General features: G+C 44.1%; 52 protein-coding genes and 1 pseudogene (1 of these 53 running past the window's edge). 27 read left to right on the top strand and 26 right to left on the bottom strand.

The window, feature by feature from the left end; genetic code table 11:
• The 9 genes in view from F0251_RS12480 to F0251_RS12440 are tightly spaced (at most 55 nt apart) and all read left to right on the top strand, a layout consistent with a single transcriptional unit that may run on beyond the window.
• Positions 1–39 carry the final stretch of a hypothetical protein gene (locus F0251_RS12480; RefSeq protein WP_061031080.1) on the top strand. The gene continues 363 nt to the left of window position 1, outside the view, so only the last 39 of its 402 coding nucleotides appear in the window; its start codon lies beyond the left edge, outside the window; its stop codon occupies positions 37–39.
• Between the two features lies 1 nt (position 40).
• Complete coding sequence (gene atpB, locus F0251_RS12475) at positions 41–811, top strand: F0F1 ATP synthase subunit A (protein ID WP_017060838.1); 771 nt, start codon at positions 41–43, stop codon at positions 809–811.
• A gap of 47 nt (positions 812–858) precedes the next feature.
• Positions 859–1,095 (top strand): F0F1 ATP synthase subunit C, encoded by a 237-nt coding sequence (gene atpE, locus F0251_RS12470; protein WP_004730405.1) that lies wholly within the window; start codon positions 859–861, stop codon positions 1,093–1,095.
• 55 nt (positions 1,096–1,150) lie between these two features.
• Complete coding sequence (locus F0251_RS12465; RefSeq protein WP_004741166.1) at positions 1,151–1,621, top strand: F0F1 ATP synthase subunit B; 471 nt, start codon at positions 1,151–1,153, stop codon at positions 1,619–1,621.
• Between the two features lie 11 nt (positions 1,622–1,632).
• Entirely contained in the window at positions 1,633–2,184 is a 552-nt protein-coding gene (locus F0251_RS12460; RefSeq protein WP_004741165.1) for a F0F1 ATP synthase subunit delta, read from the top strand.
• A gap of 8 nt (positions 2,185–2,192) precedes the next feature.
• On the top strand, positions 2,193–3,734 hold the full coding sequence (gene atpA / locus F0251_RS12455) for a F0F1 ATP synthase subunit alpha (RefSeq protein WP_171731080.1): 1,542 nt from the start codon (positions 2,193–2,195) through the stop codon (positions 3,732–3,734).
• Positions 3,735–3,780: 46 nt separating this feature from the next.
• Positions 3,781–4,650, top strand: a complete 870-nt coding sequence (gene atpG / locus F0251_RS12450) for a F0F1 ATP synthase subunit gamma (RefSeq protein ID WP_171731079.1) — start codon at positions 3,781–3,783, stop codon at positions 4,648–4,650.
• 42 nt (positions 4,651–4,692) lie between these two features.
• Positions 4,693–6,078, top strand: coding sequence for a F0F1 ATP synthase subunit beta (atpD, locus tag F0251_RS12445; RefSeq protein WP_171731078.1), 1,386 nt, complete (start codon positions 4,693–4,695; stop codon positions 6,076–6,078).
• Positions 6,079–6,092: 14 nt separating this feature from the next.
• Positions 6,093–6,536 (top strand): F0F1 ATP synthase subunit epsilon, encoded by a 444-nt coding sequence (locus F0251_RS12440; RefSeq protein WP_004741161.1) that lies wholly within the window; start codon positions 6,093–6,095, stop codon positions 6,534–6,536.
• Positions 6,537–6,695: 159 nt separating this feature from the next.
• Here the strand turns inward: F0251_RS12440 and F0251_RS12435 are convergent, their stop codons facing one another.
• A complete protein-coding gene (locus tag F0251_RS12435) occupies positions 6,696–7,658 on the bottom strand; it encodes a nitrilase family protein (protein WP_171731077.1) in 963 nt (320 codons plus the stop codon).
• A gap of 107 nt (positions 7,659–7,765) precedes the next feature.
• Between F0251_RS12435 and F0251_RS12430 the strand changes: the two genes are divergently transcribed.
• Positions 7,766–8,653, top strand: a complete 888-nt coding sequence (locus tag F0251_RS12430; protein WP_171731076.1) for a LysR family transcriptional regulator — start codon at positions 7,766–7,768, stop codon at positions 8,651–8,653.
• A 136-nt stretch (positions 8,654–8,789) separates the two neighbouring features.
• Here F0251_RS12430 and F0251_RS12425 read toward each other — a convergent pair whose 3' ends face one another.
• From F0251_RS12425 to hisD, 4 genes are read right to left on the bottom strand one after another with little or no spacing between them, the layout of a single operon-like run.
• The gene (locus F0251_RS12425) at positions 8,790–9,506 is read right to left on the bottom strand and encodes an alpha/beta fold hydrolase (RefSeq protein ID WP_081090283.1); all 717 of its coding nucleotides are present in this window, start codon (positions 9,504–9,506) and stop codon (positions 8,790–8,792) included.
• 8 nt (positions 9,507–9,514) lie between these two features.
• Positions 9,515–10,510, bottom strand: coding sequence for a cupin domain-containing protein (locus F0251_RS12420; RefSeq protein WP_171731075.1), 996 nt, complete (start codon positions 10,508–10,510; stop codon positions 9,515–9,517).
• Positions 10,511–10,527: 17 nt separating this feature from the next.
• The gene (locus F0251_RS12415; RefSeq protein ID WP_171731074.1) at positions 10,528–11,259 is read right to left on the bottom strand and encodes an SDR family NAD(P)-dependent oxidoreductase; all 732 of its coding nucleotides are present in this window, start codon (positions 11,257–11,259) and stop codon (positions 10,528–10,530) included.
• A gap of 1 nt (position 11,260) precedes the next feature.
• Positions 11,261–12,553, bottom strand: a complete 1,293-nt coding sequence (gene hisD / locus F0251_RS12410) for a histidinol dehydrogenase (protein ID WP_061031088.1) — start codon at positions 12,551–12,553, stop codon at positions 11,261–11,263.
• A gap of 341 nt (positions 12,554–12,894) precedes the next feature.
• Here hisD and F0251_RS12405 point away from each other — a divergent pair, with 341 nt between their 5' ends.
• Together F0251_RS12405 and F0251_RS12400 are read left to right on the top strand one after the other, a co-directional pair.
• Positions 12,895–13,644 (top strand): HpcH/HpaI aldolase/citrate lyase family protein, encoded by a 750-nt coding sequence (locus tag F0251_RS12405; RefSeq protein WP_061031089.1) that lies wholly within the window; start codon positions 12,895–12,897, stop codon positions 13,642–13,644.
• Positions 13,645–13,796: 152 nt separating this feature from the next.
• Positions 13,797–14,762 carry a LacI family DNA-binding transcriptional regulator gene (locus F0251_RS12400; protein ID WP_171731073.1) on the top strand — a complete coding sequence of 322 codons (966 nt, stop codon included), beginning with the start codon at positions 13,797–13,799 and terminating at the stop codon, positions 14,760–14,762.
• 536 nt (positions 14,763–15,298) lie between these two features.
• Here the strand turns inward: F0251_RS12400 and F0251_RS12395 are convergent.
• Positions 15,299–15,745, bottom strand: a complete 447-nt coding sequence (locus tag F0251_RS12395; protein WP_171731072.1) for a hypothetical protein — start codon at positions 15,743–15,745, stop codon at positions 15,299–15,301.
• 214 nt (positions 15,746–15,959) lie between these two features.
• On the opposite strand from F0251_RS12395, the pseudogene F0251_RS12390 reads away from it, so the two are divergent.
• The 4 genes and pseudogenes from F0251_RS12390 to F0251_RS12375 form a co-directional block, all read left to right on the top strand.
• Positions 15,960–16,196: pseudogene (locus tag F0251_RS12390) on the top strand (TRAP transporter large permease subunit); the annotation flags it as partial.
• Between the two features lie 513 nt (positions 16,197–16,709).
• Positions 16,710–17,684 carry an ester cyclase gene (locus tag F0251_RS12385; RefSeq protein WP_061031093.1) on the top strand — a complete coding sequence of 325 codons (975 nt, stop codon included), beginning with the start codon at positions 16,710–16,712 and terminating at the stop codon, positions 17,682–17,684.
• A gap of 17 nt (positions 17,685–17,701) precedes the next feature.
• Complete coding sequence (locus tag F0251_RS12380) at positions 17,702–18,697, top strand: ester cyclase (protein ID WP_171731071.1); 996 nt, start codon at positions 17,702–17,704, stop codon at positions 18,695–18,697.
• A complete protein-coding gene (locus F0251_RS12375) occupies positions 18,690–20,423 on the top strand; it encodes a sodium/solute symporter (protein ID WP_171731070.1) in 1,734 nt (577 codons plus the stop codon). The genes F0251_RS12380 and F0251_RS12375 overlap by 8 nt, the downstream gene beginning before the upstream one ends.
• A gap of 144 nt (positions 20,424–20,567) precedes the next feature.
• Here F0251_RS12375 and F0251_RS12370 read toward each other — a convergent pair whose 3' ends face one another.
• The 6 genes from F0251_RS12370 to bla all read right to left on the bottom strand — a co-directional run bounded on the left by F0251_RS12370 (position 20,568) and on the right by bla (position 28,027).
• On the bottom strand, positions 20,568–21,116 hold the full coding sequence (locus F0251_RS12370; RefSeq protein ID WP_061031096.1) for an RNA-binding S4 domain-containing protein: 549 nt from the start codon (positions 21,114–21,116) through the stop codon (positions 20,568–20,570).
• Between the two features lie 127 nt (positions 21,117–21,243).
• Complete coding sequence (gene yejF / locus F0251_RS12365; protein ID WP_171731069.1) at positions 21,244–22,863, bottom strand: microcin C ABC transporter ATP-binding protein YejF; 1,620 nt, start codon at positions 22,861–22,863, stop codon at positions 21,244–21,246.
• Positions 22,864–22,872: 9 nt separating this feature from the next.
• Entirely contained in the window at positions 22,873–23,895 is a 1,023-nt protein-coding gene (locus F0251_RS12360; RefSeq protein ID WP_171731068.1) for an ABC transporter permease, read from the bottom strand.
• A gap of 31 nt (positions 23,896–23,926) precedes the next feature.
• Positions 23,927–25,015, bottom strand: a complete 1,089-nt coding sequence (locus tag F0251_RS12355; RefSeq protein WP_061031098.1) for a microcin C ABC transporter permease YejB — start codon at positions 25,013–25,015, stop codon at positions 23,927–23,929.
• An 8-nt stretch (positions 25,016–25,023) separates the two neighbouring features.
• Positions 25,024–26,919, bottom strand: coding sequence for an extracellular solute-binding protein (locus tag F0251_RS12350; RefSeq protein ID WP_171731067.1), 1,896 nt, complete (start codon positions 26,917–26,919; stop codon positions 25,024–25,026).
• A 244-nt stretch (positions 26,920–27,163) separates the two neighbouring features.
• Positions 27,164–28,027 (bottom strand): class A beta-lactamase, encoded by an 864-nt coding sequence (gene bla, locus F0251_RS12345; RefSeq protein ID WP_171731066.1) that lies wholly within the window; start codon positions 28,025–28,027, stop codon positions 27,164–27,166.
• 192 nt (positions 28,028–28,219) lie between these two features.
• On the opposite strand from bla, the gene F0251_RS12340 reads away from it, so the two are divergent.
• Positions 28,220–29,263 (top strand): endonuclease/exonuclease/phosphatase family protein, encoded by a 1,044-nt coding sequence (locus tag F0251_RS12340; protein WP_171731065.1) that lies wholly within the window; start codon positions 28,220–28,222, stop codon positions 29,261–29,263.
• A 114-nt stretch (positions 29,264–29,377) separates the two neighbouring features.
• On the opposite strand, the gene F0251_RS12335 is transcribed toward F0251_RS12340, so the two are convergent.
• Positions 29,378–30,043 carry an outer membrane beta-barrel protein gene (locus F0251_RS12335; protein ID WP_128163996.1) on the bottom strand — a complete coding sequence of 222 codons (666 nt, stop codon included), beginning with the start codon at positions 30,041–30,043 and terminating at the stop codon, positions 29,378–29,380.
• A gap of 163 nt (positions 30,044–30,206) precedes the next feature.
• Positions 30,207–30,842, bottom strand: coding sequence for a porin family protein (locus F0251_RS12330; protein WP_171731064.1), 636 nt, complete (start codon positions 30,840–30,842; stop codon positions 30,207–30,209).
• Positions 30,843–31,247: 405 nt separating this feature from the next.
• Between F0251_RS12330 and F0251_RS12325 the strand changes: the two genes are divergently transcribed.
• From F0251_RS12325 to F0251_RS12290, 8 genes are all read left to right on the top strand, one after another.
• On the top strand, positions 31,248–31,571 hold the full coding sequence (locus tag F0251_RS12325; RefSeq protein ID WP_061031102.1) for a winged helix-turn-helix domain-containing protein: 324 nt from the start codon (positions 31,248–31,250) through the stop codon (positions 31,569–31,571).
• A 307-nt stretch (positions 31,572–31,878) separates the two neighbouring features.
• Positions 31,879–32,298 (top strand): D-ribose pyranase, encoded by a 420-nt coding sequence (gene rbsD, locus F0251_RS12320; RefSeq protein WP_105058081.1) that lies wholly within the window; start codon positions 31,879–31,881, stop codon positions 32,296–32,298.
• A gap of 85 nt (positions 32,299–32,383) precedes the next feature.
• Positions 32,384–33,889, top strand: coding sequence for a ribose ABC transporter ATP-binding protein RbsA (rbsA, locus tag F0251_RS12315; RefSeq protein WP_171731063.1), 1,506 nt, complete (start codon positions 32,384–32,386; stop codon positions 33,887–33,889).
• Complete coding sequence (gene rbsC, locus F0251_RS12310; RefSeq protein WP_171731062.1) at positions 33,886–34,878, top strand: ribose ABC transporter permease; 993 nt, start codon at positions 33,886–33,888, stop codon at positions 34,876–34,878. The genes rbsA and rbsC overlap by 4 nt, the downstream gene beginning before the upstream one ends.
• 108 nt (positions 34,879–34,986) lie before the next feature.
• Positions 34,987–35,865: a ribose ABC transporter substrate-binding protein RbsB gene (gene rbsB, locus F0251_RS12305; RefSeq protein WP_004739466.1), complete on the top strand. Its 879-nt coding sequence runs from the start codon at positions 34,987–34,989 to the stop codon at positions 35,863–35,865.
• Between the two features lie 215 nt (positions 35,866–36,080).
• The gene (rbsK, locus tag F0251_RS12300) at positions 36,081–37,007 is read left to right on the top strand and encodes a ribokinase (RefSeq protein WP_171731061.1); all 927 of its coding nucleotides are present in this window, start codon (positions 36,081–36,083) and stop codon (positions 37,005–37,007) included.
• A gap of 107 nt (positions 37,008–37,114) precedes the next feature.
• Positions 37,115–38,116: a substrate-binding domain-containing protein gene (locus F0251_RS12295; RefSeq protein WP_171731060.1), complete on the top strand. Its 1,002-nt coding sequence runs from the start codon at positions 37,115–37,117 to the stop codon at positions 38,114–38,116.
• Between the two features lie 234 nt (positions 38,117–38,350).
• Entirely contained in the window at positions 38,351–40,813 is a 2,463-nt protein-coding gene (locus F0251_RS12290) for a CHASE3 domain-containing protein (protein WP_171731109.1), read from the top strand.
• Positions 40,814–40,887: 74 nt separating this feature from the next.
• Here F0251_RS12290 and F0251_RS12285 read toward each other — a convergent pair whose 3' ends face one another.
• Positions 40,888–41,679 (bottom strand): carbon-nitrogen hydrolase family protein, encoded by a 792-nt coding sequence (locus F0251_RS12285; RefSeq protein WP_128163990.1) that lies wholly within the window; start codon positions 41,677–41,679, stop codon positions 40,888–40,890.
• Between the two features lie 119 nt (positions 41,680–41,798).
• Complete coding sequence (locus F0251_RS12280; protein WP_171731059.1) at positions 41,799–42,221, bottom strand: lysozyme inhibitor LprI family protein; 423 nt, start codon at positions 42,219–42,221, stop codon at positions 41,799–41,801.
• 288 nt (positions 42,222–42,509) lie between these two features.
• Between F0251_RS12280 and F0251_RS12275 the strand changes: the two genes are divergently transcribed.
• Positions 42,510–44,069, top strand: a complete 1,560-nt coding sequence (locus tag F0251_RS12275) for an EAL domain-containing protein (protein WP_061031112.1) — start codon at positions 42,510–42,512, stop codon at positions 44,067–44,069.
• Between the two features lie 250 nt (positions 44,070–44,319).
• Complete coding sequence (locus F0251_RS12270) at positions 44,320–44,718, top strand: hypothetical protein (protein ID WP_171731058.1); 399 nt, start codon at positions 44,320–44,322, stop codon at positions 44,716–44,718.
• Positions 44,719–44,884: 166 nt separating this feature from the next.
• Here F0251_RS12270 and F0251_RS12265 read toward each other — a convergent pair whose 3' ends face one another.
• The 10 genes from F0251_RS12265 to F0251_RS12210 form a co-directional block, all read right to left on the bottom strand.
• Positions 44,885–47,773 (bottom strand): Ig-like domain-containing protein, encoded by a 2,889-nt coding sequence (locus tag F0251_RS12265; RefSeq protein ID WP_171731057.1) that lies wholly within the window; start codon positions 47,771–47,773, stop codon positions 44,885–44,887.
• 938 nt (positions 47,774–48,711) lie between these two features.
• Positions 48,712–49,113, bottom strand: coding sequence for a carboxymuconolactone decarboxylase family protein (locus F0251_RS12260; RefSeq protein WP_102478296.1), 402 nt, complete (start codon positions 49,111–49,113; stop codon positions 48,712–48,714).
• 58 nt (positions 49,114–49,171) lie between these two features.
• Complete coding sequence (locus tag F0251_RS12255) at positions 49,172–49,528, bottom strand: MerR family transcriptional regulator (protein ID WP_171731056.1); 357 nt, start codon at positions 49,526–49,528, stop codon at positions 49,172–49,174.
• A 168-nt stretch (positions 49,529–49,696) separates the two neighbouring features.
• On the bottom strand, positions 49,697–50,017 hold the full coding sequence (locus tag F0251_RS12250) for a hypothetical protein (protein WP_102432414.1): 321 nt from the start codon (positions 50,015–50,017) through the stop codon (positions 49,697–49,699).
• A 281-nt stretch (positions 50,018–50,298) separates the two neighbouring features.
• A complete protein-coding gene (locus F0251_RS12245) occupies positions 50,299–51,255 on the bottom strand; it encodes a hypothetical protein (RefSeq protein WP_105058072.1) in 957 nt (318 codons plus the stop codon).
• A gap of 214 nt (positions 51,256–51,469) precedes the next feature.
• A complete protein-coding gene (locus F0251_RS12240) occupies positions 51,470–52,312 on the bottom strand; it encodes a hypothetical protein (RefSeq protein WP_171731055.1) in 843 nt (280 codons plus the stop codon).
• Between the two features lie 147 nt (positions 52,313–52,459).
• Positions 52,460–53,380, bottom strand: a complete 921-nt coding sequence (locus F0251_RS12230) for a trypsin-like peptidase domain-containing protein (RefSeq protein WP_105058070.1) — start codon at positions 53,378–53,380, stop codon at positions 52,460–52,462.
• 158 nt (positions 53,381–53,538) lie between these two features.
• Complete coding sequence (locus F0251_RS12220) at positions 53,539–54,222, bottom strand: hypothetical protein (RefSeq protein ID WP_105058068.1); 684 nt, start codon at positions 54,220–54,222, stop codon at positions 53,539–53,541.
• Positions 54,223–54,344: 122 nt separating this feature from the next.
• A complete protein-coding gene (locus F0251_RS12215; protein ID WP_146107447.1) occupies positions 54,345–55,610 on the bottom strand; it encodes a hypothetical protein in 1,266 nt (421 codons plus the stop codon).
• 133 nt (positions 55,611–55,743) lie between these two features.
• Entirely contained in the window at positions 55,744–57,480 is a 1,737-nt protein-coding gene (locus F0251_RS12210; RefSeq protein WP_105058066.1) for a DUF6119 family protein, read from the bottom strand.
• Between the last annotated feature and the right edge of the window lie 191 nt (positions 57,481–57,671).

Below are 57,671 nucleotides of genomic sequence, written 5' to 3'. Positions count from 1 at the left end.
CCATTTATTACTGCCTCTACAAGATCGGAGTACGTGTAGTATGGATCAAGTAACTACCGCTCACGAATACATAGAGCATCACTTAACCTTCTTAACTACAGGTGATGGTTTCTGGGCGTTCAACATCGACTCGATGTTGGTATCTTGGATTACGGGTTTACTGTTTATTGGAGCTTTTCGATACGTAGTGACTAAGGGCACCAGCGGTGTTCCAGGTCGATTTCAATGTTTTATCGAACTGATATTTGATTTTGTAAACAACCTAGTAAAAGAGATTTTTCAAGCGGAGGATAAATTAATAGGGCCACTGGCATTAACCACTTTTGTTTGGGTGTTGTTAATGAACGCGGTCGATTTATTACCAATAGATTTCATACCAGCATTAAGTCGTGCAATGGGTCTAGAACACTTTAGAGATCTACCAACGGCGGACGTAAATATTCCAATGTCGATGGCACTCGGTGTATTTATCTTACTGTTGACTTATACATTTAAAAATAAAGGATTGAAAGGCTTTATCAAAGAGCTTACTACGCAGCCATTTGATAACCCTCTTTTATACCCTGTTAACTTAGTTCTTGAATTAATAACATTAATTTCAAAACCTATATCACTAGGCTTACGATTATTTGGAAACATGTATGCAGGTGAGATGATATTTATTCTGATCGCATTAATGCCATGGTGGATGCAATGGGCACTGAGTGTTCCTTGGGCACTATTCCACATATTAATCGTATTCTTGCAAGCATTTATATTTATGGTACTGACCGTTGTTTATTTAGGTATGGCAACAGAAGAACACCACTAATTAATAACTAAAAAATTTAACTAACAAATTATTTATCGGAGATACAAATGGATATCGTAAGCGCAGTTTTATATGTAGCAGGTGCATTACTGATTGGTTTAGGTGCGGCAGGTGCAGCGTCAGGTATTGGTAATTTGGCAGGTAAATACCTTGAAGGTGTTGCTCGTCAACCAGACCTTACCCCAATGCTTCGTACTCAATTCTTCATCATGATGGGTCTTGTGGATGCAGTACCAATGATCGGTGTTGGTATCGGTCTATACATCATCTTCGCCGTGGCTTAATCAAAAAGCTTTGAAAAGATCGATTTGTAATTAATCAAGATTTAGCGAGGAAGGTATGAACTTAAATGCAAGCATGTTCGGGCAAGCAATCTCATTCGTGATTTTTGTTTGGCTATGCATGAAATATGTATGGCCCCCTCTCACCGCAATGTTAGACGAGCGCCAAAAAGAAATTGCTGATGGTTTACGCCATTCAGAGAATGCAGCGAAAGAACTAGAACTAGCAAAATCCAATGGCGCACAACTTGTCGAAGATGCAAAACGCAACGTCACTGAACTGATTGAACAAGGCAAAAAACGCCGCAATGAAATAATCAGCTTAGCGCACGAAGAAGCCGAGCAAGAAAAAGCTCGCATCTTAGAGCAAGGCAGAGCCGAACTAGAAAGTGAGCGTCAAAAGTTACGTCGTGAACTTCAGGCAGACATGGCAGACGCTGTTATTCAAAGTGCACAGAAACTGATCAACAAAAACCTAGATTCAGAAACGAACCGAGCGTTAGTTGACCAACTCATTAGCGAACTGTAAGCGGAGGCAGTATGTCAGATTACACCAATATTGCTCATCCCTACGCCAAAGCCTCATTCGACTTTGCTTTGGGTGAAAACAAGTTACAAGAGTGGCACTCGATGCTTTCAATTCTTGTGGCAGTAACGGAAGAAGAAGCGATTGCTGATCAGATTATCTCAGCAGAAGGGGCAAGCGCCCAACAAACTGAACAGCTCGCCAATCTCATCATTCACGTTTGCCAAGGGTTGGTTGATGAACACGTTATCAACCTAATTCGAGTGTTGGCTGAGAATGGTCGCCTTTCCGTCGTAAAAGACTTGTTTAGCTTGTTCAGCGAGCTGAAGGACGAACATGAACGTGTAATTCCTGTCACTGTCACCAGCTCAGAATGCCTTACATCAGGTCAAGTTACCTCATTAACGGCTGCACTTGAGAAGAAATTAGAGCGTCAGGTTGAATTAGAACAGGTGATTGACGACTCACTGGTCGGTGGGATTGTCATCAAGGCGGGTGAAACCGTTATCGATGGTTCGTTGAACACATCAATAAGCCGCTTAGCTAATCAACTTCACGCGAGATAGGTAATAAAATGCAATTAAATTCAAATGAAATTAGTGATCTAATTAGAGAACGAATCTCGCAATTTAACGTGAGAACTGAAGCTCGCAACGAAGGCACTATCGTATCGGTTCGTGATGGCATCATCACCATCAATGGCCTTGCAGATGTGATGCAAGGCGAGATGATTGAACTACCTGGTGGCAAATACGCACTTGCACTTAACCTAGACACCCACTCTGTTGGTGCGGTGGTAATGGGTCCTTACATTGACCTTTCTGAAGGCATGAAAGTAAAAGGCACTGGGCGTATCTTGGAAGTACCCGTGGGTAATGGGCTTCTGGGCCGTGTAGTAAATACCCTAGGTGAGCCGATTGATGGTAAAGGCCCCGTAAGTTGTGACCGTCTTGACCCAGTAGAAGTGATTGCCCCTGGTGTAATTGAACGTAAGTCTGTAGACCAGCCAATTCAGACTGGCTACAAAGCGGTAGATACCATGGTGCCTATCGGTCGTGGTCAACGTGAACTGATCATTGGTGACCGTCAGACAGGTAAAACGGCACTAGCAATCGATGCCATCATCAACCAAAAAGATTCAGGCATTAAATGTGTGTATGTGGCGATTGGTCAAAAAGCGTCAACCATCGCTAACGTGGTTCGCAAGCTCGAAGAGCACGACGCACTTAAAAACACCATTGTGGTTGTCGCATCAGCATCAGAATCAGCAGCGCTTCAATACCTAGCACCCTACGCGGGTTGCACCATGGGCGAATACTTCCGTGACCGTGGTGAAGATGCACTGATCATCTACGATGACCTATCCAAACAAGCAGTCGCATACCGCCAAATCTCATTGCTACTTAAACGCCCACCGGGTCGTGAAGCCTTCCCTGGCGACGTATTCTACCTTCACTCACGCCTGCTAGAACGCGCAGCACGAGTCAATGCAGAGTATGTAGAGAAGTTCACTAACGGTGAAGTGAAAGGCCAAACAGGCTCATTAACCGCGCTTCCTATCATTGAAACTCAAGCGGGTGACGTATCGGCATTCGTACCAACCAACGTAATCTCGATTACCGACGGTCAGGTTTTCCTACAGACTCAGCTATTTAACGCAGGCTTACGTCCAGCCGTTGACCCAGGCATCTCGGTATCTCGTGTGGGTGGTGCTGCCCAGTGCAAGATCATCAAGAAGCTATCTGGCGGTATCCGTACTTCGCTGGCTCAATACCGTGAATTGGCGGCATTCGCTCAGTTCTCTTCTGATCTAGATGAGATGACGCGCAAGCAACTTGACCATGGTGAGCGTGTGACTGAACTGATGAAGCAAAAGCAGTACTCCCCTATGTCGGTTGCAGAGCAAGCTACTGTGATTTACGCGGCTGAAAAAGGCTACTTAGTCGACGTTGAGCTAAACAACCTAGCCCGCTTCGAAGAAGAGCTGATCGCGTACGCCAAAGCTCAAAACCCAGCGCTGATCGACAAGATTAACGCGACAGGTGATTACAACGACGAAATCGATAGCGCTCTTAAAGAGATTCTAGAAGGTTTTGTTGGGATGAAAGCTTGGTAAGTGCTCCGGTTTGTTAGCTGGAAACAAAAACAAATAGGAGCAGATTATGGCAAGTACTAAAGAAATTCGCACCAAGATAGCCAGTGTTAGTAACACTCAGAAAATCACAAGTGCAATGGAAATGGTCGCGGCAAGTAAGATGCGTAAGGTTCAAGACAACATGACGCAGACGCGACCATATGCCGAAAACATGCGTAAGGTTATCTCCCATGTTGCATCAGGGTCGCTGGAATACCAGCACCCTTACCTTCAACAGCGTGAACCTAAGCGCGTGGCTTACATCATTATTTCGTCTGACCGCGGCTTATGTGGTGGCTTGAACTCCAACTTGTTCAAGAAAGTGCTGGAAGAAATGGAGCAATGGAGTGCTAAAGGCGTTGAGGTAGAAACCACCTTAATTGGTTCAAAAGCTATCTCATTTTTCCAACGCGGCGGCAATGTTATCGCACAAACCTCAGGCCTAGGTGACGCACCAAAGTTAGAAGACATCTTAGGTACGGTTAACGCGATGCTTGGTCACTATGACGAAGGCAAAATCGACAGCTTGTACTTAGTCTACAACCAGTTCGTTAACACCATGGTTCAGGCTCCAAGGACTTTACAGCTTCTACCCCACCCTTCTGACTCAGAGGCAGACGGTGAAGCCAAGAAAGCGCGTCGTTGGGACTACATCTATGAACAAGCGCCAAGAGACATACTCTCTGAACTGTTACACCGATACATCGAATCTCAAGTGTATCAAGGCATCGTTGAGAGCATCGCCTGTGAGCAAGCTGCACGAATGGTAGCCATGAAAGCCGCTACCGACAACGCTGGTCAGCTCATCGATGATTTGCAATTGGTGTACAACAAGGCACGACAAGCTGCCATTACCCAAGAACTGAGTGAAATCGTCTCAGGTGCTCAAGCTGTCTAAGGGCAGGAAGAGCGGGTCAGAATAGAATTTGAGGAATTACACATGAGTGTTGGAAAAATAGTAAAAGTGATCGGCGCGGTGGTCGACGTCGAGTTTAGCGGCAATAACAGCCCACGCGTTTATGATGCATTGAAAGTCACTAGCGACGAAGCAAGCTCGCTGGTATTAGAAGTTCAACAGCAACTCGGCGGCAACATTGTTCGCTGTATTGCGATGGGTACATCAGACGGCTTACGTCGTGGCCTAACTGTTGAAAACACAGGTTCTCCAATCACAGTTCCAGTCGGTGAAGAAACACTAGGCCGTATCATGAACGTGCTTGGCCAACCTATCGATGAATGTGGCGAAATCGGCCAAAAAGAGAACTACGAGATCCACCGCGAAGCCCCTTCTTATGAAGAACAAGCTAACAGCACTGAATTGCTTGAGACAGGTGTTAAGGTTATCGACCTTATCTGTCCATTCGCTAAGGGTGGTAAAATTGGTCTGTTTGGTGGTGCCGGTGTAGGTAAAACCGTCAACATGATGGAGCTTATCAATAACATCGCCAAAGCTCACTCAGGTTTGTCTGTATTTACCGGTGTAGGTGAACGTACTCGTGAAGGTAACGACTTCTACTACGAGATGAAAGAAGCTGGCGTACTAGACAAAGTTGCCATGGTTTACGGTCAAATGAACGAGCCACCGGGTAACCGTCTACGTGTTGCGCTTACTGGCCTAACTATGGCTGAACGCTTCCGTGATGAAGGCCGCGACGTGCTGTTATTCATCGATAACATCTACCGTTACACGCTTGCAGGGACAGAAGTATCTGCGCTGTTAGGTCGTATGCCTTCAGCGGTAGGTTACCAGCCAACATTGGCGGAAGAGATGGGGGTGCTTCAAGAGCGCATCACGTCAACAAAACAGGGCTCGATCACCTCTATCCAAGCGGTATACGTACCTGCGGATGACTTGACTGACCCATCTCCGGCAACAACCTTTGCTCACTTAGATGCGACTGTTGTACTGTCTCGTAACATCGCAGCACTGGGGCTATACCCTGCGATTGACCCGCTAGATTCAACGTCACGTCAATTGGACCCGCTGATCGTAGGACAAGAGCACTACGACATTGCACAAACGGTTCAAACCACACTGCAACGCTACAAAGAGCTAAAAGACATCATTGCGATTCTTGGTATGGATGAGCTTTCGACAGAAGATAAGCAGGTCGTATCTCGCGCTCGTAAGATTGAACGTTTCTTAACTCAGCCTTACCACGTAGCGGAAGTCTTTACCGGTCAGAAAGGTGTGTTTGTACCACTCAGCGAAACGCTAAGAGGCTTCAAAGGCCTATTGAATGGTGAATACGACGACATTCCAGAGCAAGCATTCTTGTACTGTGGCTCTATCGACGAAGTGCTTAAAAAAGCGAAATCACTCTAACAGGTAGGTGCATTATGGCTATTGGAATTACAGACAATACATTTCAACTTAATATCGTAAGTGCGGAAGGTACGCTGTTTTCAGGGCCGGCATATGCCCTAGCCGTTTCTGGAGCAGATGGTGAACTCGGGATTCGTCCCGGTCACTCCCCGCTTCTTAGCAAAATAAAACCGGGCGTGACGGTGTTTGTCACCGACCCAAAAGCAGAAGATGAAGTACTTTATGTGTCTGGTGGGATGATTGAAGTTCAACCGGATGTGGTAACGGTTTTGGCCGATACCGCTTTGCACGCAAAAGACATTGACCGCGCTCGCGCTGAAGAAGCGAAACACGCTGCTCTAGAAAACATCAATAAGGGCAACGTAGACGTTAACTTCGCACAAGCTCAGCTTGAACTCGCAAAAGCGATTGCTCAACTTAGAGCTGCGGATCTTACTTCGTCTCGAACTCGCCACTAAACATAGGCAATTGCTTATCCCAGTGTAGATAGTCTCCCCACTTAAAAACGATTTAAGTGGGGAGACTAAATTAAGAGCTAAAGACCGATCCCTTCCCCACTTAGCCATTAATTAATCACTCGCTTGATTCACTCACTTTCTCCACCAGCAACTTCAACATTATTTTTCTGAAAAACGCGCTTGGTGTGGGTCCAGTTCATGTCCGAGCGGCTGCGTCAGTGAATGATAAAGCTCAGGCTTGCGACCACGAATCCAACGTCTCCCGGTGCACATCTCTAACTCTTGCGCTTTCAAATCCGCAATCACCATATCGTCATCAACGCTGTCCGTCTCTGTTATGATCTCCCCATAAGGGCTTAGGATCATCGCATTGCCCGTTCTTACTTCATCCATATCAACGCCAACACCGTTACTGAACACCACAAACATGCCATTATCGTGCGCTCTTGCCGGTAACCAACGCATTAGCCATTCGCGCCCATTCTTGCCCTGCATTTCAGCACGAATCGCCTCTGTGTTTTCATCTCGGTTTAACCATAAATCTGGGTCAATTCGCTTCATCGCATTGGGGCTACGCGAGTGGCAACCGCCCGTTTGATGTGGTGCAATCAATATATCGGCACCTTTCAAAGCGGTAATTCGAACGTTCTCAACCAAGTTATTATCCCAACAAATCAAGATCCCGACTTTGCAACCGTGGGGCGTATCGAACACCGTGTATTGATCGCCGCTGCTCATATATGGGCTTACGAACGTGTGCAATTTGCGATGTTTCTGTACCTCACCATTTGGCATCGCGAACACATACGTATTGTATAACTCACCATCAATACCCTGCTCTATCAAGCCCGCACCAACACTCATTCCAAATCGTGTTGCTAGTGCAACCAGCTGTTGAGTGGATTCACCGCTCGGTACTGGCTCCGCGAGGGCTTCTATTTCGTCTCGCGACAAAGCAGACACATGCCAGTAGCCAGTAATACACATCTCTGGGAAGCTGATGATCTCGACACCACTGTCCGCCGCTTGTTGAACGTAATGCTCAATCACCGATAAGTTGTACGCCTTGTCGCCGGCATGATGGTTAAACTGAACCGATGCTACTTTGATGTCTCTTTTCATGATTCGTCCTCAAATTTTCGCTTTATCCGATTTGGTATGGAGCCAGTATAAAAAATCGCTTCAATTCCATATAATGAAATTTATTCGTAGTTCAATGAGCACTTGGAATGGAATTTGATTTACTGAAGGCATTTTGTCAGCTGGCTAAGTCGGGAAATTATCGTTTGGCTTCAGAGCGGCTCTACATTACTCAATCGGCACTCACCAAAAAGATTCAGCGGCTTGAATCCAATATTGGGGCGAGCCTGTTCTCCCGCGGCAGAAATGGCGCAGAGCTGACGCATGCAGGCAAAACCTTACTGGCAGAAGCCCAACGCTTGGTCGATTCAATGCAAGCCTTTCAGCAGCTTTCTGGCTCGGTGGTAAACGGAACGCAGGGGCATTTAAACATTGGATTTGGCGTGTCCACTTATCACGAGGCACCTAAGCTGATTGCGGCTTACAAACAGCAATATCCAGAGGTTCACGTCACCTTAAATGACACCCCTTCTAAGCAGCAAAAAGATGAGCTGTTGAGCCACGAACTCGATATCAGCTTCAATCGAATCCCAGACTCGTCAGATCTAAACAGCCTAACGCTTTTCGATGATTCCCTTGTGATTGCCATTCACAAAGATCTTCTCAAGCAAGCGCCAAACAAAGATCAGGTACTCTGTGAATTACCTAAGTGGCCTTATCTAAAGCTCGCTCAACATCGTGGTCCTGGACTAGACAAACAGATCCAACAATATTGCCTGGCGAACAACCTCGATCTATCAAAGACACAAGAAGCTGATGATATTCTCACCTTGCTTGCGTTAGTCTCGGCCAATATCGGCTTCACAATAGTACCGAGCAGCGCACAGCAGATAAGCAACACCAAGGTTGAATTCATTGCATTACAAGGTAAACATGCCACTTGGCCTGTCGGATTGATATGGAATGGAGAGAGTGAGAATCCACTCAGGGATAGGTTTGTAGATTTTGTGGCAAAGCAGATAGGAAGCAGCTTGTAAATCAGCGATGGCTTTTAGTGCTTAGGTAAGGTGCAAAGTACAGTGGCAAACATGGTGACAAGTGCAATATAAAGCGCACTGCACTTTATATTGCATGTTCGGCATGAAAAGTGGCTTCTTCGCTCACTATAAAGAATCACAGCTGAGCGCCTTCAAACCAACTACGAATATGCTGCGCAACAATCTTAGGCTGCTCCATTGTCGATAAGTGTCCGCAATCAGGAATGACATGAAGCGATACCTGCTTGATGTGTTTCGCCATTAACAGGTGATTATCGATTGGACATAACAGGTCATCTTTACCTGTGATGATCAACGTAGGAACCTGAATATCGGCCAATAGTGGTCTCGCGTCAGGACGAGTCGCCAATGCTTGAGCGTGAGCCTCAAACCTTTCAACGCCAATATTGTTCGCCATTTTCGTGATTCTTTGGGTCAGCTCTTGATTCGCCAACTGGCTCGGATGAATAAGCACTGGCATTAGAATATCAGGCGTTATTGACTCAAACTCCCCTGCTTTTGCTTTATCAACCAAGGCGTTTCTCTTCTCTGACACTTCTGGCTTTTCATCTGCAGAGTTGGTGTCCATTAAGATCAAGCCTTTAACGCGTTGTGGCGCTTGTCGAAAGACTTCAAACGCAAGAATGCCGCCCATAGATAAACCACCAAGCACGAAACTTTCCGGGGCGTTCTCTAGCACTTTGCTCGCTAAGGCTTGCATGGATGTGTCGGTTCCCAAGTCATAAGTAAAAGGAGCCACCCAATCGGGCAGCTCTTTATTGACGTCTTGAAACAACGCTTCATCACATAACAAACCAGGTAACCATAACAGTAGTACTTCTGGTTTCATCATTAATTATCCTACAGTGTTTGTGGTTGGTCAGAACCCAATACCACGTAGGTGAAGCTGGTGCCTCGTAGGTTCTCTAGGCTGTACGATGCACCTGCTGGTACACTAAACACGTCGCCAGTAGTCAACACCAACTGTGCTTGTTCGCCATCTTTCACCAGGTTAAGCAAAGTATCGCCTTCAAAGTTAATCAACACCTGCTTTTCATCACGTTGGTGAACAGGAATACTCGCCCCTTCCGTTAACTCGTAAGCCATAATACTCACGTCATCCACACTCTTAACTTGGAAGTCGTAGCTCGCAGATGGGTGTCCCGTTAATGCAAACTGTTTAACGCCAGGCTTGTCAAAGTCACCTGAGATTTCTCGGTAATCCTTCTTCAATGCGACGAAAGGCATCATCTGCTCGGCGGTGTAGGTATCGAATTTGCTCAGCTCTTCATCCGTTAGTAGTGGCATCAATTCAGACTCACTAGGCACTGCATCACCGTCTATGGTATCAACCAGCGTGCCGTCTGCCTTTAGGTATAAACCGTAGCCTTGGCTGTCTGTAATCACGCTTGGGTGCCAAACCACGCCACCGCCAGAGTTGTCACCACCTAACACAGAGTACATAAAGCCGTAATCACGCCCTACAACCTCGAAACCTCGGAACAGGTTCGTAGGGATCGAGATAACATCGCCGTGCGACAATACCGCTTCGTGTTCACCTTCGTTACCCCAGTAGAATCTAAACTGGCCTTTGAAGACCACAAATAGTTCAGCAGTATGATGAGAGTGCAGAGAGTTCTTAATGCCTGGTGGCTGACCTGCTGCACCAATGTTAAAGCCTGCTGTTTCACGAATATGAACATGCTGACGGCTGCTTTCAGCCACACCAGCACCAATGATACAGAAGTTGTCTTTTAGGTCGCTTCCCGGAGTACGTGCATCAATGAAAGCACTCGTGCCTGGGATAAGCTCCATGTAACGAACGAGATTGTTATTTATTGTATTTTGTAGGGTCATTCTAAATTCCTTCTTACCTAACCTAGCGGTCTTCCGCCATCGACAGCGATGGTATTACCGGTTGAAAATGTCAGTAGCTCTGCAGCTGCATAAACGGCGTTGGCAACTTCTTCGTCACTCGCTAATCGTTTCAGCGGTGTCGACTGCTCTTGTGCATTGCGCCATTCATCATCTAACCCTTTGACAAATTCGGTATCCACTAAGCCAGGAGCAACAGCGAGTACTCGGATATTTGGAGATAAAGCACGGCCTAATGAACGTGTCATGTTTTCAACCGCTGATTTACTCGCACAATACGCCACGTTGCTACCCATTGCGGTTTGTGCTGCAATCGAAGTGATGTTCACTACGCAACCCTTGGCGCTGCGAAGTAATGGCTCAAACGCGCGAACCATCGCAAATGGAGCTCGAACATTGACGCGGAAGATCTTGTCTATCAGCTCATCATTCAAAGACGCTAAATCATTGTGCGCGACAAACTTTGTCATACCTGCACAGTTCACTAGCAAATCTAATGAATCCGACGACTCTTTAACTTGGTCCGCTAATGCGCCAATCGCAGAGCTGTCTTCAACATTCAGTTGATACATGGCATGACCTGAACCTTGTAAGCTGTCCAAGATCTGTTGAGCTGCAACCTCATTACTGTTGTAGGTAAACACAACGCGATAGCCAGATTGCGCTAATTTGTGACATATGGCGGCACCGATGCCGCCACTGCCGCCTGTAACTAAGGCGAGTTTTGTCATGTTATGCCTCTACCGATTTTTCTTTGTAGCGACGTACACGAATGTCTGCTTGCTCTTTGTGACCTGCGAAACCTTCTAATGCACATAGTCGTGAACAGTACTCACCGACTTTTAGCGAAGCTGCTTCAGTTACGCGCTGGTAAGTACATGTTTTAATGAATTTACCAACCCACAGGCCGCCGGTGTAGCGTGCTGCTTTGTTTGTTGGCAGAGTATGGTTAGTACCGATACATTTATCGCCGTAAGAAACGTTTGTTTCACGACCTAAGAACAACGCGCCATAGTTAGTCATGTTGTCTAGGAAGTACTTAGGATCTTTTGTCATTACTTGTACGTGTTCAGAAGCAATGTCATCTGCTACTTCAACCATCTCTTCGTAGCTATCACACACAATAACCTGACCGTAGTTTTCCCAAGCCTTACCAGCGACTTCAGCAGTAGGAAGAATCGTTAGCTGACGCTCAATCTCTTTTACTGTCTCTTCTGCAAAAGTTTCACTATTGGTTAGCAGTACCGCTGGAGAGTTGTAACCGTGCTCAGCTTGACCAAGTAAGTCCGCAGCCGCTAATTCAGGGTCACATCCCTCTTCGTCTGCAATCACAAGCGTCTCTGTTGGGCCAGCAAACAAGTCGATACCAACACGACCAAACAGCTGACGTTTAGCCTCTGCAACAAACGCATTACCCGGGCCAACGATCATATCGACTGGAGCAATCGTTTCTGTACCAAGTGCCATCGCACCTACCGCTTGTACGCCACCAAAACAGTAAATCTCATCCGCACCAGCCATCGCCATTGCGGCAACAATCGCCACATTTGGTTGACCGTTAAAAGGAGGAGCACAAGCAATCACACGCTTCACACCAGCCACTTTCGCAGTAAGAACACTCATGTGCGCTGATGCAACCAATGGGTACTTACCACCTGGGATGTAACAACCAACACTGTTTACTGGCACGTTTTTGTGTCCTAGTACAACACCCGGCATAGTCTCTACTTCTACATCATGCATTGAGTCACGTTGGATCTGAGCGAAGTTACGAACCTGTGTTTGTGCAAATTCAATGTCGTGCTTAGTAGATTCGTCCAATGCGTCCACACACGCCTGAATTTGGTCATCTGTTAAGCGAAACTGCTCCGGAGACCAGTTATCAAATTTTTCTGAAAGCTCACGTACTGCACTGTCACCTTTCTTTTCGATGTCAGAAAGAATGTTCTCAACCGTTTGACGTACTTGCGCGTTGTTTGATGCTGATGCTTCTTCAGTGATGCCGTGTTTTAGAATGCGAGCCATGCTTAGTTCTCCTTGTGGCGTATGCCTAGTGTTTGCTTATGTGTAGTTTTAACAGAGTTTATTTTTGTTGTTTTATACTTTTGGATACGAATGCAAAACAAACATAAACATTTTTTTAACACTTGGCAAATTCATTTCTCAACTTAGAAAATCAAAGTCAAGTCATTGTTTTAAATAACAAAAACACTTACAGCTGGTTAGTTACGATGCCTATCGGATTAAAATACAGTCAATTAATGTTGCATTGATCACATTGTTTTTACTCTTTTTTTACAACAACACATGTTAAGTTTTGCATACCTTTGCAAAAGCAAATGAAAAGTAATGGAGAATAGAAAGTAATGGATAACTTCAAGAACACACTAAGCAACACCGAGCTACTTGGCACCTTTGTTAAAACCCCTCATCCGCACATCATCGAAGTGCTTGCGTTGGCTGAACTGCCTTTCATTGTGCTAGACGCGGAGCACGCCCCTTTTGATAGATCGACACTGGATAGCTGCATTCTTGCTGCGCGCGCTAATCAGCTCCCTTGCGTAGTTCGAGTTCAAGATAGCCAGCCATCGACCATTTTGAATGCGTTAGATTGCGGAGCGACAGGAATCCAGATCCCACACGTATGCAGTGCAGAGCAAGCAGAAAAGTTAGTGAAGATGTCCCATTACGGTGAAGGTGGTCGAGGCTATGCAGGCTCAAGCCGCGCAGCAAAATACGCAACCAAACCGATGGCCAACCACCTGAAAGATAGCCAGAACAACACGGTTGTCATTGCACAAATTGAAGACCCAGAGGGTGTGGTAAACGCTGAATCGATAGCAAAAGTGGAAGGCATTGATGCCCTGTTTATTGGACAAGTCGATTTGGCCGTGTCTTACGGTGCTGAAAGTGTGAATGATGAATGTGTACGAGAAGCGAGTATCAAAATAATCAAAGCAGCTCAGCAAGTTAACAAGCCCGTTGGTATGTTTGTCGCAAATGCTCAAGCGGCTCGTCACTGGAAAGAGCTCGGCGTTAACTTCTTTTGCGTAGGTTCTGAACACAAAATGATCATTGATGGCTTTCGAAATGAGCAAGCCGTCATGAATTCATAAATTTTCTTTGTGATTTCAAATGTTACACGTATTGTAATTATCAAACCTTGCTCATTAGGACCTGTTGACCTAATCAAGGTGGCGCTTGGATTTATCGCGATATAAGGAGATTCACCATAAAAGCGAAAGTTACCTCTATTGATGTTGCCAAAATGCTTGGCGTTTCTCAGTCTACCGTTTCTCGGGCATTCAGTCCTACAGCGAGCATTAGTGAGAAGAAACGTAAAATGGTTATGGATGCAGCGACCAAACTTGGCTACACGCCAAATGCGATCGCTCGTAGCCTTATTTCCAATCGTTCAGGGCTAGTGGCTATCGCACTTGATAGCGAATCAAACCCAATGTACGACTTGCAATCTCGTGCTCTCGCCATGGAAATTCAAAAGCGCGGTGGCCAAGTTGTCCTTTGCCCTATCGATAAAGACGACTTGGATCTTGCCATTTCACGCGCGATTGAATATCAGGTTGATGGCTTAATCATTGCCACCAGCCGTCTTACTTCCCGAGCATTCGCACAATGTGAAAAGTTTGGCGTTCACTTAAGCCTTATCAACCGTTATACAGAAAGCATTAATGCGAACAGCGCTGGCCTAGATAACCAACGAGCTGGCACGCAAGCGGCGGATTATTTGCTGGATAAGGGCTACAAACAACTGGCTTATGTCAGTGGTGATGCAGGCTCAATGACCAGTGACAAACGTTGGCTTGGCTTCTCTGAAACCGCAAAAACTCGTGAAGCCGCTTCACCTATCTTCATCAATGCAAAATACAGTTTTGAAGCGGGATTAGAAGCCGCTAAAGAGTTAATGGAGCATACATCCAAGCCAGATGCTGTGTTCTGTGCCAATGATATCCTAGCTATGGGTGTTATGGACGGTCTTAGAAAGCTCGGATGCCATATTCCTCAAGACTTTGCAGTGATGGGAGTCGATGATATCCCAATGGCCTCTTGGCCAAGCTATGACCTCACTACTATTGCTCAGCCTACCGATAAAATCGTGCAAAGAGCTGTCGAAGACTTAATGCAGCGCATCAACGATAACGTGGACGCTAAAGGCGAATACCTTCTTGAATCTGGCACCATTATTGAGCGAGGGAGCACAACCAAAGGCTCTTAGCCAGCTTTCTCCTCCTTTGAAAAGCTTGCTGCAAACCAACCTACTAAACGCCGATAAATTTAGACTAAAAGCCCTAATCTCAAGTTAGGGCTTTTTTCTGTGATCTCGTCTAAAAATCCATCGATTTATATTAAGTGCGGATAAATAACCCACTGAACAACATGGCTCAGAGCGGCCACATATTCTCGTTAACAGAGCTAATGCAATAGTCTGATACTGTTATGGTTTCTTCTCATGAATGTGAATGTTTATTAAGTCTACGACAAGCTCGTTCCAGTGCCTGCACTTGAGGGTGTTCAGATGGTGTGGCCTTGGTGCTATTACCTCTAATTACACCCAAAAAACCAACATGAACTACCAAACGGAGTCAAATCGGGATGAGTTACCCGACTTGCAAAGCCCACCATTGTACTCAGCCCAATTTGTTTTTTGACTCTACCCATAACCGTAAACCTAACCATTACAAAAAAACTAGACCGCAAGATTTGAAATAGCTCAACTGATTTACACAACAGTAATCTTTGACAATTGATACGTTAAATTGCGTCCTTCCCATATGAGTGATAAGCATAAGCTTTACTAAACCCTACAGCACTAAACGAGGCTGTGAATTTTTCGTTAAATTTAACTTGTACCTCAAGCTTTTGCTTAAACTCATTAATAACAAAGTCCATGCCTGCTTTAGTAGTAGCCCACACTTGCGCAGAGTCTTCCCCCAAACATTGCATACTGGCTTTAACTTTTTGTGTATTAACCTCAATAATCATGCTCGATAGTGAGTCTGAGAATTCATGACATTCGGGATTTCCAGCATTAAAGTACACATTAGAGTTACCATTAACTGCAGATGCTATATGAGCGAATATAGAGGCATCATAAGCGTCCACAAAATATCCACCAGCTTTATTTTCTTGCCACCTGTCGATAGCCGCATGAGTGCTAAATGACAGTGAAATTGCTACTACTGACATGAGTTTTTTCATATACCTAGCCTTATTCTTATTGGGTACAAAAACTTTAGCTAATTAGTATATAAGTTTCCAATTAGATGTAACTATTTGAAAGATTTATGTGTATTAGAATTCGATGAAGACGTCATTTTTCAATATTCACCAGCATCGTGCCTACGTTTAATTCACTAAAGCACTAAAAACCCAACCATTCCCAAATATGTACCGGAAAGGTATCGACAACATGACCGCATTGGGAATGGACCCAATCCACTTTGGTATCGTAATGATCGTGAACTTAGCCATCGGGTTTGTCACTCCCCCACTCGGTGCCAACTTATTTATGGCCAGCCAAGTGGGCAACGTGCCGATTGAATCCTTGTCTCGGGCGATTTTAGGCTGGATTGGTGCCATGCTCGTCGCTTTGATGATCATTACCTTTGTGCCAGCGATATCGCTGTTCCTTCCAGAATTGTTGTCTTAAGCGTACCCATCAACAAAGCCACTCAATATTCATCTTTGAGTGGCTTTTTCAATCCAACCATCCCCAAACTTATCGTTGCATGCGAATCCATTTTCAATCAAAAAAATCTAAACAAAAAATTAACAATCCGAGCAAAGTTCCATCACATAAGAATAATTATTCTAAATTCCCTCTCGTCATCACTTCGATATAATAAATCGCCACAGAGCACTTTCTGGTATAATTCCCACCTCGCCACAACCAAAACAAAACCAACAAATACAATATTTTACATACAAATATGCTACATTTAAACCTAATTATCTTGTTCATATACACACGATAAATATGGAATCACCACTCAATTATCTTACTGAGAACTGTAGTTTGAGAGTTGTTAAAAAACAGATCAAACCCACAATAAAGAAACATATGCAAAACACCTCATTGACACAGTGGTAACAAAAGGCAATATTGGATACGTAACCAAAAACAATCCAATAACTAATTTTATGACGCATCAGGAGGTGATTAATGGCTATGGTTGGCTTTGATTCTAAATGGCAAGATTTTCCGGATTACATATTAGGCATCACTAAAGAAATTTGGGAAGATCGAGGTCTGAGTACCCTACATAACTATTACTCACCTGACATTATCGTCCGTACACCACTCTCCATCACCGAGGGAAACGAAAAGGTCATCAGCGCGACCATGGGCACACTAGCCGAGTTCCCGAACCGTACCTTATTGGGTGAAGACGTTATTTGGTCAGGGACTCCTGAGCAAGGCATGCTCTCATCACATCGAATCATTTCAACAGCTACTCACACTAATGATGGCGTATTTGGCAAAGCCACAAACAAAACACTTAAGTTTCGAATCATCGCTGACTGCCATGCCATCAATAACCAAATCAATGACGAGTGGATGATCCGAGACATCGCTGCGATTGCAAACCAACTGGGTATGAAGTCAGAAGAGTATGCTCGTCAACAAATCGAAATAGAGGGTGGCGTTGAGCAATGCCCCTTCCCTTTTACTCCCCAAGTCGACATTCAAGGTCCTTACCTTGGTGTAGGGAACGACAATGAATACGGTCAGCGCTATGAAGACATACTGCGACGTGTAATGAGTGCTGAGTTCTCGGTAATACCAAAAGAATATGACCGAGCTTGTATTGGCGAATACACGGGTGGTCAAACTGCACTCTCTCATAACGAGATCGACCAGTTTTGGATGTCACTGCGCTCTTCATTTCCGAACGCGGAGTTCAAAATTCACCATCGTATAGGCCGCAATGACGAAATGATGTCACCACGTGCGGCTATTCGTTGGTCGCTACAAGGCAAGCATGAAGGCTACGGTATGTTTGGAAAGCCTACAGGAAAAGACGTTTACATCATGGGAATCAGCCATGCGGAGTTTGGACCTTGGGGCCTACGCAGAGAATTTACTCTACTTGATGAAAGTGCTGTCTGGAAACAGATTCTCATTCAAATCGGTTAACTATATGAGGAAGTATTATGTTGAACAGCTTGATAGAAAATTTCTACAGAACCTATTTTAACGCTCACTCGTCCGAACGGACTCAAGTAGCTCAAGAGATGATAAATGTTGACGTTAAATGGTGTGTCGCTCATCCGATTAACGACGTCTCTGGTGTCGATGCGACTGAACAAGCGTTTCTATTGCCGCTAATAAACTCACTACCTGATGTTGAACGACGCCCTTCAATCATTATGCAAGGTGAATATGAAGGTCGCACTTGGGTAAACTCTACTGGCTACTTTGTTGGCACATTTGCAAAACCGTTGTTTGGTATCCCAGCAACAGGAAAAACACTCTACTTGCGCTACACAGAAATGGTTTGCACCCAAGATGGTCAAATTATTGAGTCCTATCTAATCCCTGATTTTATTGATGCAATGAACCAAGCTGGCGTGAATCCGTTACGCAAGAGCCTAGGCCATGCTGGATTAGTCCCTGCCCCGGCGACTCAAGACGGGATACAGACAGGTAGCACCGCAAAGGAAGAGAGCGAGAAAAGCCAAAAACTAGTGCTAGACATGCTGGCTTGCTTGGGTCGATTTGATGGTAAACGCCTTGATTCAATGGATCTAGAAAACTACTGGCATGACGACTTCATGTGGTACGGACCGGCTGGTATTGGTACGACTCGTGGTATCCAAGGCTTCCGCGACCACCATCAAGGGCCATTTGTCTTTGCGTTCCCAGACCGAAGTGTCGATATAGAGCTCAATATTTTGTCCAAAAATGACTACGTATCCACTGGTGGTTGGCCACACATGCACGGTACACATACTGGCACCAGTGGCTGGTTAGGGTTGGCACCGACAGGCAAGCACATCGAGCTTCGCGTTATGGATATCTGGCGACGAGAAGGCGAACTACTCAAGGAGAACTGGGTCGCTATCGATATCGCACACATCTTAAAACAGCTTGGTTACGATCTGTTTGAGCAAATGGAAGAACAATTAAAAGGACGTGAGCATGTATGAGTTTGGCGCTTTAAACTGGACAATTCTCGGTACCTATATCGTCCTGACTTTAGTTATGGGAGCACTGGTTGGTAGACGCGTGACTTCCGCCAACCAATTTGCATTAGGCGATAGAAATATTCCATGGTGGGCCATCGGTATTTCTGTTGTGTGTACCTATGTTAGTGCGATGTCTTTCTTAGGTGGACCAGCTTGGTCTTACAAAGAAGGCTTGTCGGTGATCGCTATCCACCTAAACTACCCTTTGGTGATTTTCTTTATCGTTGCTGTGTTTATGCCGTTTTTCTACAACAACGGTCTCACTTCAATTTATGAATATCAAGAACGACGCTTTGGTAAAGCCTCACGTATCACTCTGTCTTTGATTTTCTTGATTAAACAAGCGATAAGCTCAGCAGCAGTCTTATATGCGACCTCATTAATCCTTGAGTTCATTACCGGTATCGACGTTACGTACTGCATCGTCATTGTCACTGTTATCGCGCTAATCTATACCGTCATGGGAGGAATTGCCGCCGTTATTTGGACAGATGTCATTCAAGCGGTCATTCTGTTTCTTGGGGCATTCATCATCATCGAAGCCGTTTGGAATGGCATGCCACAACCAATGACTGAAGTGATGCAAGATCTGAAGTCACAAGGCATGACCAATGCACTACAAACTAATTTAGATTTGAGCCAAGTTACCACCGTATGGGCTGGCGTTATCGCCATGACAATGTTCCACACTACGGTGTATGGCGGTAACCAAATGATGGTTCAACGCTGCATGGCAGCGAAAAGCATGGGTGATGCGAAAAAAGCGATGCTAATGATGGGTTACGTTGCGTTCTTCATCTACTTCGTATTCATTCTATTAGGCGTGTTATTTAACGCTTACTACGATGGTAAAGAGTTTGAGAATGGCAACACCATTATCCTGCACTATGCCAGCGAATATGGTATGCCGGGGCTGATGGGAATCATCGCCGCAGCTATTCTTGCAGCAAGTATGTCGAGCCTAGACTCCGCTTTTAACTCTATGGCTACCGTCTCTGTTACTGACTTCTATAAACGCTTTTACAAGAAAAACGAGTCAGAGGAACATTACCTCAAAGTATCGCGTTTCTTCACGGTTATGTGGGCGCTATGTATCATCATCCCAGCCTTCATGTTTGCAACCAGTACAGGCTCAGTTTTAGAGATATTAAGTAAAGCGGGTTCCTATTTTGTAGGTGCAAACTTCTGTATGTTCGTGCTTGGTTTCTACTCCAAACATATTACAGAAAAGGGACTATTAATTGGTGTCGCAGCAAGCTTCTTAGCAATCTGGTATGTAGCAGTAGCGACTGATATCGCTTGGCCTTGGTACTGTGTTATCGGTGTTTTCGTTAATGCAATTGTCGCGTACGCTGCAAGTTTGTTGCTAACAGGCAAACAAAAAGAAATGCACCTTTATACTGTCAAAGGTCAGCAAGCAGAGTATGCGCGTTTGAACAAGCCAATCAAAGAAGATGGTTGGTATGTTGTGCCGGGCAAAATCGATGCACCTTGTTGGGGACTGCTCGTTATGTTTGTATTCTCACTCGTTCTACTTTGGGGAATTAACGAGTTCATTGAGAACGCACCAATGTTGATTAACTTTATCCGAGTCTGCTCTGTTATTGTTGCTGCAAGCGTCATCGGTTACATGATTTACTCATTCAAACGCTCTAAGCCATCAAATGAAGTAGAACAGGTTAACTAAGGGTCTCCTCAAACTTAACCTAGCGACAACAAAAAAGGCTCACTATTACAGTGAGCCTTTTGGTATCTGGCGAACGCTAAAGACACATTCAGCGCTGCTAATAAGCTATAAAAGAGTTTCAGACCAGCAGTTTAAAGCTGTAAATTAGAAGAACTCAATCGAATTACGGCCGCTTTTGTCGTCACGTGTTGGCTTTGGCGTGTCCGCTTTCTTTTTCGGCTTGTTTTCTTTCTTCTTCTCTTTTTTCTGTTTCTTAGGTTCAGCTTTAGCGCTTAGCATATCTGCAGTGCTGCGCTGTGATTCTTTCTTGCTTGAACCCTTTTTAGACTGGCCTTTTTTCGACTTGTTGTCTTTCTTAGCCGCTTCTTTTTTCTTTGGTTTATCTTCTACTTCTTGTACTGGCTGGTCACAGCACACTACATAGTATTCTTGGTTAAACTCAAAGAAGTCACCATCGTACATTTTACGGCGCTTACGTGTTTCCAGCTCACCGTTTACCGCAACGTAACCTTCAGAGATAACATGCTTGGCTTCGCCACCGCCACTCACTAGGTTCGCGATCTTGAACACCTTGTAAAGCTCAATTGGCTGAGATGAAACATCGACACCAATCGCCTCAATTTCAATCTCTTCGCCTTCTTCGCCGTGCTCGTAACCTTCGTAGTCAGCGTCTTCGTAATGTTCTTGGTCCATGGTGACCTCTACCTAAAATATGTACTTCTGAAATATTGGGCGCAGTGTAATCGTAAAACAACTAAATGACCATGTTGAATTCAACCTGATCGCCCTTGTTATAAAGAATAGTGCCTCTATTGGCGACTTACACGCCACCCACGTTCGAGAGGCTCACCAACTGTTTGGTGTATTCGTGTTGAGGAGCGCTAAACAGCGTCTCGGTGTCACCCTTCTCAATCACCTCACCCGCTTTCATCACTATGGTGTAATGGCATAGGGATTTGACGACGTTCAGGTCGTGACTGATGAACAGGTACGTAAGATCGTACTTTTCTTGTAGTGACTTCAGCAGATCCAGCACTTGCGCTTGAACGGTTCTGTCTAACGAAGATGTAGGCTCATCTAACAAAATAAACTCTGGCTTCAGAATCAGTGCTCGCGCAATCGCAATGCGCTGTCTTTGACCGCCCGAAAATTCATTTGGGTAACGGTGACGTGTTTCAGGGTCAAGGTCGACCTCTTTCATCACGTCACAGATACGTTGGTCCAGTTCGGTCTCATCCAGCTGTTGATGAACTCGTAAGCCTTCACCAATCACTTGTGCCACCGACATTCTTGGGTTCAACGCTGAGAATGGGTCTTGAAAGACGACTTGCATACGGCTTCGAAATGGTAGCATCTGCTGGCGGTTTAGCCCTTGAAGCTGCTCGCTTTCATAAGTGATCGAACCTTCACTCTCCACCAGCTTTAATATAGCCATACCTGTAGTCGACTTACCCGAACCACTCTCACCCACTAAGCCAATTGAGTGCCCTTTCTTAAGGGTGAACTCCATATCAGTGACTGCTTTTATATGCGAAATAGTACGCTTAAATAGGCCACCCGTGATCGGGAACCAAACTCGAAGTTGATCTACATCGAGTAGCGGTTTGCTGTCGGGTGACACAGGGACAGGCAAGCCTTTCGGGTCTGAATTGATTAGCTTTTGTGTGTAAGGGTGAGCTGGCGCATTAAACAGTGTCTGGCAATCGTTGCTTTCGACAAGGCGGCCATCTTTCATCACCGCAACTCTATCGGCAATCTTACGAACAATACTCAAATCATGGGTGATAAACAGCATCGCCATGCCAAGCTCTTGTTGTAGATCTTTCAACAAGTCGAGGATCTGCGCTTGTACCGACACATCCAATGCGGTCGTTGGCTCGTCAGCAATAAGCAGCTCTGGCTCGTTAATCAGTGCCATCGCGATCATCACACGCTGACGCTCACCTCCAGATAACTCATGCGGATAGGCTAATATTTTTTGCTCGGGATAACGGATGCCTACTTTAGATAACCACTCTATCGCCAAGGCTTGCGCTTTATTGGTGCGCATACCGCGGTGAATCGCGAGGGTTTCAACCAACTGCTTGCCGATTCGATGAAGCGGATTCAGTGACACCATCGGCTCTTGGAAGATCATCCCGATGCGACCACCACGAATACCGCGCAGTTGCCTCTCAGAACAACTCAAGATGTCGCTACCAGAGAAGTTAATCTTTCCGCTCAAGTAATGCGACGAGCCTTTAGGCAGTAGCTTTAAGATCGAGTTAGCCGTCACCGATTTACCCGAGCCACTCTCTCCCACCAGCGCCAGTGTTTCCCCTTTGTATATTTCGAGCGAAACATCGTGTGTTACCTGCTCTATCGCCTTCTTTCTTCCAAAACCCACAGACAGTTTATCTATGGTTAGAACTGGAGAAGCAGGAGCTGTATTTGAAGTCATAACCTATCCTTACTTCTGTTGGTGTGGGTCGAAGGCATCACGTACCGCTTCACCGACGAAGACAAGTAACGTAAGCATCAAAGAAAGTACAACGAATGCGGAAATACCAAGCCAAGGCGCTTGTAAGTTGGCTTTACCTTGCGCCAGAAGCTCGCCTAACGAAGGCGAACCCGCAGGAAGGCCAAAGCCCAAGAAATCTAACGAAGTCAGTGTGGTCACGGACCCAGACAAGATAAACGGCATCATGGTTAGGGACGCAACCATAGCGTTCGGCAACATGTGACGAAGCATAATGCGTTTGTCATCGACGCCCATCGCTTGTGCCGCGCGTACATAGTCAAAGTTACGACAACGTAAGAACTCAGCACGAACAATGCCCACCAAACTCATCCAGCTGAACAGCACCATAATCCCAAGCAACCACCAGAAATTCGGCTCGATAAAACTCGACAAAATAATCAGCAAGAACAAGGTCGGCATTCCGGACCACACCTCAATGAAACGTTGCCCAAACAGGTCAACCCAACCGCCGTAATAACCTTGTGTCGCCCCAACGACCACACCAATGACACTTGAAACAATCGTCAGAACAAAACCAAAGAGTACCGAGATACGAAAGCCGTAAATAATTCTAGCCAACACATCTCGCCCTTTGTCATCGGAGCCTAACCAGTTAACCGAGTCAGGCTCCGATGGTACCGCGCCTGCGATATCAAAGTTGATAGTGTCGTAGCTGAAAGGAATGATAGGCCAAACGATATAGCCATTCTCTTCGATGAGGTCGATTACATACGGGTCTTTATAGTCGGCTTCGGTTTCAAATTCCCCACCGAATTCTGTCTCTGCGTATTCATTAATGACAGGCACAAACCATTGATTGTCATAAGAAACCAATAATGGCTTATCGTTCGCGATGATCTCAGCGAACAGGCTCAAGCCAAACAAGATGGTAAATATCCAAAGGGAGATAAAACCACGCTTATTTGCTTTAAAACGTAACCAACGAGCTTCAGCTAAAGGGTTGTTAAACATTTATTATCAATACCTTGTTATTCGTTCGCCATTAACGCGCTTCAAAATCAATTCGAGGATCAACCCAGGTATAAGTCAGGTCGGAGATAATGCTCAGAACCAAGCCTAATAAGGTCATGATATAGAGAGAACTGAACACCACGGGATAGTCACGTTGAATGGTCGACTCAAAGCCAAGTAAACCAATGCCTTCAAGTGAAAACATCACTTCAATCAACATAGAACCCGTGAAGAAAATACTAATAAATGCGCTTGGGAAACCGGCAATAATGATCAACATTGCGTTACGGAAAACGTGCTTGTAGAGAATACTGTTCTCGTCCAAACCCTTCGCTCGTGCCGTTACCACATATTGCTTGTTAATTTCATCAAGGAAGGAGTTTTTGGTCAGCATGCTGAGCGTGGCAAAACCACCGATCACCATGGCGAAAATAGGCAATGCTAAGTGCCAGAAATAGTCACCGATTTGCTGATACCAATTGAGTTGGTCGAAGTTGCTCGATACTAACCCTCGCAAAGGGAACCAACTGAAGTAGTTACCGCTGGCAAACAAGATAATCAGAATGATAGCAAACAAGAAGCCAGGGACCGCATAACCGACAATCACCACCGCGCTCGACCAAATATCAAAACGAGAGCCGTGGTGTATCGCCTTCATAATGCCCAGAGGTATCGAAATCACGTAAATGATTAACGTACTCCAAAGCCCCAGAGAAATAGATACAGGCAAGCGCTCGATGATTAAATCGATAACATTACCGCCCTTAAACAGGCTTTCACCAAAGTTAAAAGTCGCGTAGTTTTTCAACATCTCAAAGTAGCGAACGTGAATCGGCTTATCAAAACCAAACTGCTTTTTGATCTCTTCAACCACTTCCGGATCCAGCCCACGTGAGCCTTTATAGCCACTGGCAGACGCTTGATCACTCTCGCTTAAATCAACCTCTTGTCCACCACCAGAAAAGCGCTCCATAATACCAGAGTTATGCCCTTCTAATTGCGCCACAGCCTGCTCTACAGGCCCGCCTGGCGCAATCTGAATGATGAAAAAGTTAATCGTGATGATCGCCCACAGCGTGGGGATCACCAACAACAAACGTCGAAATATATACGCAGCCATGCTAACTCCTAGCGACGTTTCTCAGGAAGCAATGCCGCCTTCTCTTCTGAAATCCACCATGTATCGATACCTAAATCGTATTTAGGCAGCACATCCGGACGCTCAAACTTGTCCCACATTGCCACGCGATATTCGCCAACGTGCCATTGAGGAATGTTGTAGAAATTCCACTGCAACACACGGTCAAGAGAGCGACCTAGCGTAAGGAGCTTTTCTGGGTTCTGTTGGTTGCGTGCGATTTCTTCAGTTAACGCATCCACCACAGGATCCATTACACCTGCTGTATTGTAAGTAGAATCAATGTAGTTAGAGTTCCAAACAATCATTAAGTTCGGGCTTGGGTAAGGGTTTGGCGAAAACGATGAAGAGACCATATCGAAATCTCGATCACGCAGACGCTTGATGTATTGCGTGGTATCGACCGTACGGATCTTCATCTCGATACCCATTCGCTTGAGGTTCTTTTGAACAGGTGTAGCAATACGCTCCGTCGTTGGGCTGTAAATCAACAACTCAAACGACATTGGCTTACCAGTCTTTTCGTTGGTCATTACTTTGTCTTTTAGTACCCAACCCGCTTCCTTCAGCAGTTTAAATGCCGTGCGCATTTGGCTACGAATACGGCCACTGCCATCGGTAACTGGAGGCTGGTATTCTTCCGTAAACACTCGCGGTGGGATCTGGTCTTTGTACTGAGACAGAAACGCCACTTCGTCTTCACTTGGTAAGCCTTTCGCTTCATAGTCAGTGTTTTGGAAATAACTACGAGTGCGCTTGTACTGGCCGTAGAACATGTTCTTATTCATCCACTCAAAGTCCATCGCGTAGGTTAACGCTTCACGAACTTTAGGATCTGAGAACACCGGAGATTGAATATTGTAGACAAAGCCTTGGGTCGACTCTGGCTTCTCGTGATTGATCTCTTCTTTGACGATATAGCCTTTGTCGAAGTTTGCGCCTGTATAAGAGTTGGCCCAGAACTTAGCTGAGTTTTCAGTACGAAGGTCAAACTCCCCTGCTTTAAAGGCTTCTAACATCACGGTGTCATCACGATAGTAATCGTACTGCACTTCCTTAAAGTTATTGCGACCCACGTTAACGGGCAAATCTGCAGCCCAATAGTTTTCATCAAGGCCGTAGGTAACACTTTGACCCGACTTATAACTGATGATCTTATAAGGACCGCTGCCTACTGGCGGTTCACTTAGCGGCTCAGAGAGTTTTCTGTCTTTCCAAAAGTGCTTTGGTAACACGCGAGTGCTTTGAGCAAAGCTAAACAACTTCTCACGGTTAGGATTATTCATCTCGATACGAACAACCAAGTCAGAAACCGCAGTAACGGATTCGATGTCTTTGTAGTACACACGATATTGAGGCACACCTTCTGTCGAAAATTTCATGAAGGTAAACGCCACATCATGGGCTGTGATGGGCTGACCATCATGGAATTTAGCATTCGGGTTGATATCGATTTCCATCCAAGAGAAATCACTCGCATAACGAACTTTAGAAGCAATCAATGGATAGTAGGCATCAATTTCATCACTCGGTGAAAACATCAAAGTATCGTAAATTTCACCGGAATAACTAGCGGCAACACCGCGGGAGCCGAATCGATTAAAGCTATCGTAGGTACCAATGCTGCCGTAGGTCACTTTGCCGAATTTAGGCGCATTCGGATTAACATAATCGAAGTGAGTAAAGTTGGCTGGGTATTTTGCTTCACCAAAACCAACCAGTTGTGTGGTTTCAATAACGGTGACAGCGGGAGTGGATTCGGTATCGGATGCGTAAGTAACGGAGGGTTGTAGAGCAATAAGCGGCAGCATAACTGCACATGAGGCTAACTTTAACCTGAAAAACTGAGTGCGCTGCGAGGCCTTGCGTCGAAGATCTGTTCCCATTTGACTCTCCCTTCAAATGTCATGAATTCAATATTCAGCTTGATTTGTCGGCTTTGAATGCATGCCGTTAAAACAAGTATAGAATCAAATCTAACATCATGTAATAACTAATAAAACCATCAGCACCATAAGTCTTACGCTTTATTTACAAATTACTCGGGACTGTTCTAAGAAATATCACGCGCTAGCGCTATGGCTGAACCTGTGGCTAGCGCGTGATTGTGTAGGATTACTGCACTATTAACTACTGCACCAGATACGTGTCAAAGATAAGTTGACCCACTTCATTAATCACCTTGTCACGTTGTTGGAGAGTGAATTCAGTTTCTGTGAGAGAGACGCTGATGATCAACGGAGCTCGATGTTCACTCCACACAATAGCCGTGATTGCGCGAGAACCATAAGCGCCCGCCCCTGATCTATCCGCAATATTCCAACCACTAGGCAAGATAGAACGAAACATTCCGTCAGACACTTTATTGTCCATCATCCAGCCTTTTAACGTCGCTTTAGACGCTTGTGACAACGTATCGCCATACATCAACTCATTCAACGTCATCACAATACTATTCGGTGTTGTGGTATCGCGAGCATCACCAGGTCGAGCATGATTCAATTCTGGCTCCAAATGATCAAGGCGAGTATTGCTGTCTCCAATAGAACGCAGGAACTGAGTTAAGCCATTGGGTCCATCTATTCCACCTAGCACAATATTTGCGGCGGTATTGTCACTCATCGTCATGGTTGCGCTACACGCATCTCTAAGTGAAATACCTTTACCGACTAGCTCTTTAGTCACTGGAGACCAAACAATGAGGTCTTCAGACTTAATGTTGACCTTTGAGTCCAAATCTAGCCCTTTATTTTCAGCATCATAAAGAAGGTTCGCACAAGCCAGAGTTTTGAAGGTACTCATCATCGGGAAACGTTCGTCGCCCTTGTAGCTCCACGCTTTCTTGGTCGCAGAATCATAGACAGCCACACCAATGCGTGCCGAAACACGAGATTCAATTTGCTCAATCGATTCAGGCTTAAGGGATTGACTCAATGACGATGCAGAGAAAAAGGCGCTCAACAATACAAGAGCGAGAGAGGTATATTTTTTCATAGTGAAACCATAAGAAAACGACCGATTGATCGTAGAGAAAATTAAACTCGATACCTTAACCGCATCGAATGGAGAGAATCTAAGCAGAAAGCGACGACCTTCGCTAGATCAAATGAAAATAACTGACTAAATACGAACAATATCTCCATATTTTAGATATCCTTAAAAGAGTGATTTCAATAGGATTCAACCTTGAACAAACCAAACCAAGTAACCTTCTCGACGTTCAACCTTTTGAACTACCTTGAGCCGCCGAATGCTTATTATGATTTTGAGAACATCTACAGCCTCGATGAATGGCAAAAGAAACAGCATTGGATTGCTGAAGCGATTCGTTCAACAGGTTGCGATGTGATTGGCTTTCAAGAGATCTTCAGCCCAGAATCTTTACAGCAGCTAATGAATGAACTGGGTTACCCCTACTTTGCCGTGGTCGATAGTGCACACGTTGAAGATGATTATCTATACACCTCCCCTGTAGTGGGTATTGCTTCCCGTTACCCGATTGAAAATGTGCAGCCTGTGACACCCGATTTAGAGCTACTTTCAGCCTTCAACCTTGGCGACAAATTCTCATTCAACCGAACACCTGTTCACGCCACGATTACGTTACCCCATTTAGGTTCGACCGACTGTTATGTTGTGCACTTCAAATCTCAACGCCCAACCGAGCCTAAAGTTGAAACGGTAGAACCGAGTGACAGTTCAGCAGAGCAAAAGCCACAAAGCGATACACTGATTAAACTTCACCAGGAACAACTAGGATCTTGGCTATCGAGTGTTCAGCGCGGACTAGAAGCTCAACTGCTACACCAATACATTACCAATCAACGCTATCTAACCGACCAACCCGTTGTGTTGATGGGCGACTTTAACAAGCCCCTATTCAACGATGAATTCAAAGGGCTGTTGAGCTATTCGTTGAATCGAGATGAAACCAGCCAACATTGGCTTTCACACTTTAGATTGAGAGACAGTTGGGATCTCTACCATCAATTACACGAAGAAGACTTACTTGAACAACGGAAACCGACACACTATTACGGCGCTTCAGGCTCTGTATTGGACTACATATTGATGTCGAACGAATTTGACTGCCAGAACTCTTCGAGTTTGATGGAGATATCAAACTATACCGTGCTCGATCATCATCTGATTAACCCAAGCTTCGAACACGACCAATTCAGTACTGATCATGCTGTCGTTTCCGTCACCGCTCATATCCGCGAGGCCTAAGCTAGACACAGAAAAGCCGCAGTCAAACACTGCGGCTTTTTAGCCTAGCCAATCGGGTTTAGCCAACCGACGCCCCATTTAGAAATAGACTTGCTTTAGGCAAAACTGAATAGTTTAAAAGGTGTACATCGCGCCTAAGTAGAAAGAGTCCAAAGTTACTGTCTTTTTATATGTTTTACTCTTTTCTGCGACCGAGCCCTTCCACCTTGTCTCCTTAATTTCGGCATCAAACACATCTGCCTCATATCCTAAACGCATACTGAAAGCCGGTGCTTTTGGAGGTGTGTACTCTAAGCCAAAGCCTACGCGAGCCCCGATATCGGCATCAGACTTGATCTGAGAAGCGCTGTATCTTCCGTCCTTAGAATCTAAGTCGATGCTAGACAAACCAACCACACCAAAAGGACGTAATCCGTTATCAAACGTGTAGCCAAGATTTGCGCTTAAAGAAATAACCTTTGGTGCCCAACTGAAGTTGTAAGAGCGAGCAAAGTTTACTTTTGCGTTGTGCGCAACTACATCACCGTAATCCGTGTATTGAGCCTCAATAGAAGCAATACGATTAAACTTATAGCCGGCCATAATGCGATAAGCGTTATCTTTCGCTTCAAATGTCGCTGTTTTGGCTGAATTACTTTTTGATACTAAGCCGTCATCATCAATGTCTGACGAACCAATTGCGCCACCTAGATAAAAGCCGCTATCCGTTACCGAAGCTGATGCCGTATGAACTGTAAATGACGACAGAAGCAGTACTGCACTCAATAGAGATTTATTCATCTTCATATTACCTTGAGTCTTTAAACCAACAGCTTTGACGAACGTGTTGGTCGATGTATAAAAAAGCTGCCGACGATTGCGGCAGCTTTCACTTTAGCTAAACGGGTTGAGCCAACCGACGCCCCATTTCGAAATCGATTTACCGTTTAACAAAGTGTGAAACTTAGAAGTTGTATGTTGCGCCTAGGTAGAAAGACTCTAGTACAATGTCTTTTTCTACTTTTCTGCGATTCCAAAAACTACCTTCGTAAGTCTCGATAGTGAATGCATCCGCTTCATAACCAAGATGTAGGCTTAATGCTGATAACTTAGGCGGGGTATACTCCACACCAACACCGAAACGTACACCAGTGCCAGTATCATCGAAGTCAGAACCAGAAGGGCGAGAACCGTCTGCGTTTTTCATATCTAGATCGATAGAAGATAAACCGATAATACCGAACGGACGCATGCCGTTATCAAATGTGTATCCTAGGTTTGCAGCTACTGATACTGTTTGAGGAGTCCATGTAAACCCTTCTGTTTTATCAGCGTGGTTTTTTGCAACTAGGTCGCCATAGTCTGTATATTGAACCTCAAGCGATACAATGCGGTTAAACTTGTAACCTGCAATTAGACGGTAAGAGTTGTCTTCGGCTTCAAAAGTTACAGGTTCTGTCTTTGATGAAACTAAGTCATCATCTTCAAAATCAACGGTACCAATTGCACCGCCAAGGTAAAAACCACTGTCCTCTGCCATTACACTGTTTGTCGCTACCGCTGACATCAATGCCACGCCTAAAATTAGTTTGTTATTCATTACTGCTTGACCTTACTTATTTCAAATCAAGATTGCTAAGCGTTCCCAAACCGCACAATCTTTTTAGAGTTATCCGACACCCCGTCGAATTGGCAATCAGATTACGCTCACAGAAAACAAAAAAATAAATAAAAATATAATCACTTAGTAACTTCGAACAACAAAATCAGTAAAAACAAATAACCAACTGAATAACAAAGAAATAAAACATCTTCACTTTTCGCAAAAAATCCCACATCCATTTTCAAACCAACGGTTTTTTATATTTTTTCTCGCGTGGCTTACGTGCGCTTACTTTCAAGAGAGGTGTGATTTTGCATAATCCGCGCGCTTTGATTGCTCACTTTCGATGCACAACAAGTCATAAACCAATCTTTTCTATTCGAACAAATGAACATAAATACGATGAACCACACCATAGACTTCAGCGGCCTACTCATTGATACCAACTCTCGAACGATTACCAATCAGCAAGGTAACCGTATTGCATTACGCCCTCAGTTATTGGCTGTGCTCTGTCTACTAGTAGAGAACGTAGGAAAGCCAATCACTAAAGAACATATTATTGATGAGTGTTGGGAGGGAGAGCTCTCATCACCTCATGCCCTAGCTAACGTTATTTATAACCTGCGTAACGTATTCGCTCGTTTAAGAACGCCTCATATTCAAATTCTCACAGTCACTAAGTTTGGTTACGCTCTATCAATAAAAGAAGGTGAACTCGTATAGGCTTTGCCCTATTCGAGCCAACAGTAAAGCCACACATCGAGTAAACCTGTTCCTAGCTTTGCCAACGATCGGGCTCCACAAAAACGAACCTAGCCCCCTACTTCCCTCGAATTTATGCAATCAATCACGGTGACTGAGATCACCAAAAAACGCCTCATCGAAACGTTTCGATGATCGTTATCACACTCTAAGAAGGTGAAAGGTGCAAATGATAAATCACACACTATTATCACTATCGAAACGTTTCGATGGCTTTTCTTGAGTTGTTTCTCATCCCATCAAGCGTGTTTTTTCGATAGGTCGTGATATGAAAAAAAGTACTCTAATAAACTCTGAACTCTCCTACTTGGTGGCGACTCTTGGCCACACAGACGAAATTACGATTTGTGATGCAGGGCTACCGATTCCAGATCATGTATCTCGTATCGACCTTGCTTTAACTCACGGTGTGCCGAGCTTTGCTCAAACCGTAAAAACCATGCTTGATGAATCTCAAATTGAAGGTGTGGTTATCGCTGAAGAGTTTGCAAAAGTAAGCCCAGAGCATCATGCAGCGCTGATTGATCAAATCAAAACAGAAGAAGCGCGTTGTGGTAAAGAAATTGCGATTACTTACATCACTCATGAAGAGTTTAAACAGCGCACTCATGAAAGCCGCGCTGTGATTCGTACCGGTGAATGCACACCATACGCGAATGTCATTTTCCAAGCTGGCGTAACGTTTTAGCGCAAGCGAAAAATAACGACAGCCCAGCGTGATAGCTGAAAGACAGAATAACCAAATACAACTGGCCCCGAGTAAAGGAACCGACATGACTCAAGCCATTTTAGAACTTAGCTCAATTGAGAAGGCCTTCCCTGGTGTGAAAGCACTAGACAAGGCAAGCCTCAACGTTTACCCAGGACGCGTGATGGCGTTAATGGGCGAAAACGGTGCAGGTAAATCAACCCTCATGAAAGTGCTGACAGGCATTTATCACTTGGATGGCGGCACTATCGCGTACCAAGGTAAGCCTGCTGCATTCAAAGGGCCTCGAGACTCTCAACAAGCTGGTATCAGTATCATTCACCAAGAACTGAACCTGATCCCAGAGCTGACCATCGCCGAGAACATCTTCTTAGGTCGTGAAATCACCGGCTCCATGGGACGCATCTTGTGGAACGAGATGTTCCAAGAAGCCGACAAGCTACTGAAGCGCCTAAACGTAAAACACAGTTCAAAAACACCGCTTGGCGAACTGAGCCTAGGCGAGCAGCAAATGGTAGAGATTGCAAAAGCCCTATCGTTTGAATCTAAGGTCATCATCATGGATGAACCAACAGATGCCCTAACCGATACTGAAACCGAGTCTCTGTTCAAGGTAATCAACGAGCTACGTGATGAAGGCTGCGGCATTGTTTACATTTCTCACCGCTTGAAAGAGATTTTCGAGATCTGTGACGACATCACTGTACTTCGTGACGGCAAGTTCATTGGCCAGTGCGAAGTAAAAGATACTGACGAAGACGGCCTTATCGAAATGATGGTAGGTCGTAAGCTCGACGAACAATACCCTCGCATCGCACCAAGTCATGGTGAAACCTGCTTAGAAGTGATTGGCCTTACTGGCTCAGGTGTGCATGACGTTAGCTTTACCCTAAAGCGCGGTGAAATCCTAGGTGTATCAGGGCTAATGGGTGCTGGTCGTACTGAATTGATGAAAGTGATTTACGGTGCCCTTCCAAGTGAGCGCGGCGTTATCAATTTAGAAAATAAAACCATCAACCCTGTGAGTCCTAAAGATGGCCTTGCTAATGGCATCGCTTACATCTCCGAAGACCGTAAAGGTGACGGCTTAGTGCTTGGGCTTTCAGTGAAAGAGAACATGTCTCTTTGTTCACTGGACCTACTGACCAAAAGCGGTCAAATCCAACACAAAGACGAAGTGATCGCAGTGGATGACTTCATCAAGCTATTCAACATCAAGACCCCGACTCGCGAGCAAATCATTGGCAACCTTTCTGGTGGTAACCAGCAGAAAGTCGCTATCGCTAAAGGCTTGATGACTAAACCAAAAGTATTGATTCTCGACGAGCCAACCCGTGGTGTCGATGTCGGTGCGAAAAAAGAGATTTACCAACTCATTAATAAGTTTAAAGCCGACGGCATGAGCATCATTTTGGTGTCCTCTGAAATGCCAGAAGTATTAGGAATGAGTGACCGCATCATGGTGATGCATGAAGGCCGCATCAGCGGTGAATTTGACGCTAAAGAAGCAAACCAAGAATTATTACTGGCGTGTGCGGTCGGTAAAAAGATTAACGAGGACGCAGCATGAGTACCAAAACCATGAGCAAAACAACTGAAACTGAAGCGCCGAAGAAAAAGCCGTTAATCAGCAAAGAGTGGCTGATTGATCAAAAGTCATTGATTGCTTTGATCTTTCTGATTGTTGTCGTTTCTTTCTTAAACCCGAACTTTTTTACTGTCGACAACATCCTAAACATTCTGCGCCAAACGTCGGTTAACGCAATCATCGCTGTAGGTATGACGCTGGTTATCTTAACCGCAGGTATCGACTTGAGCGTTGGCTCAGTATTGGCACTTTGTGGCGCATTCGCTGCCAGCATGATTGGCATGGAAATCCCAGTGATGATCGCTGTGCCAACCGCTCTTGTAGCAGGCGCAGCATTAGGTGCAATAAGTGGTGTGATCATCGCGAAAGGTAAGGTTCAAGCCTTCATCGCAACGCTAGTAACCATGACACTACTTCGTGGTGTAACCATGGTTTACACCGACGGTCGCCCTATCTCTACTGGCTTTACTGACACAGCAGACGCATTCGCTTGGTTTGGTACAGGCTACGCAATGGGTGTACCGGTTCCAGTTTGGATCATGGTCGTAGTATTCGCATCCGTTTGGTACCTACTTAACCACACACGCTTTGGCCGTTACGTTTACGCACTTGGCGGCAACGAATCAGCAACTCGCCTATCAGGCATCGACGTAGACAAAGTAAAAATTGGCGTTTACGCAATCTGTGGTCTGTTAGCAGCGGTAGCGGGCATCATCGTGGCTTCTCGTTTGTCATCGGCTCAACCAACCGCAGGTATGGGCTATGAGCTAGACGCTATCGCAGCGGTAGTACTAGGTGGTACAAGCCTGGCTGGCGGTCGTGGTCGCATCATGGGCACATTGATTGGTGCACTGATTATTGGCTTCCTGAACAACGCCCTAAACCTATTAGACGTTTCTTCTTACTACCAGATGATTGCAAAAGCAGTGGTTATTCTTCTGGCAGTATTGGTTGATAACAAAAACAAGTAACACTTTGAACGGCTCTAGTTTGAGTCAACGTAACACCTTAATAAATTAATAATATAACAACGAGCTAGGACTCACCTCCTAGCTCACCCTACACAAAGGACTTACACCATGAAAAAATTAGCGACTCTTATTTCTGCTGCTCTTCTTTCTACAACAGTATCTGTGTCTGCACAGGCGCAAGATACAATGGCAATCGTTCTGTCTACATTGAACAACCCATTCTTTGTAACCATGAAAGATGGCGCAGAAGCGAAAGCTGAAGAGCTAGGCTACAAGCTTATCGTTCTTGATTCTCAAAACGACCCAAGCAAAGAGCTGTCGAACATTGAAGATCTAACCATTCGTGGTGTCAAGGCAATCCTGATCAACCCAACAGATTCAGATGCTGTGTCTAACGCGATTCGCATGGCTAACCGCTCTAACATCCCAGTACTAACACTTGACCGTGGCGCAAGCCGTGGTGACGTTGTAAGCCACATCGCTTCTGATAACGTAATCGGTGGTGAAATGGCGGGTCACTTCATCATGGAAAAAGTGGGCGAAAAAGCGAAAGTAATCCAACTTGAAGGTATCGCTGGTACTTCTGCAGCTCGTGAACGTGGTGAAGGCTTCATGAACGCAGTAAACGGCAGCGGCCTTGAGCTTCTTGCAAGCCAACCTGCTGATTTCGACCGTACTAAAGGTCTGAACGTAATGGAAAACCTACTTGCAGCTAACCCTGATGTTGAAGCAGTATTCGCTCAGAACGATGAAATGGCTCTAGGTGCACTACGCGCTGTTCAAGCATCTGGTAAAGACGTAATGATCGTTGGCTTCGACGGCACAGACGACGGCATCGCTGCTGTTAACCGTGGCCTACTTGGCGCAACCGTTGCACAACAACCAGACCTAATCGGTTCTCTAGGTATCGAGATGGCAGACAAAGTGCTTAAAGGCGAAAAAGTAGACGAGTACGTACCAGTACCTCTAAAAATCATCGCTAAATAATCGATGCTAATCGAGTAATACAAAGCAGGGAGTCCCCTATCTCCCTGCTTTCTTCACTCAATAGCGCATTTACTCACTGGCTCAAAGCAAAAACCGACAGTGCATCACTGTTTCTCATTCCTCTATCGCGACTTGACGACTCTCTCGCGACTGAATAGCTAACCATGAGAAAGACCCATGCATTTTCAAATACGATATATCATAAGGCTCGTATCATGACTCAACTGATTGTTTTAGGTAGCGTTAACGCTGACCACGTACTGCAAGTTCCTTCGTTCCCTCGTCCGGGTGAAACCTTGATTGGCGGTAACTATCAGGTCATCCCTGGCGGTAAAGGCGCAAACCAAGCGGTAGCCGCAGCACGATTAAACGCAGATATCGGCTTCATCGCCTGTGTCGGTGACGACCCATTCGGCATCAACATTCGTCAAGATTTTGCTAGAGACGGAATTAACATCGACGGTGTTATCGTGGCAGAGAACACGCCAACTGGCATCGCTATGATCCAAGTATCAGCAGCGGGTGAAAACAGCATTTGTCTTTCTCCAGAAGCGAACAACAAGCTGACTTGCGAACAAATCGAACCACACCTAGAGAAGATCCGCGGTGCGAAATTCCTTCTAACTCAATTGGAAACCCCAATCGAAGGCATTGAATACGCAGCGAAAGCCGCTAAAGAGAGCGGCACTCGCGTGATTCTAAACCCTGCCCCAGCTCGCCCATTATCAGATACGTTATTAGCGTGTGTAGACGTGATTACGCCAAACGAAACGGAAGCAGAAGTGCTGACAGGCGTTACCGTAACCGATAGCGCATCTGCTCATCAGGCGGCTTTGGCTCTGCATGCAAAAGGCATCGAAACGGTAATGATCACTCTTGGCGCTAAAGGTGTATGGGTAAGTAAAAACGGTGAGGGTGAGTTAATCGCTGGCTTCCGAGTTGAAGCGACAGACACCACCGCTGCTGGTGATACCTTCAACGGTGCACTAGTGACAGGCTTACTTGAAGATATGCCAATGGAACGCGCGATTAAGTTTGCTCATGCTGCGGCGGCAATTTCAGTAACTCGCTTTGGTGCTCAAACGTCTATTCCAAGCCGTGATGAAACAGACGCATTTTTGGCAGAGCAACTGTCTGCCTAATAGGTTGCAGCTTAATTAAGTTATGTAACAACAAATAACTAAACATAAGCCCCTGTTTTCAGGCAGAATATCGCCCAACGTGGAAGGTTATTCCCACAAGGATTTTTATGGCAACAATGAAAGACATCGCTAAGCTCGCAAAGGTATCGACCTCTACGGTAAGCCATGTGATTAACAAGTCACGTTTTGTCAGTGAAGAGATAGCTGAGCGTGTCAACAATGCCGCGAGAGAGCTTAACTATGCGCCTTCTGCATTAGCTCGCAGTTTGAAGATGAAGCAAACCAAAACGCTTGGCATGCTAGTGACAACCTCTACCAACCCATTCTTTGGCGAAGTAGTAAAAGGCGTTGAACGTCGTTGTTATGAAAAAGGCTACAACCTTATCTTGTGTAACACCGAAGGCGATAGCGAACGTATGAAATCGTCTATCGATACACTGCTACAAAAACGTGTCGATGGCTTAATGCTGATGTGCTCTACCCTTGAAGGCGAACATATCGACGTGTTCGAACGTTACCCAGAACTGCCTGTCGTGGTGATGGATTGGGGACCAATGCTGTTTGCGAGCGACAAGATTCAAGATAACTCGCATCAAGGTGGCTACATGGCGACCAAGCACCTGATTGATAACGGCCACTCTCAAATTGGCTGTATCACAGGTCCGCTGCATCGTAACCAGGCATCATCGCGTTACCAAGGCTTCAAGCAAGCGATGGAAGAAGCAAGTTTAGAGATCAACCCTAACTGGATTGTAGAATCAAACTTTGAATGTGATGGCGGCTTTGACTCCTACCAAACATTAAAAGCCCGTGGCGAAATGCCATCAGCGATATTTGTTAGTAATGACATGATGGCAATGGGCGTGATTCATGCGGCAGCGCAAGATGGCACATCAATACCCAATGATCTGTCTATTATTGGCTACGATGACATCCACTTGTCTAAATACATGACACCGGCGTTAAGCACTGTCCACCAGCCAAAACACCGCTTAGGTAAAGCAGCCGTTGATACACTGTTGAGTCGCTTACAAACACCAGACGCCTACCCACAGGTCGTTGAGTTAGAGCCGACCCTAGTAGAACGAAGCAGCGTGAAAGCGATTTAACCCACAATCACCCTTACCCCATCATAAAGAGCCAGCTTATTAAGTTGGCTCTTTGTTTTTAGACTTAGTTGGTCAATAAAAGCTTCGTCCATCAAACCATCACCCTACCTCTCAAAACATGTATTTATGCATTAAATAGAGACATTTTCGAATCAAAATATGCATTTACACACTCAACAACTCATTCTCACCTACACTATCAATAACGAACATCGACATGGAGAGCGTTGTTTTATGATTTTGGGCTGGTTCGACAATATTTCCCTTCAAAAAAAGCTATTCGTCAGCTTTTGTATACCTATTGCTCTGATCGTGACCGTTTCGTTCTCAGTTCATGAAAACACCCAATCAATGGTAGAAGACAATCACTGGGTGGTTCACACACACAAAGCTATTGCACGAGCTCAAGAGTTGCTCAACCTAGTCGTAGATATGGAAACCGGTCAAAGGGGCTACTTAATCACAGGAGACCCTGTCTTTTTAGAGCCCTACCACCTTGCACTCGATGTGTGGCGTCAAAAAATTCAAACCCTTGCCGCTCAAGTTAGCGATAACCTGGCGCAAGTTGATCGCCTAAACAGAATTGATGATATCCATAAAACCTGGCTCAAAGAATCTGGAGAAAAGGAAATCCAACAACGCAACCTCGTTAACAAAGGTGAAGCAGATATGCAGAGTGTCGTAGCTCTCACCAAGCAGCAAACGGGAAAACAACTGATCGACCAAATACGAAGTGAAATCGCGCGATTTATCGAAATAGAGCATCAGCTGATCAGCGTTCGTGTTGTTAAATCTGATAACTCCGCTCAGCAAACCGATTACGTTCTATTGGTCGGTACACTCCTTTCCGTTTTCATCTCATTAGTTATCGCGGCATGGTCATCAAACCGTATTAAACGCAGGATAGACATACTGCTCGCAGCCGCTAATCAAGTTGCCGCAGGTAATCTAAGAGAAGGCGCTTCAACGCTTAACCTACATTCAAAAACAAACGCCCAAGACGAGGTTGCCCACCTCACACATAGCTTTCAGAAAATGGCGACCAACCTAGTAAAAAACGACAATGAAATGCGGGCAAAAAACCAAGAACTCGTCGCGGAACGCGCCAAAGCTGAAGCTGCGGTAAAAGCCAAGGGTGAGTTTTTATCAACCATGAGCCACGAAATCAGGACACCCATGAACGGTGTACTCGGGATTTCTCAGATCATCGCCAGTCAAACTCAAGAGCCAGAAACCAAAGAGAACATTAATATTATTCTCGATTCTGGCCATCATTTAATGACCATACTCAACGACATTCTCGACTTTTCTAAAGTAGAAGAGAACAAGCTTGAACTAGAGGTTGCACCTTTCCATTTTGTCCAAGTGATACAACCCGTTTGCAGCGCAATCAAGCCATTAGCAGACGAAAAAGGCATCCGCCTATTGATAGAAAATAACGTTCCGGCGCATATTCAGCTCATTGGAGACAGTGCAAGGTTACGTCAAATTCTGTACAACTTGGGCGGCAACGCGACCAAATTCACCAAAGAAGGTCATGTTGCCATTCAAGCTGAACTCAACCGCCCCAATAATCAGCTCATTCTCACGGTGACAGACACCGGCGTTGGTATTCCCAAAAACAAACACGAGCAAGTATTTAACTCATTTGAACAAGCCGACACATCAACAACAAGACAGTTTGGCGGTACCGGGCTTGGCCTCGCCATCGTTAAGAACCTCGTCAAACTTATGAATGGTGACATCATATTAACCAGTGCTGTTGGGCTTGGAACAAAATTCGAAGTCTCGCTTCCTATTGCATGGCAAGAAGGCAAAGCAGCGAGCGAGAACGTCCCACGTTTGGCTGATACAGAGAAACTCACCTACGAATCCCTCAACATCCTGTTAGTCGAAGACAATCGCATCAACGCCATTGTCGCTAAGGGCTTCTGTGAAAACCTAGGCCACCATATCGACCTAGCAGAGAATGGAAAACTGGCGATTGAACGTCTCGAAACCCATCAATATGATCTTATATTAATGGATAACCATATGCCTGAAATGAACGGGGTGGAGGCGACACATTACATACGAGATAAATTAAAACTCAACACCTTAATATTCGCCTATACCGCGGATGTGTTTCGCGAGGCTCATGACAGCTTTCTCGATGCTGGTGTCGACCACGTTCTTACCAAGCCCCTACAACAAGAAAGCTTCTTCGATGCGCTGCAACAGTTCTCAAACCGCTTACCAAAACAATCAGCGGTTGAACGTACAAAAAAGTATGAGAACGTCATAGAGCTTCTTTGCAAGCCCATCGACACATTAAGACTAACCGAAGAAGAGATAAGCCAATCAGAAGTTCTGAAAATGCTTAAAGATGACAAAATAGGATTTAGCATGCTTATCGACTCAACGATTCTCGAGTTCGAAAACTCTGTCGACCAAGTCATCGAATACTACCTCGCGAAAAAGCTAAAACCACTGTACAAAACCTTGCACTCCATTAAAGGTATGTCGCTTAACTTGGGGCTTAACATGCTTTCAAAACAAGCATTAGAGTTAGAAGTACAGGCAAAAAACCAGCAGCTGCCTGATATAGAACTGCTCCAAAAACTGCTTAACCGCCTGATGGTCAATATTCATCAAGCTCAGCGAATGAAAGCCGTTAATTCCATCGAGCGTTTGAAGAAAATAGATAAAAAAACGTAAGAACACACCACTTCAAGACTAAGGGCAAGGTGAAATACCTTGCCCTTTTCAATTCCATACTGCATTGCGTCATCCTAACGGCTTAACACAGAGGCGATTTTCTGCATTTCATCCAACAGTTCTATCCCATTGTATTGAGGCGCTATCGCCAAGTCTTGAATAGTCACTGTATCAACCGACTGTTTGTCCGAACATTGAAGCACCAAGTCTCCCTTTGGTGAATAGACTCGGCTTCCACCACAATAGGTTGCAGTAAAGGCATCAACCGCATCTTGCCCAACACGGTTACACGTTACGATGTGGCAACCTTCTTCTAGCGCCCTCGCCCGTCCGATGGCAAAACTGTGGTGACCACCAAAATTGGCGGGGTGAAGAACAACATCAACAGAGTGATACGCTCTCATGATCTCTGGGAACCAAATATCGAAACAGATCGCCACACCAAACCTCAGGCCTTTATATTCGAAAGTTAAAAGCTCAGAGCCCCGTGAGAAATACTGCTTATCGAATTTGGTTTGACTGACTTTGCGATATTTATGGCGAAGCCCGGTTCCATCAATCACAGCAACGCCGTTGTAATATTCGCCTTGGTCTTCCTCTGCAATGCCAGCAACAATCAAAGTTTCATGCTTTTCTGCCAGTTTCGACAAAGAATCAATGGTCTCACTATTGGCGAAGTTTTCGCTTAACTCGTGCACTTCTGACGCTTGGTTAAAGATGTAACCCGTGGAGAACAATTCAGGTAGCAGGGTAATGTCACCGACGGAGGCTTGCACATCTAAAAGATCCGAAACCAGAGCGAGGTTTTTCTGTTTGTTTTTGTATTCAACTTCAAGCTGAACAAGGGTGATACTGACATTATTCAAAATCGAATCCTTACTGGGTAACACAAATCAAATGCAGAGTAAGAGAATCACCCTTCGCTTTCTTACTTCAAGCCAAACCATTGAAGCAAGCGCACACTCTCGAGCTCATTTTCGCCTGTCTATTCCATCAACTTAGGTTCTGGCAACACAGGCGGCGTACTGTCCATGTAAGTTAAGAAGGTCTCCCACACTTCGTGCGTGCGTTGCTTGGTTAACTTAGTCTTACAAGAAAGCGCCATCAGCCCACGAATTGAACCGTCGCGCCATTGGGTATACACAGAGTCACAATGCGCTGTCATATAGGCTTGCCAACTCTCCTGAGCGACCTTAATCGCCCCCACCAACTCAGTATCATCTGCATTGTGTTCAAAGCTGGCTGCTAAGTATGTCTCAAGCTCTACCTGTGCAGATTCAAGCTCAAGTGCGGCACAGTGATTGATCTCTAATGTGTTCATCGCATTGTCGCAATCAACCGCGTCTTCGCCAGCATGTGCCAAACCAGAGAAGTAAGTCAGTAAGAGCAGTGCTATCGCTTTTTTCATACCAATCCCTAATCATTCGGTTAGTTTTCTTCAATATTGCAATCGTATATAACTCTAGCCTTTATAGGGTTATAAATATTTTTAATTCGTATTACTACTGCAAAAACACGTAAAATCCACAAAGAAAACCGGATTAACATCAATATGTTACTGGTGAAACTAAAAAAACATTATCTTTATCAATAATCCATGCGTGCATTCACAATATTTATTATTTTCCTTGCTACCTAATCGTTAAATTTATAAATTAAATCGAATGCTCATCCAATCGGTAACGCTTCTCCAATTATGGATATCAAGTACCAACATTTTGCCAAGACCACATTCTACTTTGCCATCTCTTTCGTTTTGTCGATGGCATTGCTCATTCCTTTTACACCGTCTCATTATCATGCGTTAACCGAAGAATCTTCACAATTAGTTGAAACCAGACTTCAAGAGATCCAAGCCAGGTTTGGCAGCTTTCTTGCAGGCATCACACCCGCTCTATCTTGTGATGCCATCGTGACCGAGCTTCGCCAGAATGTATTCAATGCCGATTGGGTGAAAGAAGCCGCTGTATTCAATAAACATAACCGCTTTTACTGCTCTACCACCGATGGCGAGGTGTCATTTCGCCTTTATAGCAGCATCCGAGAAAGGCTCAACGACGATCCAAACTTAACCACCTTATCGTACTCCAACGCTGCAATTACCAAGGTGCAGTCCATCATGCTGATTTTCTCGGACAAACAGCAGGCGGGAGTAAGCCTGATGATACCGCCACACTTTATCTACGATCTTGTAGAGTCAAACCTGAGTAGCCATGGAATCAACTCAAAAGTAGAAGTGATAAAAAGAGATATTCACCCAACCGAACCCGAAGTGTACTTTTCGAAGGTTCGCATACAATCAGAGACATACCCTCTGGCTATCACCTCCTACATCGGGCATCAGTACTACATCAACTTCTTAATGAGCTTTTCTTGGTTTGGGTTTCTTATGGCGGGAATCACCACCATTGTCCTGTTGTCCGCTAAACATAAGAAACAGAGCCAACGCAGTTTAGAATATTCCCTCTCTAGCGCTCTGAAAAACAAACACCTGCAAGTTCACATGCAGCCAATTGTTGACCAGAAAACCACCCAAATCGTGGGCTGTGAGTCACTGTTAAGGTGGAACCACCCGATTGAAGGCAACGTCTCACCCGCTATTTTCATACCGCTCGCAGAGAAGCTAGGTTTGATAGAAGAGCTGACGTACTTTGTGCTACGCGAAGTATTGAAAACCATCAAACACAATCAAGACCTTTTCGAAGACAAATACATCAGCGTCAACATCAGCCGAAACGTCGTGTCTAACAGTAACTTCGCCCACAAAGTATCAGGGATTTTCAAAAGAAACCCTGAGATTCTAAAGCAGGTGGTGTTTGAAGTAACCGAAGATGGTGAGTGCTCAGACGCGGATATGGCAAAGATAAAAGAAAACCTAACCAAGCTAGCGAACATGGGCGTGAAAGTCGCAATTGATGACTTTGGTACGGGCTACTCAGGGTTAGATTTCGTAAGGCAATTTCCGTTCAGCATCCTAAAGATTGATCGCGTCTTCGTGCAGAACATTTCAGACGAATCCAGCTTTGGTGTTCCTTTGCTAGAGTCCATGCTGCAACTGTCCCGTACTTTAGGCATGCAGGTTATCGTGGAAGGCGTAGAGTATGAATCGCAAGTGAAAGTCTTGTCTAAGTTAGGTGTCGACTATATCCAAGGTTTCTATTTCTATAAGCCGATGCCAATCAACCTAACCATCAGCCTGCTCAGGCAACAACAGCACATCACTGCGACTCATGAGTATCACATCTCGCCAACCTAACATATGAATGTAAACCGATGCGGGGGAAGCGCTGAAGAGACAGCCAGCGCTTTCCTGATTTCCTGATTTACCCACAATAGAAAACCCCTTTCTAATTCCTATCTCCCATTCACAGCGCGAACCACAAACCTAGCCAGACATTCCTTGTTACATAAGGCACTGAAAAACTGCGAAAGAAAACACAACAGCCATAGGTCTCCTTTGATGAACATTTAACGTCATCGCACCGTGAGTGCATAAAAGGAATATCATGGAAAAGACACTGCAAACCAAACTGGCCACCAGCCTACTGCTACTGCGAGTCGGCATTTTTATCGTCTTCTTGTTCTGGGGATTGGATAAGATTCTTGTGCCAGAGCACGCTGTTAAGGTGCTGTCCGGCTTTTACGGGGTGGACATATCAACCAATGCGATGATGGCCTTAGGCGTCGCTCAGATCGGGTTTTTGGGTGCGTTCGTCGTCGGCATGTGGAAGAAGTACACCTACGGCGCAATTCTAGTTCTACACGCAGGTTCCACCTTCTCCTCTTTCGCTAAGTACACGGACCCGTTCAATAACCTACTGTTCTTTGCCTCTTGGCCAATGCTTGCAGCTTGTGTCGCACTCTTCTTACTGCGCGACTACGACACTTACAGCGTTGCCAACTAACACAAAGTGAGCATTTAAACTTTCCAAGGTGTGATAGGTCTGAAGTGAAAGTAAATGTGAGATTGGTATGGGAATAAGGCGAGAAAAGCATTCCCATGATGGAGATTAAAAGAATAACGGAAGGCATAAGCGCCTTCCGTCATTCAAGTAGGTGATAAGGTAAGTACTACTTACTTACGCTAATCATCTCGTTAAAGTAGTCCACTTGCTCTGCCATGCTCAAACTTTGGCTGTTTGAACCTAACGTCCACATAAAGAAGCCACCGTAACCGTTATCTTTCTGCCATTTAGCACGGTCTAGGTTGTTCTGACGTGTTTCAACAAAGTTACCACCGGGTGCCCACTGACTGTTGATCGTATTACCTAGAACAATCTTCGACTTGTCTCCAATGTACTCAGCGTAGTTTGCCATCGCGACTTCGTATAAGAAGTTTCGACCCGCGTCGTATGTCATCACGTTGAAGAAATCGAAGTCGTTCTTGGTCGCTTTCAACAGATCAATCACTTCACCGTGGTGAGATGAACGGCCAGACTCTTCAATGTAAGAGCAGTTTTCAAACACGCTCGCATCCATACATTCAACTGGATCCGCACCTACGTGGTAAGTCGTCAGAGACAGAACCTTCGTATTACCCACTTTCTCACGGATAAGTTTGATCAAAGCCGTTAAGTCTTGGTTCTCTTTGTCTGAGATTCGTGCCGCTTTCTCAAAGTCAAAGTCCAGGCCATCAATGTGCACGTAACCCGCTAATTGGTACTTGCTGTAATCACAGCTACCGTCTGAATTTGTTGCAAGACACTCGCCTTCCACTTCTTCAGGTTTTAGGTTCTTTTTGTACACAGGGAATGGCGTATGCACCAAATCAACTAAACCGTTCGCAACCGATTCACGGCTTTCAGGCGTACTGATCGCCGACCAAATGCTCTCGTAAGTTTGACCACCAAACGCAACCATCATAGTCGCATTTTCGTTGTCATGCTTGAGCGTTGACCATGCTAGGTACTGTGTTGGCATCCAGTCCGGATTGTAATTCGGTGGTGTTAGCATGCCATCAGAGATCGTGATGTTACCGCTCGCGTCCCACTTACCAAATGATAATAAGTAACCATCACCTTCTGAGTTGAACAGCTCTTGGTAGTCATTCAAACCCCAAGACGTTAGGTAACTGATAGAGCGATCAGGGTTATCGACTAAGCCGCCACCGCCTGTGCTTTCTTTGACCGTAATGTTAGACGTTGCAGAGGTTTGCTCTTGGTTGGCCGTATTGACCGCTTTCGCCGTGACAGCATATGTACCCTGCTGAGCACCTAGCCACTCATATTCATAAGGTGCTTCCGTGTCTTTAAACAGCTCGTTACCATTCGCGATGAAGCTTACCGAGGAAATATCGCCTTCGTAACTCTTCGCATCTGCTTTGATCGAAATCGCACGACCTTCGAAGTAGCTTGAACCATCCACAGGAGATGCTAAAGAAACAACCAAGTCTTTATCGGTAATCGCTAAAGAAATTGGCGCCGCCTCCGCACTCGCACCTTGGTCATCGTAGGCAACAACCGTTAATGTGTATTGGCCTTCAACTTGGGCAGGCACCGTGATGGTGTAAGTATCGCTTTGTGAAGGCGTGTTTGATGACGCAACCACTTGACCATTCAATTGAACATCAACGCGAGCAACTTCAGTATCATCCGATGCATCGACTACAACTTCAAATGCTTGGTTAGGTGCGATTTTCTGTCCATCTTGCGGTGATTGAACGTCCACCACTGGCACTGGGTTCGGATCACACTCACCCGCTTCATCCCATGCATCTTTCCACGCATCAGGATAACTTGGATGACCGGTTCCTGGTGTCCATACAGGGTTACCACACCAACCCGCTACCGTACATGAGTAGATATTGCCAATGTTAGTGACTTCATCACCGACGTTATAGGCCACACCATCTTGGTACTGAGGTATGTCACCACAGCTGGTGCTTGTATCTGTCACCGTGATGGTTAAGTTCTTACTAGAGACATGTTGCTCGTCATCTTTTGCTTCCGCACGAAGCGTAGTAGAGCCTGCCGTTTGCGTTGTCCAGTCACAAGAGAAATCTTGGGTCGTTTTCGCATCAAGAGAACACACTTCTGAATCGTTAGCGAAGAACTTAACCGTCGCTAAGTCATCATCTGCATCTGTTACATGCGCTGAAATTGTGATGCTGTCACCTTTTTGGTGAGAAGAGCCTGCGTCTGGCGAGATAAACTCAATCACAGGTGGATTTGGCGCCGTCGATTCTGACTCTACCGTCACTTGAACTGCTTTTTCTGTGAGTTTATCGCCACTGTCATTGAAAGCCATCACAGTGATCGATGCTGCACCAACTTCGCTTGGAAGCCAAGCTTGTTGGTATTCTGTTGTACCTTCTACAACGTTTTGCTCACCCAATTTGGTACTGTTTGCCCAGAACTCGAGTTTGCTTGCACCCTCACCTTCGACACCCGTAATGATGTCAACATTCGTACCTGTGTAAACCACTGAGTTTTGAGCAGGCGCTAAAATATCCAGTGAAAATTCTGGTGGAGGAACCACTTCGCCATCCACTTTAACCACAACAGAATTCTCAAACGCATTCAGATCTGTCAGTTCACCACCGAAAGAGATAGTCAATGCCGCAGATTCACCTGAGGCCAGCTCACTATCAACCCAAGAGCCTTCTGGGAACATCAACGTCACGGCGTTCAATACCCCATCCGCTTGCGTCGTATGAGAGATTTCCCATGATGGGTAAGAAAGATGGTTCGACGCCCAGTTGATCTCGTTAATCGCTACTGGCAATAAAAATTCGATCACGGCTTCACGCATGTCTGCGCTATCTGAGCCCGTGTTTGTGATATCTAGCTTATAGGTGCTCCAGTATTCACTTTCTGACTGAGCTACCGCATCAGTACTGAACTCACTAGCCATGGCTTGTGAAATTGGATTCAACAATAAGCCAGAGCAAAGCATTGTTAGCCCTAACGCGCGATATCCAAAAGAGTGAATCTGTTTAGCACTGCTCTTTCTTAGATACATACTTGATTCCTTAGCTTTATATTAATTATTTTATTTCTGCAATAAACCTGCAATTGGAAATTCATCCCCCCCTTGCAAGCACACTTAATTTACACAAGAAATTAACCAACAAGAAATTAAACTTTTACTTATTGAATAAATGTCAAAATTTATTTAATTATGAGATAAAGCCCAAAATTTCGGAAAATACAATTATGTAAAGCCCCTTTAAACCACCCACTTAGAATGAGCTAAATTAGGTTTAACTAATTTAGAAAAGGTAAAAATAATTAAATTAACCTGGATAAGAAAGGGTCTTGGCGGCATAACTAACAGACAAAGAAAATCACATACAAATCAATAGATAACAATAACTTAAATAAAAACCACTCATCTAAAAGCACCTATAGAAAGGATAACTCTCATACGAACCATGAAGTCTATTTCGCTAAAAAAGGTTCATGGATCATTAACTCCCATCTAAATACCAATTTTTAATATGACGTTTAAATTAAAATAACAGTAACAACTCCAAGTTGGGTTTTATTTTTATTTTGAATTAAAGTCACAATTTATCCATGGGAAAGAGTCATGTATAAAACGGTATTTTTTAGAGTATTAATTCTATTTCCAAGTAAATTATTCAATTAAAATTTAATTATCTCTCTATGACTTCAATGTCTTCCATTAAAAACCGAACATCACGCCTGTGTGTTTTATGCTTGTCCTGTATTTATTTTACCCAACGATTAAAAAGGCAAGCCGAAATCCGCCTCTCACAGCGTACTGCACTCTTCGTATTGCGCGACCACGACACTTATAGCGTTGCCAACTAACACAAAGGGCGCCGTTATTGGCGCCCTTTAAAATGACCTTCATGAAAACACCACTTGGCACTGATGTTAAGTGCTAAGTGTTAAGTGTTAAGTGTTAAGTGCCAAGTGATGGAGCGCCAAGCGTTAAGCATCAGGTTCACTGTCGTGTTTAGCCGTTCGTTCAGCGAGCACTTCTTTGAATGCGAACATCCCATTCAGCGCAGCAGGAAAACCAGCGTACACAGACATCTGAATGATCACCTCTTTGATCTCTTCTTCACTGCAACCCACATTAAGCGCCGCATTCAAATGCACTTTAAGTTGCGGGGCGCAGGTGCCTAGTGCGGTTAACGCTGCCACCGTCGCAATCTCGCGAGATTTCAAATCCAAGCCTTTACGAGCATAGATATCACCAAAAGGATACTCGATGGTGTATTTGGCTAAATCGGGGCAAATGTCTTGCAGGCTTTCGATAACATTTTGCCCAGCTTCACCATCAATCTGTTTAAGTAGCTCTAGCCCTTTTTCAAAACGTGACGTGTTCATTGTGTTGCTCCTATGTATTGAATAGGAGCGCAGCATACAAGTTAGAGTTCACTCTAAGTCAACGCACATTTCCGCCTTTATACAGGTCAATTTTGTCTTCCAGAGCGCAAAGGTGGGATTGCTGCTGCGCAATATGCGCTTTTAAACTCTGTTGGTGCTGTTCGAGCAAAGCTTGACGTTCAAGTACCGTGCTGCTGCCCTGCTCCCTTAATCGAGCGTATTCCAATATCTCTTCGAGTGGCATGGCCGTTTCTTTTAGGCGAATGACAAACTCAAGCCACTTTACGTCTTTCGCTGTATACACTCGGTGCCCACTGCTATTACGCTGAACATTTTTAAGCAAACCGATTTTTTCATAGTATCTAAGCGTATGAGCCGACAAACCCACCAAGCTAGAAAACGCCTTCATGTTCATGGTTTACTTCCTTAATAGCCAAATAAGCGAATACGTTGTTTTGGGTAATGAATACTAACCTCCAAACCAAAAACCATCATCCAAGAACGCGTTACTCTAAAAACACAAAACCCAACGATAGCATGCTGCCGTTGGGTTCTGCTCTTAAATGCGGGTTAAAACGCTTTCTTACTTAACAGTTATGCCAAAATCGCTCCATTGGGCTTTACGCTTGGTGGTAAAAATACAAGAAACACCACCCACAGTATGAGTAATTGGAGCTTCAAAATCGCAAAACAGTGAGATATACAAAATTGGTAGCTGTTCGTTACCAAATGAATTTGGTGTCCACATAGCTACATCACCATCTTTGCATTTGGCATTCGCTTCATCACCGTTAGCAAAATGACAGATCTTGTCTTGCTTTAAATCACTTAGCCCAAATGCAGCCGATGAGTTGAATGATGTTGCTGACAAAGCAAAAGTAAGTGCTAATAGAACTTTTTTCATAATAAGGTTGCCCGTAGTTTGATATATACGAGTTACTTTAACATGATGATAAACATATACTTAGCCAGATTATGCAACCTATAACACAAGCCGCAAATTGCGTTACTGACGTCCAATTAAGGTTTGAGCAACGCAATACCGAAGCCAAAGCATGCCACCTTAAACAAAAAAGCAACGCATGGTAAACATGCCAAGTGTTGCGAACCCCTCTTGATCAGTTTGTATGGATAATAAGCACTCCAATCGGGTAAGGTGAGACCCAGACTTGTTGGGGGCGAACTTCAGCTTGCGAACAAGTCTCCTTGCCCTTTTTCCAAAGTTCTTTTGTGTCTGTAAGCCAAGCCTTGAGGCGTTTGGCTTATTTGCTGACCATTAATATTATCCAACACAGTTTCGGCCGAATACCCTGTTATAGCGATTTCGCCGACTTCGTCTAATTTGCTATGAATGTTTAAAGCACACTTGATCGCAGACCCATGCTGAAAACTAATTCTTTCGTCTAGTACATCTTGTTTAAACACCTGGTCTTTCATTGTGAAACTTATAGTTTCACCATCAAAAACACCTTTCCATTTGTAGTTACCCTGCTTCAACACTGGAGAAACAATCTCAATAATTGCTTCATCAATCGTTTCGACTGGTAGTACGTTAGAACTTAAGATAAAGCGCTTAAAGCTACCGCGTACCACCTCAGTTTCAGGGCTAACCTCACTACCGTCAGATGAGAGACCATTTACACCTAACTTAGTGACTTTACTGTAGGTGTTTAAATGCTTGAATAAATTAGAGCGTCGAGTGATAACCTTGTAGTTTTCATTTACTACTTCGGCGACTTTTGTGACTGTTTCAGATTGGACTTTATCTTCCGCTATCTCAGTTTTTAAAGCTTGAATCCTCAATTTTCGCTCTTCGATACTCAAACGAAGGTCTTCTTTTTGAAGGCGCTCCAATTCCGAATCTGATTTGGGTAGTAAAGGGACAGCTATAGCTGCAATACCAACAATAACAGAAAGAACGCCAGCGTTTGCGTTAGCTAGCTGCCATATATCACGGAGCCCACCCTCTCTGTGTGCTTCGCATTCGATTAAGATACTTTCATTAAGTGTTTTGGCGATCTCTGTGAGTATCGCAATAACTTCGGCTTCACAACGATTGCGCACCAATGCATCCATTGTGTGAGAGTCATCGCCGAAATAGTAGTGCATTTGAAATTTATTAACTAAGTGTGGCTTATTCATATATTGCATCCATAGAGTCCACACTCAATATGATGCCTAAAAGCATCACTTTCAAATGCAACCATGTGATTATTATCAAATTTTCAGACAAGGCCCCTAACGCCCTGTTAAGGGGCTAAAAAAACAAGCTTCACGAGTAAAACCACCTTAAGCACCAAAATTTGATAAGAATAAAAAATGATCCGGTGTTTTACTCCCTTTAAGCCATTGTTAGCTATTTGCTTTCGACATTGAACCAAACAACTGAACCATCACTAAGAATTTCACCACGTTCTCCAATATAAACTCCGGATGACTTTTTACTTTCTTCTAACGAGCTACCCAGATTCCACTCTGTATTCCAATCTACTCTAACTCTTCTAAGGGTTTCAATTTTCAGATGTTCCATGGCGAAGTCTGGCTCCCAAGCGATGTTAACCACTCCGTTTCCTTCTGTTTTCAACGCTCTATTTAACGCACATGAGGGATAGCAAAAAGCAGGCACTTTGCTTCGGTGACCATCGGGGTTCATCATCAATTCAGATATAGCGACTGTTGACTTATACCTGTCCTTAATTCCGTGTTCTGGGTTCACCGTAAACTCTGATATTAGAAATTTGGAAACTGAATTTGTTTTTGTCTGCGTTGTATCAATAGAAGGAAATAAGTCTAAGGAAATAGGTACTGTTAGAGGGCTCTTCAACTTATATACGATGACCACAAAAGAACTGCCTGGTCCAAGGTTAGTTTCCTCTGTAACTGATATCAGGTCTCTATTGATGTTGGTTCCTACAACGGTGTAAAGCTTTGGCTGCTTATCTTTATTGCAGCGCCCGAGGGTTGTACTATTAGCAGGAGGAGCCCAGAACTCATCATAGTGATTATATGGTTGACCATCATTTTCAGTCCTAACCCGCACAAAGTATGAATCATCATTGAGGGTAATTTCACCAAACTTGAACGAAATTTTCTTACTTTCGAGCACGGTGTAGAGTTTCTGCTGTACTTCTTCTTGCGACAACTTACTGAAGTCCATTTTTTGATAAGCATTTTTCATTTGCAAAAATGTTTTCTTCAAGATTACCACCTCAAAACTTAACTTTGTTTCTAACGCCGCATTTAGGTGTGAGTAACGCAACAACGAAGTTCCCGCACACCACCTTAAGCACAAAACGCAACGCATAGTGAAAATACCACGCATTTCGAATCAACCTTAAACGGATTGTTATATGAGTTTCCCACAGCAGTTTTTGTATTTATTTCCACTGCCACAATTACAGAGGCTATTTCGTGATAATGGTGGCTCGTTACGCAATCTGTCTTCAATAACTTGTTCAAAAGCTAAAAGTTCAGACGAGTGGATAACTAATCCAAGATTATTAGGAATGCTCCCCACTGAAATTGATTTAGAGTCTGTTGGAACTTCTATGACAACCACGTCACCTGTAGTTGTATGTTGAGGACCTGCGTATAGAGTTCCCAATAATGCAATTCGAGTTCCAGCAACCAAAGCGCCTGTATGATCTACAAAACTACCAATATTTGCCAAGAATACAGGGGATCCTGATGAGCCTGGAAAACAAGCTGCGTCAATTAAAAACTCAGGCTTACCATTTAAAGACAGTTTAGGATGCGTTGCTGTGATACCCCTGCGAATGATCGGCAAATTATGCTTGGCATCCCATATCCCATTGGGATAACCGATCATAACGACTTCCTCCATTGAAGGAAGCGAGTTTAATAGTTGTTCATCAGCCAGAACCCCTTTGCCAAGAGGGATATAATAAAACCGCTTACCTTCTTGCTCAGCTTTGTTGAGAATCGGGCCAATAGGAATAATCGCTAAATCTACGTTAGGATTTGGATGAGGAATCCAATGTTGAGAAAGGTCATCTAACGTAATTACCTCATGAGAGCCAAGCACTGGTTTATCGTCCTCACCTTTTAAGGTTAGATTAAAGCTACCAGTTTGGGCCCCCACCACAACATGCTTATTAGTTACGATACAAGGGATACTTTGTTCGTCTTTTTCACAGAAGAAAAAGACATAACCACTTCCTGATGAACTGTTGCCTTTACCGTCGTCACAATTAATACGTACAGTACTATGGATAAGCTTCTCAATAGGATTTACATATTCACTCATAAATTATCTCAAGATCTGTTCTGTTGAAGAATAAACTCATATAACGCCCTGTTAAGGCGTTAGCAACGCAATACCGAAGCTTCCACATAACACCTTAAACACTAAAACCAACGCATAGTAAAAATGCCACGCGTTGCGAATCACTCTTAAACAGATTGTTAACTGTATTGTTTGAGGTGTCCTAAGAGCCTTTGCCTTCTGCGCTGAAAGCCTAAGATTGCCTCTAATGAATTAACTTTGTCCTTAGGCGCTTTGGGCTGAAATGGAATTTCATTAGCTATGCCAAGTAGGCCGGCGCCAACCAACTTTTTATCTGACGCATCATTGATATTGTCCATTAATTTTTGAAGATCTGTGATTGCGTCTTCAACCTTTTTACCAACTTCTTCCGCCAACATGCCACCACTAGCACCTCGTTTAATTGCCTCAAGTTGATTGATAGACTTCTGGATTGAACCAATAATACCCACGCGAGCTTCTAACCGGATAACGTCTTGTTGCTTTGCCCCAGACTCAAACGTTGTGTGAGAAATTATATAGTCAGTTACTCGTTTGGCGTCAGCGTACATAAACTGGATTCCTTCTCGAAAGTCCTTGTAACCCGAGATAAATTGGAAAAGTACGCTGATCGTACCAAGTACAGTGATTCTTGCGATTAAAGAGCCTTCTTCAAACTCAATTTCTATTGGTAAATCTGGAGATAAGAAAAAGCCGATCCTTTGACGAGCAAATGCCTCAAGCTCCACCTTAAATTGTGCTAATTCCTCTTTTGATTTCAGTTTCTGAGGCTCGATGTGTATGTAAGCCTGACTTAAGATGTTTTTATTTATGTAATCAGCCAATTATTTTCTCCAAATACAGTTAACGCCGCATTAAGGTGAGCGGCGCTTGGCTATACTTGAGCGAAGCGAAACTGCCAAGCGTTGCGAATCACTCTTAAATGCTTTGTTAACTTTACTTTCCGCTATTTTGCTTTTTGAACGCTATTGTCTTGAGGTGACGCCTTTGAAACAGCATTAATCATTTGAGTAACTTGCTCCACTACTTTAGGCTCAAAGTTTGTAGGTTTTATTTTTGTAAATGCACTGTCACTATCTAAGTTCCAGTTCTCGAAAATAGCTTTCATGTCAGCTTGACTTACATCGTTACCATAGACTTCTAAGTATAACTTCCCGAAATTGATCGCATGCATACGGTCACTTCGTTTTAACGACTCGTGCATATAAGCATTGCCAATGCTATAAGCATGTTTCGCCCAAGCACCAAAAAGAGTTACAACAATTAAACCTTTTAACAACAGGAATGAAAAGAAGAACCAATCGATATTTTCTTTTGCTGCTGAATTAAACTCAAATCCACCGTATATCAAACCACCTACGGCAGATACGATAGCGGCACCGAGTGCAAACATTCCTTGCTTATTCCAATCAGAAGACTTATCCGAGAACTCTTTTTCCTTTACTTTTAGTGTCTCAACTGCCTTATTTACAAACTCTGGAACCTTAATTTCAATTTTCTCTTGAACCTGTTTTTGATGCTCTTCTTGTAACACCCTAATATTATCTTTTAGTTCATTTTCTTTCTTTATATAGCTTGCTTCTATGCTCTTTAGTTTATTCTGGCGAACATGGAATTCTTTTTCTGTTGTAGCAATTTGACTACGCAAGTGTTCTAGTTGCTCAGCAAACTGTTCTTCTCTTGCTCGCTGACGGCGCTCTAAATAACGCTCTCTTTCTTCTAGTTCTTTAATGCGCATGAGAGATTCTTTTTCTAGTGAATTCTCAAATTTCTCACTTAGATAGTGTTTATAGTTACTATCTAACTCAGACTCTTCTTCAGTGATTTCCTGAAGCATTCGTCTTTCATCAACTGGCAAAGTTTTGAGCAATCTATTAGTTACATCAGTACTCGTACTTTTTATGACACGCATTAGAATCTGGCGATCTAACAACCTAGGTAATTTAGATAATGTGTTGGAATTACACAAAAGCAGTACTTTATTAACCATTCGACGCGGTAGCGACGAAAACACTTTATTAGCAGCCTCAGCATTGAATCCATCAAAAACTATCTGGATGCCAGTCTCACTCAGATGTCCAACAAGCACCTCAATTTCTTGGGCGTTGCTTTGCATCAAAAGTTGGTTGATACTATCGGTATCGTAGTACTTCCAAATCTCTGCTAGTTCGCTTCTAGCCATATTGCTAATTCTAAAATTTTTAGATTCCATACTTACCCTGTAAAGTTAACGCCCAATTAAGGTGTGAAGCACGCAACCACGACACTCAATAGGAACACCGTAAACACGAAATCCGACCCAAACCAAAATTGCCGAGCGTGCTGAATCAGTCTTAAATTGTTTGTTAGTTTTTTTTGTTAACAAGTCTTATAGCATATGCCAACTCAATACCTCGCTCATTAATGAGGTATTTGTGGGTATTTGCAAGCTCATACTTCGCCATAAAAGGCAAGTCATCAACCTTTTTATCTTGTGTATACGTTAATATACAAAGCAAAACTGAAAATGTTGACTCTTGGAGCTCAGACCGTTTTTCCTTAACAATTGAAAGAAATGCATCTTTGTCTTTACAAACATTCTCTGTGTTATCATTATTATTGATGAACTCAATCATAGACTTTCTAGTGTCAATATCTTTTACAAATGCATCTGTGTAGAATCTAGATTGCACAAACAAGTGACTTAATGAGTTTGTACCACTTTTTAATACTTTCACATGGATCAGCTCTCTATCCCTATGTAGTAAGTCGCATATTTCGTATCTCTTTTGACCAGCGATATTAATTTTCGATTTATCAAACAAATATATATTATCATCGTTTTCCGCGACATATGAGTTATAAACTTCCTCCTTATACTTTACTGTGTCTTTGCCATTTTCCTCGACTATACAGTGAATAGAAATATCATTCGGAAGATAATCATCAGATTTATCTTTGATGTTATTTTTTACATATAACTCAACTTCAGACTTGAAATCTGAACTAACATTCCTCCATGTACCAGAACTTAATATATAGGTAATTCCATTATCTTCAAGTTCACAATTTATACAGTTATATGCCCTCATCGTGAATATTTCACCAGAAGTATTCACATAGTACACTTTCCAGTTCAAGACGGTTTTAATGGAAGATCTCTGATTAAAATTTTGATTTTGAGAAATAAGATCGGATATATTGAGGTCATCGAATTCATCAACAAATTCGTACGCTTCAGGATCTTTATATGAGAAATAGGAAACATTTTCATCCAATATATTGCTTGGCGATAAATGAATATTTGAAAAATCTTTATTTTTCAGAAGATCAAACAAAACACCGTTTAATCTATCAATTTCATCTTCATCACTTACATAATCAAGCCTACCATAAGAAGGGAACTTTTCTTTGTATAACTCTAGATCGTAGGCTTCTTCCAAACTTAGCAATATATCAACTATTCCATCATCGGTTACACTAGTTCCTTTTTCTAGATTTACAGTAATGGAACTTTTCCCTGAAAATGACTTTATATATGGATAATTATCGTACGTTGAACCAGTAATGGATCTGAAAAATTCTTTCTCATCATTTATGTCAAATATTTCTAAATTGGCACCTTTACTAGCTTGTCGATCTGTTAATGTCGACACAGATGAGTGCGTTGTAGTGTTAACTTTTTTAAGATTATTATGGTCGCATATGTTCATTGCGACTTTTATACCAAAATCATTTACTAACTTATCTGAATTTATAAATCTAGAAGTATGCATACCAAAAGTTAATACATAGAACAATATGTCACCGACATCACGAGTTATTTTCAAACATAAAACAGCTGAAGGTGACTTATTTGTATTTGAAAATTTAAGATTTAGATCTTCGCTAAGGTTATTAAGCATTACCATCCAAGGGTAATCAGCTTCCGTTTTAGATGCACCACCTACATCGGCGTACTTTACGATCCCCTCTATCTCATAGCCATTACTTTGATACGTAAATCTGGGTAAAGGCTCTGTAGATATATCAAATATAGCCGCGAAGCTTTTAACAGAGGTTTTAGCTCTGAAGATTGTCATTTTGTCTAAGTTACTACTCACTTATCGACCTCATTACTTGAATAAAAAAACTAACGCCGCATTAAGGTGATGAGATGGTCTCCCCTACCACTTCACATGACGGTAAGTCATGCTTGGAGTGTTCAGGTCCGAAGTAAAAGGAGAAGACCATGACTCAGCATAAAATCATCGGCATCGATTTAGCAAAAAATATCTTCTTTCTTTTTGAAATC

The organism is Vibrio sp. 070316B, from assembly GCF_013114115.1.
Classification (GTDB): Bacteria; Pseudomonadota; Gammaproteobacteria; order Enterobacterales; family Vibrionaceae; genus Vibrio; species Vibrio chagasii_B.
The sequence above is the reverse complement of the archived record's forward strand: the minus strand, read 5'-3'. Positions and strand labels throughout refer to the sequence as shown.

Bases quoted from the DNA above. Each gene is read 5' to 3' on its own strand.
- atpB (WP_017060838.1), top strand. From the start codon at position 41: ATGGATCAAGTAACTACCGCTCACGAATACATAGAGCATCACTTAACC.
- atpE (WP_004730405.1), top strand. From the start codon at position 859: ATGGATATCGTAAGCGCAGTTTTATATGTAGCAGGTGCATTACTGATT.
- F0251_RS12465 (WP_004741166.1), top strand. From the start codon at position 1,151: ATGAACTTAAATGCAAGCATGTTCGGGCAAGCAATCTCATTCGTGATT.
- F0251_RS12460 (WP_004741165.1), top strand. From the start codon at position 1,633: ATGTCAGATTACACCAATATTGCTCATCCCTACGCCAAAGCCTCATTC.
- atpA (WP_171731080.1), top strand. From the start codon at position 2,193: ATGCAATTAAATTCAAATGAAATTAGTGATCTAATTAGAGAACGAATC.
- atpG (WP_171731079.1), top strand. From the start codon at position 3,781: ATGGCAAGTACTAAAGAAATTCGCACCAAGATAGCCAGTGTTAGTAAC.
- atpD (WP_171731078.1), top strand. From the start codon at position 4,693: ATGAGTGTTGGAAAAATAGTAAAAGTGATCGGCGCGGTGGTCGACGTC.
- F0251_RS12440 (WP_004741161.1), top strand. From the start codon at position 6,093: ATGGCTATTGGAATTACAGACAATACATTTCAACTTAATATCGTAAGT.
- F0251_RS12435 (WP_171731077.1), bottom strand. From the start codon at position 7,658: ATGAAAAGAGACATCAAAGTAGCATCGGTTCAGTTTAACCATCATGCC.
- F0251_RS12430 (WP_171731076.1), top strand. From the start codon at position 7,766: ATGGAATTTGATTTACTGAAGGCATTTTGTCAGCTGGCTAAGTCGGGA.
- F0251_RS12425 (WP_081090283.1), bottom strand. From the start codon at position 9,506: ATGATGAAACCAGAAGTACTACTGTTATGGTTACCTGGTTTGTTATGT.
- F0251_RS12420 (WP_171731075.1), bottom strand. From the start codon at position 10,510: ATGACCCTACAAAATACAATAAATAACAATCTCGTTCGTTACATGGAG.
- F0251_RS12415 (WP_171731074.1), bottom strand. From the start codon at position 11,259: ATGACAAAACTCGCCTTAGTTACAGGCGGCAGTGGCGGCATCGGTGCC.
- hisD (WP_061031088.1), bottom strand. From the start codon at position 12,553: ATGGCTCGCATTCTAAAACACGGCATCACTGAAGAAGCATCAGCATCA.
- F0251_RS12405 (WP_061031089.1), top strand. From the start codon at position 12,895: ATGGATAACTTCAAGAACACACTAAGCAACACCGAGCTACTTGGCACC.
- F0251_RS12400 (WP_171731073.1), top strand. From the start codon at position 13,797: ATGCTTGGCGTTTCTCAGTCTACCGTTTCTCGGGCATTCAGTCCTACA.
- F0251_RS12395 (WP_171731072.1), bottom strand. From the start codon at position 15,745: ATGAAAAAACTCATGTCAGTAGTAGCAATTTCACTGTCATTTAGCACT.
- F0251_RS12385 (WP_061031093.1), top strand. From the start codon at position 16,710: ATGGCTATGGTTGGCTTTGATTCTAAATGGCAAGATTTTCCGGATTAC.
- F0251_RS12380 (WP_171731071.1), top strand. From the start codon at position 17,702: ATGTTGAACAGCTTGATAGAAAATTTCTACAGAACCTATTTTAACGCT.
- F0251_RS12375 (WP_171731070.1), top strand. From the start codon at position 18,690: ATGTATGAGTTTGGCGCTTTAAACTGGACAATTCTCGGTACCTATATC.
- F0251_RS12370 (WP_061031096.1), bottom strand. From the start codon at position 21,116: ATGGACCAAGAACATTACGAAGACGCTGACTACGAAGGTTACGAGCAC.
- yejF (WP_171731069.1), bottom strand. From the start codon at position 22,863: ATGACTTCAAATACAGCTCCTGCTTCTCCAGTTCTAACCATAGATAAA.
- F0251_RS12360 (WP_171731068.1), bottom strand. From the start codon at position 23,895: ATGTTTAACAACCCTTTAGCTGAAGCTCGTTGGTTACGTTTTAAAGCA.
- F0251_RS12355 (WP_061031098.1), bottom strand. From the start codon at position 25,015: ATGGCTGCGTATATATTTCGACGTTTGTTGTTGGTGATCCCCACGCTG.
- F0251_RS12350 (WP_171731067.1), bottom strand. From the start codon at position 26,919: ATGGGAACAGATCTTCGACGCAAGGCCTCGCAGCGCACTCAGTTTTTC.
- bla (WP_171731066.1), bottom strand. From the start codon at position 28,027: ATGAAAAAATATACCTCTCTCGCTCTTGTATTGTTGAGCGCCTTTTTC.
- F0251_RS12335 (WP_128163996.1), bottom strand. From the start codon at position 30,043: ATGAATAAATCTCTATTGAGTGCAGTACTGCTTCTGTCGTCATTTACA.
- F0251_RS12330 (WP_171731064.1), bottom strand. From the start codon at position 30,842: ATGAATAACAAACTAATTTTAGGCGTGGCATTGATGTCAGCGGTAGCG.
- F0251_RS12325 (WP_061031102.1), top strand. From the start codon at position 31,248: ATGAACCACACCATAGACTTCAGCGGCCTACTCATTGATACCAACTCT.
- rbsD (WP_105058081.1), top strand. From the start codon at position 31,879: ATGAAAAAAAGTACTCTAATAAACTCTGAACTCTCCTACTTGGTGGCG.
- rbsA (WP_171731063.1), top strand. From the start codon at position 32,384: ATGACTCAAGCCATTTTAGAACTTAGCTCAATTGAGAAGGCCTTCCCT.
- rbsC (WP_171731062.1), top strand. From the start codon at position 33,886: ATGAGTACCAAAACCATGAGCAAAACAACTGAAACTGAAGCGCCGAAG.
- rbsB (WP_004739466.1), top strand. From the start codon at position 34,987: ATGAAAAAATTAGCGACTCTTATTTCTGCTGCTCTTCTTTCTACAACA.
- rbsK (WP_171731061.1), top strand. From the start codon at position 36,081: ATGACTCAACTGATTGTTTTAGGTAGCGTTAACGCTGACCACGTACTG.
- F0251_RS12295 (WP_171731060.1), top strand. From the start codon at position 37,115: ATGGCAACAATGAAAGACATCGCTAAGCTCGCAAAGGTATCGACCTCT.
- F0251_RS12290 (WP_171731109.1), top strand. From the start codon at position 38,351: ATGATTTTGGGCTGGTTCGACAATATTTCCCTTCAAAAAAAGCTATTC.
- F0251_RS12280 (WP_171731059.1), bottom strand. From the start codon at position 42,221: ATGAAAAAAGCGATAGCACTGCTCTTACTGACTTACTTCTCTGGTTTG.
- F0251_RS12275 (WP_061031112.1), top strand. From the start codon at position 42,510: ATGGATATCAAGTACCAACATTTTGCCAAGACCACATTCTACTTTGCC.
- F0251_RS12270 (WP_171731058.1), top strand. From the start codon at position 44,320: ATGGAAAAGACACTGCAAACCAAACTGGCCACCAGCCTACTGCTACTG.
- F0251_RS12265 (WP_171731057.1), bottom strand. From the start codon at position 47,773: ATGTATCTAAGAAAGAGCAGTGCTAAACAGATTCACTCTTTTGGATAT.
- F0251_RS12260 (WP_102478296.1), bottom strand. From the start codon at position 49,113: ATGAACACGTCACGTTTTGAAAAAGGGCTAGAGCTACTTAAACAGATT.
- F0251_RS12255 (WP_171731056.1), bottom strand. From the start codon at position 49,528: ATGAACATGAAGGCGTTTTCTAGCTTGGTGGGTTTGTCGGCTCATACG.
- F0251_RS12250 (WP_102432414.1), bottom strand. From the start codon at position 50,017: ATGAAAAAAGTTCTATTAGCACTTACTTTTGCTTTGTCAGCAACATCA.
- F0251_RS12245 (WP_105058072.1), bottom strand. From the start codon at position 51,255: ATGAATAAGCCACACTTAGTTAATAAATTTCAAATGCACTACTATTTC.
- F0251_RS12230 (WP_105058070.1), bottom strand. From the start codon at position 53,380: ATGAGTGAATATGTAAATCCTATTGAGAAGCTTATCCATAGTACTGTA.
- F0251_RS12215 (WP_146107447.1), bottom strand. From the start codon at position 55,610: ATGGAATCTAAAAATTTTAGAATTAGCAATATGGCTAGAAGCGAACTA.